Origin of the sequence: Burkholderia sp. Ac-20349, assembly GCF_017104865.1 — a bacterium.
Classification (GTDB): domain Bacteria; phylum Pseudomonadota; class Gammaproteobacteria; order Burkholderiales; family Burkholderiaceae; genus Burkholderia; species Burkholderia aenigmatica.
The window spans coordinates 1-56814 of sequence record NZ_JAAGPM010000016.1; the positions used below are offsets into that span (position 1 = coordinate 1).

51 protein-coding genes and 5 pseudogenes (1 of these 56 only partly in view) are annotated in these 56814 nt (G+C 64.0%); 19 read left to right on the forward strand and 37 right to left on the reverse strand.

What is annotated here, in order from left to right; all coding sequences use genetic code 11:
• Position 1: 1 nt before the first annotated feature.
• Positions 2-127, forward strand: a pseudogene (locus tag G3N61_RS08520) (pyruvate kinase); the annotation flags it as partial.
• Here G3N61_RS08520 and G3N61_RS08525 read toward each other — a convergent pair.
• Positions 121-243, reverse strand: a pseudogene (locus G3N61_RS08525) (glycosyl transferase family 2); the annotation flags it as partial. The pseudogenes G3N61_RS08520 and G3N61_RS08525 overlap by 7 nt on opposite strands.
• Positions 244-645: 402 nt before the next feature.
• Here G3N61_RS08525 and ispH point away from each other — a divergent pair.
• Positions 646-1587 (forward strand): 4-hydroxy-3-methylbut-2-enyl diphosphate reductase, encoded by a 942-nt coding sequence (gene ispH, locus G3N61_RS08530; RefSeq protein ID WP_039349543.1) that lies wholly within the window; start codon positions 646-648, stop codon positions 1585-1587.
• A gap of 12 nt (positions 1588-1599) precedes the next feature.
• A complete protein-coding gene (gene hpnH / locus G3N61_RS08535; protein ID WP_043181228.1) occupies positions 1600-2760 on the forward strand; it encodes an adenosyl-hopene transferase HpnH in 1161 nt (386 codons plus the stop codon).
• 226 nt (positions 2761-2986) lie between these two features.
• Here the strand turns inward: hpnH and G3N61_RS08540 are convergent, their stop codons facing one another.
• Complete coding sequence (locus G3N61_RS08540) at positions 2987-3475, reverse strand: hypothetical protein (RefSeq protein WP_205822170.1); 489 nt, start codon at positions 3473-3475, stop codon at positions 2987-2989.
• A 223-nt stretch (positions 3476-3698) separates the two neighbouring features.
• Entirely contained in the window at positions 3699-4076 is a 378-nt protein-coding gene (locus G3N61_RS08545; RefSeq protein WP_089451618.1) for a hypothetical protein, read from the reverse strand.
• 491 nt (positions 4077-4567) lie between these two features.
• On the opposite strand from G3N61_RS08545, the gene G3N61_RS08550 reads away from it, so the two are divergent.
• The 3 genes from G3N61_RS08550 to G3N61_RS08560 all read left to right on the forward strand — a co-directional run bounded on the left by G3N61_RS08550 (position 4568) and on the right by G3N61_RS08560 (position 6877).
• A complete protein-coding gene (locus tag G3N61_RS08550) occupies positions 4568-4921 on the forward strand; it encodes a DOPA 4,5-dioxygenase family protein (protein WP_205822171.1) in 354 nt (117 codons plus the stop codon).
• A 118-nt stretch (positions 4922-5039) separates the two neighbouring features.
• Positions 5040-5471, forward strand: coding sequence for a nuclear transport factor 2 family protein (locus G3N61_RS08555; protein WP_205822172.1), 432 nt, complete (start codon positions 5040-5042; stop codon positions 5469-5471).
• Positions 5468-6877, forward strand: coding sequence for an MFS transporter (locus G3N61_RS08560; protein ID WP_205822173.1), 1410 nt, complete (start codon positions 5468-5470; stop codon positions 6875-6877). The genes G3N61_RS08555 and G3N61_RS08560 overlap by 4 nt, the downstream gene beginning before the upstream one ends.
• 64 nt (positions 6878-6941) lie before the next feature.
• On the opposite strand, the gene G3N61_RS08565 is transcribed toward G3N61_RS08560, so the two are convergent.
• From G3N61_RS08565 to G3N61_RS08575, 3 genes are all read right to left on the reverse strand, one after another.
• On the reverse strand, positions 6942-7562 hold the full coding sequence (locus G3N61_RS08565) for a hemolysin III family protein (RefSeq protein ID WP_043181237.1): 621 nt from the start codon (positions 7560-7562) through the stop codon (positions 6942-6944).
• A 200-nt stretch (positions 7563-7762) separates the two neighbouring features.
• Positions 7763-7969: a YbdD/YjiX family protein gene (locus G3N61_RS08570; protein WP_006480280.1), complete on the reverse strand. Its 207-nt coding sequence runs from the start codon at positions 7967-7969 to the stop codon at positions 7763-7765.
• Between the two features lie 12 nt (positions 7970-7981).
• Positions 7982-10060 carry a carbon starvation CstA family protein gene (locus tag G3N61_RS08575; RefSeq protein ID WP_043181239.1) on the reverse strand — a complete coding sequence of 693 codons (2079 nt, stop codon included), beginning with the start codon at positions 10058-10060 and terminating at the stop codon, positions 7982-7984.
• A gap of 431 nt (positions 10061-10491) precedes the next feature.
• On the opposite strand from G3N61_RS08575, the gene G3N61_RS08580 reads away from it, so the two are divergent.
• The gene (locus G3N61_RS08580) at positions 10492-11226 is read left to right on the forward strand and encodes a lysozyme inhibitor LprI family protein (RefSeq protein WP_205822174.1); all 735 of its coding nucleotides are present in this window, start codon (positions 10492-10494) and stop codon (positions 11224-11226) included.
• A gap of 147 nt (positions 11227-11373) precedes the next feature.
• Here the strand turns inward: G3N61_RS08580 and G3N61_RS08585 are convergent, their stop codons facing one another.
• Positions 11374-12864, reverse strand: coding sequence for an alanine/glycine:cation symporter family protein (locus tag G3N61_RS08585; RefSeq protein ID WP_043186468.1), 1491 nt, complete (start codon positions 12862-12864; stop codon positions 11374-11376).
• Between the two features lie 325 nt (positions 12865-13189).
• Between G3N61_RS08585 and dapF the strand changes: the two genes are divergently transcribed.
• Entirely contained in the window at positions 13190-14014 is an 825-nt protein-coding gene (gene dapF / locus G3N61_RS08590) for a diaminopimelate epimerase (RefSeq protein WP_205822175.1), read from the forward strand.
• 91 nt (positions 14015-14105) lie between these two features.
• Here the strand turns inward: dapF and G3N61_RS08595 are convergent, their stop codons facing one another.
• The 4 genes from G3N61_RS08595 to G3N61_RS08610 form a co-directional block, all read right to left on the reverse strand.
• Positions 14106-14534, reverse strand: coding sequence for a PRC-barrel domain-containing protein (locus G3N61_RS08595; protein WP_043186457.1), 429 nt, complete (start codon positions 14532-14534; stop codon positions 14106-14108).
• A 187-nt stretch (positions 14535-14721) separates the two neighbouring features.
• A complete protein-coding gene (locus G3N61_RS08600; RefSeq protein WP_205822176.1) occupies positions 14722-15684 on the reverse strand; it encodes a hypothetical protein in 963 nt (320 codons plus the stop codon).
• 16 nt (positions 15685-15700) lie between these two features.
• Positions 15701-16831, reverse strand: coding sequence for a 3-deoxy-7-phosphoheptulonate synthase (locus tag G3N61_RS08605; protein WP_043186454.1), 1131 nt, complete (start codon positions 16829-16831; stop codon positions 15701-15703).
• 192 nt (positions 16832-17023) lie between these two features.
• Positions 17024-18340 carry a lipase family protein gene (locus tag G3N61_RS08610; RefSeq protein ID WP_205822177.1) on the reverse strand — a complete coding sequence of 439 codons (1317 nt, stop codon included), beginning with the start codon at positions 18338-18340 and terminating at the stop codon, positions 17024-17026.
• 403 nt (positions 18341-18743) lie between these two features.
• Here G3N61_RS08610 and G3N61_RS08615 point away from each other — a divergent pair, with 403 nt between their 5' ends.
• From G3N61_RS08615 to G3N61_RS08625, 3 genes are read left to right on the forward strand one after another with little or no spacing between them, the layout of a single operon-like run.
• On the forward strand, positions 18744-19298 hold the full coding sequence (locus tag G3N61_RS08615; RefSeq protein WP_205822178.1) for a hypothetical protein: 555 nt from the start codon (positions 18744-18746) through the stop codon (positions 19296-19298).
• A gap of 28 nt (positions 19299-19326) precedes the next feature.
• A complete protein-coding gene (locus G3N61_RS08620; protein ID WP_205822179.1) occupies positions 19327-19749 on the forward strand; it encodes a hypothetical protein in 423 nt (140 codons plus the stop codon).
• A complete protein-coding gene (locus G3N61_RS08625; RefSeq protein WP_205822213.1) occupies positions 19749-21014 on the forward strand; it encodes a hypothetical protein in 1266 nt (421 codons plus the stop codon). Before G3N61_RS08620 ends, G3N61_RS08625 begins: the two co-directional genes overlap by 1 nt.
• Before the next feature lie 91 nt (positions 21015-21105).
• Here G3N61_RS08625 and G3N61_RS08630 read toward each other — a convergent pair whose 3' ends face one another.
• The 15 genes and pseudogenes from G3N61_RS08630 to tssF form a co-directional block, all read right to left on the reverse strand.
• Positions 21106-21813 carry a YceH family protein gene (locus G3N61_RS08630; protein ID WP_205822180.1) on the reverse strand — a complete coding sequence of 236 codons (708 nt, stop codon included), beginning with the start codon at positions 21811-21813 and terminating at the stop codon, positions 21106-21108.
• 245 nt (positions 21814-22058) lie between these two features.
• A pseudogene (locus G3N61_RS08635) lies at positions 22059-22547 on the reverse strand (RHS domain-containing protein); the annotation flags it as partial.
• A 109-nt stretch (positions 22548-22656) separates the two neighbouring features.
• Complete coding sequence (locus G3N61_RS08640; protein WP_205822181.1) at positions 22657-23361, reverse strand: hypothetical protein; 705 nt, start codon at positions 23359-23361, stop codon at positions 22657-22659.
• Between the two features lie 10 nt (positions 23362-23371).
• A complete protein-coding gene (locus G3N61_RS39465; protein ID WP_346778559.1) occupies positions 23372-23683 on the reverse strand; it encodes an RHS repeat-associated core domain-containing protein in 312 nt (103 codons plus the stop codon).
• Positions 23684-23852: 169 nt separating this feature from the next.
• On the reverse strand, positions 23853-24449 hold the full coding sequence (locus G3N61_RS08650) for a hypothetical protein (protein ID WP_205822182.1): 597 nt from the start codon (positions 24447-24449) through the stop codon (positions 23853-23855).
• A 329-nt stretch (positions 24450-24778) separates the two neighbouring features.
• Positions 24779-25695: pseudogene (locus G3N61_RS08655) on the reverse strand (RHS repeat-associated core domain-containing protein); the annotation flags it as partial.
• Positions 25696-25797: 102 nt separating this feature from the next.
• Positions 25798-26676, reverse strand: a complete 879-nt coding sequence (locus G3N61_RS08660) for an SUMF1/EgtB/PvdO family nonheme iron enzyme (RefSeq protein WP_143331041.1) — start codon at positions 26674-26676, stop codon at positions 25798-25800.
• Between the two features lie 26 nt (positions 26677-26702).
• Entirely contained in the window at positions 26703-27254 is a 552-nt protein-coding gene (locus G3N61_RS08665) for an RHS repeat-associated core domain-containing protein (RefSeq protein WP_089451602.1), read from the reverse strand.
• Between the two features lie 165 nt (positions 27255-27419).
• Entirely contained in the window at positions 27420-27959 is a 540-nt protein-coding gene (locus G3N61_RS08670; RefSeq protein WP_143331040.1) for a hypothetical protein, read from the reverse strand.
• The gene (locus G3N61_RS08675) at positions 27908-32131 is read right to left on the reverse strand and encodes an RHS repeat-associated core domain-containing protein (protein WP_346778560.1); all 4224 of its coding nucleotides are present in this window, start codon (positions 32129-32131) and stop codon (positions 27908-27910) included. Before G3N61_RS08675 ends, G3N61_RS08670 begins: the two co-directional genes overlap by 52 nt.
• A gap of 18 nt (positions 32132-32149) precedes the next feature.
• Positions 32150-32602, reverse strand: coding sequence for a DUF1795 domain-containing protein (locus G3N61_RS08680; RefSeq protein ID WP_089451600.1), 453 nt, complete (start codon positions 32600-32602; stop codon positions 32150-32152).
• 66 nt (positions 32603-32668) lie between these two features.
• Complete coding sequence (locus G3N61_RS08685; RefSeq protein ID WP_205822183.1) at positions 32669-33109, reverse strand: hypothetical protein; 441 nt, start codon at positions 33107-33109, stop codon at positions 32669-32671.
• 45 nt (positions 33110-33154) lie between these two features.
• Positions 33155-34024: an ankyrin repeat domain-containing protein gene (locus tag G3N61_RS08690; RefSeq protein ID WP_205822184.1), complete on the reverse strand. Its 870-nt coding sequence runs from the start codon at positions 34022-34024 to the stop codon at positions 33155-33157.
• A complete protein-coding gene (tssI, locus tag G3N61_RS08695) occupies positions 34024-37026 on the reverse strand; it encodes a type VI secretion system tip protein TssI/VgrG (RefSeq protein WP_205822185.1) in 3003 nt (1000 codons plus the stop codon). The genes G3N61_RS08690 and tssI overlap by 1 nt, the downstream gene beginning before the upstream one ends.
• 153 nt (positions 37027-37179) lie before the next feature.
• Entirely contained in the window at positions 37180-39060 is a 1881-nt protein-coding gene (gene tssF / locus G3N61_RS08700) for a type VI secretion system baseplate subunit TssF (RefSeq protein ID WP_205822186.1), read from the reverse strand.
• Positions 39061-39287: 227 nt separating this feature from the next.
• Here tssF and G3N61_RS39470 point away from each other — a divergent pair.
• Positions 39288-39518 (forward strand): annotated as a pseudogene (locus G3N61_RS39470) (hypothetical protein); the annotation flags it as partial.
• A 718-nt stretch (positions 39519-40236) separates the two neighbouring features.
• Positions 40237-41001, forward strand: coding sequence for an SDR family oxidoreductase (locus tag G3N61_RS08705; protein WP_205822187.1), 765 nt, complete (start codon positions 40237-40239; stop codon positions 40999-41001).
• A gap of 21 nt (positions 41002-41022) precedes the next feature.
• Here G3N61_RS08705 and G3N61_RS08710 read toward each other — a convergent pair whose 3' ends face one another.
• The 3 genes from G3N61_RS08710 to G3N61_RS08720 are packed head-to-tail and all read right to left on the reverse strand — an operon-like array spanning position 41023 to position 43456.
• On the reverse strand, positions 41023-41730 hold the full coding sequence (locus G3N61_RS08710) for an MOSC domain-containing protein (protein ID WP_205822188.1): 708 nt from the start codon (positions 41728-41730) through the stop codon (positions 41023-41025).
• Positions 41727-42623, reverse strand: a complete 897-nt coding sequence (locus G3N61_RS08715; RefSeq protein WP_205822189.1) for a dihydrodipicolinate synthase family protein — start codon at positions 42621-42623, stop codon at positions 41727-41729. Before G3N61_RS08715 ends, G3N61_RS08710 begins: the two co-directional genes overlap by 4 nt.
• A 50-nt stretch (positions 42624-42673) precedes the next feature.
• A complete protein-coding gene (locus tag G3N61_RS08720; RefSeq protein WP_205822190.1) occupies positions 42674-43456 on the reverse strand; it encodes an aldolase in 783 nt (260 codons plus the stop codon).
• Positions 43457-43590: 134 nt separating this feature from the next.
• Between G3N61_RS08720 and G3N61_RS08725 the strand changes: the two genes are divergently transcribed.
• Positions 43591-44133, forward strand: a complete 543-nt coding sequence (locus tag G3N61_RS08725) for an XRE family transcriptional regulator (RefSeq protein ID WP_043186436.1) — start codon at positions 43591-43593, stop codon at positions 44131-44133.
• A 30-nt stretch (positions 44134-44163) separates the two neighbouring features.
• A complete protein-coding gene (hutC, locus tag G3N61_RS08730) occupies positions 44164-44901 on the forward strand; it encodes a histidine utilization repressor (protein WP_043186433.1) in 738 nt (245 codons plus the stop codon).
• 79 nt (positions 44902-44980) lie between these two features.
• On the opposite strand, the gene G3N61_RS08735 is transcribed toward hutC, so the two are convergent.
• Positions 44981-45829, reverse strand: coding sequence for a phytanoyl-CoA dioxygenase family protein (locus tag G3N61_RS08735; RefSeq protein ID WP_205822191.1), 849 nt, complete (start codon positions 45827-45829; stop codon positions 44981-44983).
• A gap of 31 nt (positions 45830-45860) precedes the next feature.
• Entirely contained in the window at positions 45861-46664 is an 804-nt protein-coding gene (locus tag G3N61_RS08740; protein WP_205822192.1) for an ABC transporter substrate-binding protein, read from the reverse strand.
• Between the two features lie 474 nt (positions 46665-47138).
• Between G3N61_RS08740 and G3N61_RS08745 the strand changes: the two genes are divergently transcribed.
• Positions 47139-47618, forward strand: coding sequence for a helix-turn-helix domain-containing protein (locus G3N61_RS08745; RefSeq protein WP_039340418.1), 480 nt, complete (start codon positions 47139-47141; stop codon positions 47616-47618).
• Entirely contained in the window at positions 47615-48304 is a 690-nt protein-coding gene (locus G3N61_RS08750) for a nucleotidyl transferase AbiEii/AbiGii toxin family protein (protein ID WP_205822193.1), read from the forward strand. Before G3N61_RS08745 ends, G3N61_RS08750 begins: the two co-directional genes overlap by 4 nt.
• A gap of 3 nt (positions 48305-48307) precedes the next feature.
• Here the strand turns inward: G3N61_RS08750 and G3N61_RS08755 are convergent, their stop codons facing one another.
• Complete coding sequence (locus G3N61_RS08755; RefSeq protein WP_043186411.1) at positions 48308-48982, reverse strand: ankyrin repeat domain-containing protein; 675 nt, start codon at positions 48980-48982, stop codon at positions 48308-48310.
• A 195-nt stretch (positions 48983-49177) separates the two neighbouring features.
• Here G3N61_RS08755 and G3N61_RS08760 point away from each other — a divergent pair, with 195 nt between their 5' ends.
• Positions 49178-50038 carry a LysR family transcriptional regulator gene (locus G3N61_RS08760; protein WP_043186408.1) on the forward strand — a complete coding sequence of 287 codons (861 nt, stop codon included), beginning with the start codon at positions 49178-49180 and terminating at the stop codon, positions 50036-50038.
• A gap of 100 nt (positions 50039-50138) precedes the next feature.
• On the opposite strand, the gene G3N61_RS08765 is transcribed toward G3N61_RS08760, so the two are convergent.
• The 3 genes from G3N61_RS08765 to G3N61_RS08775 all read right to left on the reverse strand — a co-directional run bounded on the left by G3N61_RS08765 (position 50139) and on the right by G3N61_RS08775 (position 53149).
• Complete coding sequence (locus G3N61_RS08765) at positions 50139-50612, reverse strand: nuclear transport factor 2 family protein (RefSeq protein ID WP_043186405.1); 474 nt, start codon at positions 50610-50612, stop codon at positions 50139-50141.
• 67 nt (positions 50613-50679) lie between these two features.
• Complete coding sequence (locus G3N61_RS08770) at positions 50680-51864, reverse strand: amidohydrolase family protein (protein ID WP_205822194.1); 1185 nt, start codon at positions 51862-51864, stop codon at positions 50680-50682.
• A gap of 85 nt (positions 51865-51949) precedes the next feature.
• Positions 51950-53149 carry an amidohydrolase family protein gene (locus G3N61_RS08775; RefSeq protein WP_205822195.1) on the reverse strand — a complete coding sequence of 400 codons (1200 nt, stop codon included), beginning with the start codon at positions 53147-53149 and terminating at the stop codon, positions 51950-51952.
• A 464-nt stretch (positions 53150-53613) separates the two neighbouring features.
• On the opposite strand from G3N61_RS08775, the gene G3N61_RS08780 reads away from it, so the two are divergent.
• A complete protein-coding gene (locus tag G3N61_RS08780; RefSeq protein ID WP_027790262.1) occupies positions 53614-54261 on the forward strand; it encodes a glycine zipper 2TM domain-containing protein in 648 nt (215 codons plus the stop codon).
• Positions 54262-54478: 217 nt separating this feature from the next.
• On the opposite strand, the gene G3N61_RS08785 is transcribed toward G3N61_RS08780, so the two are convergent.
• Together G3N61_RS08785 and G3N61_RS08790 are read right to left on the reverse strand one after the other, a co-directional pair.
• A complete protein-coding gene (locus G3N61_RS08785; RefSeq protein WP_011353680.1) occupies positions 54479-55870 on the reverse strand; it encodes an amino acid permease in 1392 nt (463 codons plus the stop codon).
• A 106-nt stretch (positions 55871-55976) separates the two neighbouring features.
• Positions 55977-56814 carry the 3' portion of an FAD-binding oxidoreductase gene (locus G3N61_RS08790; RefSeq protein WP_205822196.1) on the reverse strand. Its footprint extends 413 nt past the window's final position, so 838 of the gene's 1251 nt are visible here — the last part of the coding sequence; the start codon falls outside the window, past its right edge; it ends in the stop codon at positions 55977-55979.

Below are 56814 nucleotides of genomic sequence, written 5' to 3' on the forward strand. Positions count from 1 at the left end.
GATAGTCGCCACGATCGGCCCGGCTTCCAGTTCGCCGGAGATTCTGCTGCAGATGATGCAGGCGGGCCTCGACGTCGTGCGGCTCAATTTTTCGCACGGCACGGCCGACGATCACCGCCAGCGCGCCTCGGGCGGCAGCGGCCGCGCGGGCACCGCGCGCCAGAAGCCGCCACGCGCGACGAGCAGCACGATCCAGATCATCAGCGACAGGCCGGACACCAGGAAAGCAAGGACCAGCATCATCGGCACGCCTCCTGCCGGGCGCCGGCATCGGCAAATTCAATAGGGGTCAGGAACAAAACGCCCGAAACCGCATGGGCGGCCGGGCAAAACGCGTAAGAATCGACGGTCATCGAATGGCCTTGAAATGAGCGCGACGCCGGGCAGCCGGAGCGGCTGCCCGCGAAACCGCATAGTTTACTGGGTTCCGCGCGCGCCAGCGCCGACGCGGCTCTCCCGCAAATGCAACACGCCATTTACAGCACCAAAGCAAGGACTTCCCGATAGAGTTAAAATGCGCGATTAATTCGGGGTTCCGGGGCCTGGCCGGCCGGTTCGTTCCTGCCTTCATAACATCAAGCCGGGGCGAGCGAGCGAGTGCCAGCTCCTCGAACCCCGGCGTCTGTCGTCGGAGTTCGCTCACTTATGCGAGTCATCCTTGCCCAGCCCCGCGGCTTTTGTGCGGGGGTTGTCCGTGCGATCGAGATCGTCGACCGCGCGCTGCAACAGCACGGTGCGCCGGTCTATGTGCGTCATGAGATCGTGCATAACCGGCATGTCGTCGAAAACCTGCGTAATAAAGGGGCGCGATTCGTTGAGGAACTCGACGAGGTGCCCCACGGTGCTGTCGCGATCTTCAGCGCGCACGGTGTCGCCCAGACGGTCGAGCGCGACGCGGAAACGCGCGGCCTCGACGTGCTCGACGCCACCTGCCCGCTCGTCACGAAAGTGCACGTGCAGGGCCGCCAGTATGTCGCGGCGGGCCGCCGGCTGATCCTGATCGGCCATGCGGGCCACCCGGAAGTCGAGGGTACGATCGGCCAGATTCCGGCCGAGGTGATCCTCGTGCAGAGCGAAGCAGAAGTCGATACGCTGACGCTGCCCGTCGACACGCCGGTCGCGTACATCACGCAGACCACGCTGTCGGTCGACGATACGCGCGGCATCATCGAAGCGCTGCAGCGCCGGTTCACCGACCTCGTCGGCCCGGACACGCGCGACATCTGCTACGCGACGCAAAATCGCCAGGCCGCCGTGCGCGAGCTGAGCGAACAGGTTGACGTACTGCTCGTCGTCGGTGCGACGAACAGCTCGAACTCGAACCGCCTGCGCGAGATCGGCACCGAAAGTGGTGTGCCGAGCTACCTCGTCGCCGACGGTTCAGAAGTAAAGGCCGAATGGTTCGCGAATGCGAAGACCGTTGGGCTGACCGCCGGGGCGTCCGCGCCCGAGGAGATGGTCGAAGATGTAATTGGCGCGTTGCGCGCGCTGGGTCCCGTCGACGTCACGACGATGGCGGGCCGTGAGGAAAAAGTCGAATTCAAGCTGCCGGCGAAGCTCACGCAAGCTGTCGCCCGCGAAGTTTAAGGAGGACATCTCTTGTCTATTCCGCTGCTCCAGCAAGTCCGCGTCGGCGCGTACATCACGCGCCAACACCTGTCCGGCAACAAACGCTATCCGCTCGCGCTGATGCTCGAGCCGCTGTTCCGCTGCAACCTCGCGTGCAACGGCTGCGGCAAGATCGATTACCCGGATCCCATCCTGAACCAGCGTCTGTCCGTCCAGGAATGCCTGGAAGCGGTCGACGAGTGCGGCGCACCGATCGTGTCGATCGCAGGCGGCGAGCCGCTGCTGCACAAGGAAATGCCGGAAATCGTCAAGGGCATCATGAAGCGCAAGAAATTCGTGTACCTGTGCACGAACGCGCTGCTGATGGAAAAGAAGATGGACGACTACCAGCCGAGCCCGTATTTCGTCTGGTCGGTCCACCTCGACGGCGACCAGCAGGCGCACGATCACTCGGTGTCGCAGGAAGGCGTGTACGACAAGGCCGTCGCGGCGATCAAGGAAGCGAAGCGCCGCGGCTTCCGCGTGAACATCAACTGCACGCTGTTCAACGATGCCGTGCCGGAACGCGTCGCGAAGTTCTTCGATACGCTGGGCCCGATCGGCGTCGACGGCATCACCGTGTCGCCGGGCTACGCGTACGAGCGCGCACCGGATCAGCAGCACTTCCTGAACCGCGACAAGACGAAGAACCTGTTCCGCGAGATCCTGAAGCGCGGCGACGGCGGCAAGCGCTGGTCGTTCAGCCAGTCGTCGCTGTTCCTCGACTTCCTGGCCGGCAACCAGACCTACAAGTGCACGCCGTGGGGCAACCCGGCGCGTACCGTGTTCGGCTGGCAGAAGCCGTGCTATCTGGTCGGCGAAGGTTACGTGAAGACCTTCAAGGAACTGATGGAAGACACGAACTGGGACAACTACGGCGTCGGCAACTACGAGAAGTGCGCGGACTGCATGGTCCACTGCGGCTTCGAAGCGACCGCCGTGATGGACACGATGGCGCATCCGCTGAAGGCGTTCGCCGTGAGCCGCAAGGGCATCAAGACCGACGGCCCGTTCGCACCGGACATTCCGATCGACAAGCAGCGCCCGGCCGAATACGTGTTCTCGCGTCACGTCGAGATCAAGCTCGAGGAAATCCAGCGCGCCGGCAAGGGCAAACTGCAAAAGCCGGCGAAGCCGGCCGCAGCAGCCTAAGCGCGTTTCGCCACGCGGGGGCCGAGCCTCCGCGCCGGCGGGAAAAAAGAAGCGCCACGGAGTCCGCTCCGTGGCGCTTTTGTTTTGGGCCGCGGCTTTGGGTCGCGTTCCGCCGTCATCGTATCGGTGCCGCAGCCGCGCAATCGTCGACGTAGCGCGATTGCGGCGGCCACGCCGGTGCGGCTGGCCCTGTCTCCTCCACCCTCCCTGCGAAACCGGTACGCCGCTACGCGGCCAGCGATTCGGCCGCGTGCATGCGCATCTTCTCCGCCGCGCTCGCGACGAGCGCCGGCTGGCCGCTCGACGCGAACGTGCAGACGTGCTCCCACAGCTCGGCCAGCCGATGCCGCGTGAGCGTCGTGACGCACGCGTCGTTCGCCGCGAGCACATGCTCGAGCACCGCGCATTCGTCGTCGCGCAACGTCCATGTGCCGTTTTGCGCCGCGCGCGCCACGCCTGCATCGAGCGCACGCTCCGCATCGACGCACAGGTCGATGTCCGCGTCAGCGCACACCACGTCGTCGAGCGCCAGGAACACCAGGTAAACACTCGTGCGCAAGCGCAACAGCAGCGCCTCGCTGCCATGCCCGCCACGCAGCGCGACGAGCGCCATGTGGCATTTCAGCGAGATGTCGCGCGCATGCACGGGCGGCAGCGGCAGCAACCACTCGCGGGTCAGCGGCACGTGGCGACGGTGCTTCCGGGAGCTCTTCATGATTGGCCCCCGCTTGCAGGCGCGTCGCCCGCCGCGACGGCCGGCCATGCGCTGCGGCACGCAACGGCGTCACGGCGTGTATCGCGCGGGGGCTTCGCACGACGCTGCGCGCCGTGCCCATCGTTGCGCCGCTGCGTCGCTCGCGTATCCGGCAGCCGGCGCGGCGCCGACGCGCGTACGACGCCGGCAAATCGGATCGTGCAAGCCATGCTCGTCTCCTGCATCAGAACGTGTTCTCGCCCTTCAGGTAGTACGCGGTCTTCACGAAGAACGCCTTGACCGGATGGCCGCCCTGCACGTCGCGCGCGGCACGTGCTTCCATCTCGGCCCGCTCTTCGCGCGACCGGTCCGGCACCGGATTGCGGACACGTTCGAGCGCACGCTGCATCGCGAGCGGATAGTTCTGGTTACCGGCCGACGTCGCGCGATAGCCGGTGCGCGTCATCTGCATCAGTTGTGCGTCGGTCTCGGCACGCGCCGCCCACCAGCTCGACAGCGAGGCATTCGGTGCGCCATCGGTGACGGCACTCTGGGCAAAACTGACGGCGGGCAGCGCAACGAGTGCGCAGGAAAGTACCGCAACGGGAACGAGGGATCGCATAGTGGCCTCCAGTTGGTTGTCCCCGCATCGATCGTGTTCGACGATGCGTTGAAACCATCGTATGTCGCGCTGCATTCCGCTTGAATAGCCGAATCTGCAATTGATATTTTCGGCTTCGGAATTCGGTGCGCAAACCGCGTCATGCGCGAATCCCGCCAAATCGGAATTTCTTTAATTCATTCAACGCCCTGATCGCCATTGTTCAGACGATCCGAAGCGGCGCACACCGCGCTTTTTCAATTTCTGAAATGACGTGTTGCCGGTGCGATCGTGGCCGGCGTACCTGCGACAAGGCTTCCGGCGTGATATCGCGCGTGCGGATACCTCGATCTCGGGCTTTTTCGAATCGAACCGTTTTTGTGATTCAGGACAAACCATCGTGCCCGGACGACCGGATTGCGACACGACGCGCCCGGCAAGGACGCGCGATAATCACGCATCGGCCGTTTCGCACGGCACCTCATGCATTCCCATTTTTATCGAGTCCTTTCATGGCTGCCCTCGACACCACCACCATCGACAGTTGGCACGCGCACGTCTATTTCGATGCCGCCAGCCGCGACGCGGCCTGGGCGTTTCGCCAGGTCGTCGACGAACGGTTCGGCGCGGTCATCGAACTCGGCCGCTTTCACGAGCGCCTCGTCGGCCCGCACCCGGCCTGGTCGTACCAGATCGCATTCGACGCCACGCGCTTCGACGATATCGTGCCGTGGCTCGTGCTGAACCACGGCGCGCTCGATATCTTCCTGCATCCGAATACGAACGACGAACTGCGCGACCATCGCGATTGCGCGGTGTGGATCGGGAAATCGTATGTGCTGAATCTCGACGCGCTGGCGGGATAAGGGCCGGCACGCGACCGCGTGCGCCACGGTGACATCCACGTTTCGGGTTGACGTGAAACGTCCCGCGGCGACGCGCCCCTACAGTGGGTTCCGTTATCGATGCTTCCAGGAACCCGCCATGTCACACGCCGACACCGACGCCCGGCACATTTATGAAGGCTGGCACGCAGCCGTCGTTGCGCGCGACGTCGATGCGCTGATGGCGCTGTATGCCGACGACGCGGTGCTCGAGACGCCGCTGATCGTCGTCACGCTGCCCGATCACGGCTCTGGCGTGCTGCGCGGCAAGGCCGCCATCGGTGAATTCTTCGCGGCCGGCCTGCGCAATCCGGGCAACAAGTTAGGGCGCTGGTACCGCACCGGGCTGTTCTTCTCGAACGGCCGCCAGCTCACGTGGGAATATCCGCGCGCCACGCCGGAAGGCGACCAGGTCGATCTCGTCGAGGTGATGGATCTGCGTGACGGCCTGATCGCGCATCATCGCGTGTACTGGGGATGGGTCGGGTTTCTCGCGCTGCGAGCCGCCACGCCGGTACCCGACCGCGCATGACCGCCGCCGCGCCGAACCGCGCCGCGGCCCGCCGCGTGCTCGCCGCAACCTGCGTGAGCTACACGCTCGTGCTGCTCGACGCGTCCATCGTCAACGTCGCGCTCATCGACATCGCCCATACGTTCGGCAGCCACGTTGCGGGCCTGCAGTGGATCGTCAACGCGTACACGCTCGCGTTCGCGAGCCTGCTGATGACGGGCGGCACGCTCGGCGACCGGCTCGGCGATCGCACCGTCTATATCGCGGGGCTCGCGGTATTCGTCGCCGCGTCGGTGCTGTGCGGCGTCGCGCCAACCCTTCCGGCGCTCGCGATCGCCCGCGCGTTGCAAGGTATCGGCAGCGCGATGCTGGTGCCCTGCTCGCTCGCGCTGCTCAATCGCGCATTCCCCGAACCGGCCGCGCGTGCATCGGCGATCAGCCTGTGGATGGGCTGCGGCGGCATCGCCATGGCGTCGGGCCCGTTGATCGGCGGCCTGCTGATCCATCTGTTCGGGTGGCGCAGCCTGTTCTTCGTGAACCTGCCGCTCGGGCTTGCCGGCATCTGGCTCGGCCGCACGGTCGCGCGCGCCGCCGTCGTCGATGCCTCGCGGCATTTCGACTGGGGCGGCCAGGCCGCGGCCATCATCGCGATCGCGACGCTGATCGGCACGCTGATCGAAGGCCCGTCGCTCGGCTGGCACTCGGCGCCGATCGTCGGCGGAGCGGTGACGAGCGTCGTCGCGTGGATCGCGTTCGTCGCGATCGAAGCGCGCCGCCGCGAGCCGATGCTGCCGCTCGCGTTCTTCCGCAACCGGCTGTTCGCCGGCTCGACGTTCGTGTCGATGGCGTCGGCGTTCGTGTTCTACGGCTTGCTGTTCGTGCTCAGCCTGTTCTATCGGCAGATCCGCGGCGCGAGCCCGCTCGACACGGGGCTCGCGTTCCTGCCGATGACCGCGATGGTCGCGCTCGGCGGGCTGTGCTCGGGCTGGCTCGTTGCGCGCTTCGGCTCGCGGGGCACGATGTGCGCGGCGTTTGGGCTCTATGCGGCCGGCGCGCTCGGCATGACGGGCATCGGTGCAACGACACCCGCATGGCTCGCTATCGCGCCGATGCTCGCGATCGGCTTCGCATCGGGATTCATCTCGCCGGCCGCGACGTCGCCGGCGCTCGGGACAGTCGACCGGCGCCGCGCCGGCGTGGCGGCGGCCGCGCTGAACGCGGCGCGGCAGAGTGGATCGGCGCTTGGTGTGGCGATTTTCGGTGCGTGCATCGCGACGCTGCAGCCGTTTCCGGCGGCGATGCGGGTGGCGCTCGGCATCGCGACCGGGTTGTCGGCGCTCGCCGCCGCGACATGGTGGATCACGGCGCGGCCGACACCGGCACCCGGCGAACCGGCCGCGCAGCTGCGGACCGCCACGCGCCGGTAACGCATGCTCCGGCAGGCGCACCCGCGATGCAGCGCGCCGTCACCGGATCAACGGTACCCTTCGCTCACGCGACATACATCGCGACACTGACGAACTGGCACAGGCTCCCTGCCAGCACGAACAGATGCCAGATGCCGTGCCCGTGGCGGATACGCTCGTCGTTGATGAAGAAGTAGATCCCCGCGCTGTAGATCAATCCGCCGGCCACGAGCCACGCGGTGCCGACTGGCGGCAGCGCATGGATCAGCGGACGCACCGCGACGAGTGCGAGCCAGCCCATCGCCACGTACAGGATCATCGACAACATGCGCGTGCGCCGCCCGAGCGTCAGTTCCTGCACGATCCCGAACACGGCCAGCCCCCAGCTCACGCCAAACAGCGACCAGCCCCACGGGCCGCGCAACGTCACCAGCGTGAACGGCGTATAGCTGCCGGCGATCAGCAGGTAGATCGCCGAGTGGTCGCACTTCTGCAGAATGGCTTTCAGGCGCGGATTGCGCACGCTGTGGTACAGCGTCGAGATCGCATAGAGCAGGATCAGCATCGCGCCGTACACGCTGAAGCTCACGACCTTGTACGGATCGCCTTCGAGCGCGCCCATCGTCACGAGCGCCACAAGGCCAGCCACCGACAGCACCGCGCCGACGAGATGGGAAATGCTGTTGAAACGCTCACCGACATGCACGACGTGTTCTCCTGCGGGTCCATCGGGAAAAATACACCCTATGATACCGGCCGCCGGTCCGTGCCGTGCTGCGCGCCGGCAAACGGCGCGGCGATTCCCGCTGCATGCGCGCCGCCGCCGCCGGCCCGCCAAAGAAAAAGCGCCGCGAAATCCCTCGCGGCGCTTCCCTGTCGATCACCGAACCGCTGCGGCGGTGCGGTTCAACAGCACTTCCCTGCCCCCGACCCGTACCGCGCATTCTGACGTTCGCGGAAGAATTCCTCGTACGTCATCGGCTCGCGGTCCGGATGGGTCTCGCGCATGTGCGCGACGTAGGTGTCGTAGTCGGGCAGGCCGACCATCAGCCGCAACGCCTGCCCGAGGTAACGCCCCGCGCTGCGCAGGTCGCTGCCCAGATCGCTGAACATCGCGGCCTCCCCTTAACGTCCGCTGCCGAGCGCCTGCGCGGCCGGCATCGCTTCGTACGGCGTCTCGCGCACGGTCGGCTTCGACTCGCGGCGCGCGCGCAGCACGGCGATCACGCCGTACACCGCGATCGCCACGACGACGAAGATGAACAGCCCGGCCAGCGCCGCATCGATGTAGTCGTTGAAGATGATCCGCTGCATCTGCGCGATCGACTTCGCCGGCGCGAGCACCTTGCCTTCGTCCACCGCGGCCTGCAGCTTCGCGGCGTGCGCGAGGAAGCTGACCTTCGGGTTCGCGTCGAAAATCTTCTGCCAGCCGGCGGTCAGCGTGCAGATCAGCAGCCACACGGTCGGCACGATCGTCACCCACGCATAGCGCTCGCGCTTCATCTTGAACAGCACGACGGTGCCGAGCACCAGCGCGATCGCGGCGAGCATCTGGTTCGAGATGCCGAACAGCGGCCACAGCGTGTTGATGCCGCCAAGCGGATCGACCACGCCCTGATACAGGAAGTAGCCCCATGCGGCCACGCACAGCGCGGTGGCGACCAGGTTCGCGGGCAGCGACTCGGTGCGCTTGAGCGCCGGATGGAACGTGCCGAGCAGGTCCTGCAGCATGAAGCGGCCCGCGCGCGTGCCGGCGTCGACGGCCGTCAGGATGAACAGCGCCTCGAACAGGATCGCGAAGTGATACCAGAACGCCATCATCGCTTCGCCGCCGATCACCTGGTGCAGGATGTGCGCCATGCCGACGGCCAGCGTCGGCGCGCCGCCCGCGCGCGCGATGATCGTCGTTTCGCCGACGGCCTTCGCGGTCTGCGTCAGCATGTCGGGCGTCAGCACGAAGCCCCATTGCGTGACCGTGTTGGCGACCGCTTCCGGCGTCGTGCCGAGCACGGCGGCCGGCGCGTTCATCGCGAAGTAGATGCCCGGCTCGATCACGCTCGCGGCGACCAGCGCCATGATCGCGACGAACGATTCCATCAGCATCGCGCCGTAACCGATGAAGCGCGCGTTGGTTTCGTTGTCGATCAGCTTCGGCGTCGTGCCCGACGAGATCAGCGCGTGGAAACCCGACACCGCGCCGCACGCGATCGTGATGAACAGGAACGGGAACAGGCCGCCCGACCACACCGGGCCCGTGCCGTCGACGAACTTCGTCAGCGCGGGCATCTTCAGTTCCGGTGCGACGACCAGGATGCCGATCGCGAGGCCGAGGATCGTGCCGATCTTCAGGAAGGTCGACAGGTAGTCGCGCGGCGCGAGCAGCAGCCACACCGGCAGCACCGATGCGACGAAGCCGTAGCCGATCAGGATCCACGTGAGCTGCGTGCCCGTGAACGTGAACCACGCGGCGAGCGTCGGCGAATCGTGCACGTGCTGGCCGAACGCGATCGATGCCATCAGCAGCACGAAGCCGATGATCGACACTTCGCCGATGCGGCCCGGACGGATGTAGCGCGTATAGACGCCCATGAACAGCGCGATCGGAATCGTCGCGGCGACGGTGAACGTGCCCCACGGCGAATTGGTCAGCGCCTTCACGACGATCAGCGCGAGCACCGCGAGGATGATCACCATGATCAGGAACGCGCCGAACAGCGCGATCACGCCGGGCACCGTGCCGAGCTCCATCTTGACGAGATCGCCGAGCGAGCGGCCGTCGCGGCGCGTCGAGATGAACAGCACGATGAAGTCCTGCACCGCGCCGGCGAACACGACGCCGGCCAGGATCCACAGCATGCCGGGCATGTAGCCCATCTGCGCGGCGAGCACGGGCCCGACGAGCGGGCCGGCGCCGGCGATCGCGGCGAAGTGATGGCCGAACAGCACGTACTTGTTGGTCGGCACGTAGTCGAGGCCGTCGTTGTACTTGACGGCCGGCGTCATGCGCAGCCCGTCGAGCTGCATCACCTTGCTGGCGATGAAACGGCTGTAGAAGCGATACGCGATCAGATACACGCAGACTGCGGCGATCACGATCCAGAGGGCACTGACGCGCTCGCCGTGTGCAAGTGCGATCGTGCCGAACGCGAACGCGCCGAGCAGCGCGACCGCAATCCAGAGCAGGGTACTGGAAGCCCGATTCATGGCGTCTCCTGGTCTCCAATGTGGTTTTAGATGGCGTGCGGCGAAGGTGCCACACACGCGTGACGTCGATGCGTCATGCCACGGCCTCGCAACGGCCGTGACGATGGGCCGTAGTATTCCGTGCGACGGGGGCGGCTTACAAGCGGATAACTACGTATGCGGAGCTACGTAGAATTACGTAGATGCGTGTGCAACGTTCGGGCGGAAGCGTCGGTTTGCATGACTGCGTTCCTTGCCAGCCATGTCCGCGCCGCGCCTGTTTCCGTCGAAACGACCGGCTCGTCCCGGCGCGTGTCGGGCGAATGGCGCTCCCGGGCAAAGGCGGGAGCCGCGGGTCACGATACTTTGAAAGTTCCGCTCGCGCGAATTAAGATCGTTTGGCGCTTGATGCCACGCCCTTTCATCTCTTGATCAACCTTTGACCATCCGTCATGTACTTCACTCGACTTGCCGTTTCGACGCTCGCCGGTTTCTGCGCCCTGTTCTCTGCGAATGCGCTGGCGGAGGCCACACTGCATCTTGACGTCGAAGCAGCCCGTGTCGACGAGAATTCGCCGCACGTGTCCCTGCTTGTGAAGGTCACGGACACCGACGCGAGCAAGGACAACTTCGGTCAGGTGACCGGGACGTCGCTCCCCCCGCCAGGCACTTGCATTGCACGGTTCGACGGTGACGAAAAGAACCGGGTGGGGCCATGTGCTGCGGTTCATGTCCGCGAGAACGGGCGCCCGGTCAAGACGGTCAACGTGCGCGTTCTGGATACGCATGGCGACCACAACTGGATGGTCTTGACGTGGAATTCCGAATTCGCGGTTCCACGTTCGCAGCGATCGATCCAAATGATCGTGGGCGTGGCCAACGGCTGGTATTCCAATAATCCGGAAGAAGCGTTCCCGTTCGGCAATTTCCCGTCGTTCGATCCCGCGCGCCCCTACAAGTGGCTCTATCAGCGCGCCGATCGGGCGCTCAACGACAACTACCGTCGCATGCTTTCCCGCTACGCAACAAACAACGATGAGGCTCAGGCTCGGAGTTTGCGCGTCGAGGAGCGCATTTGGGTCGACCACAAGGAGGACGAGTGTCGCGATTCGGGCGAGCCCGAGCGCTGCCGCTGGCTGGCGACTGAAGATCGTGTGGACATGATTCTCCAAGGCAACGGCAACTAGCCATCTCGCCGTCACGCACCGGCTTCCACGCACGTCGCCATGCAAAACGGCCGGCAACGAATGGGCCGGCCGCCGGTGCGAAACGAGTCAATCCCGCGGCGCGCGCGGCCGCCGTCTCGGCCGGCCACGCCCATGCGGTGGGCAGCGCTACGACTGCCGTTCGGCCGTCACAACCGGCTCGGCCCGGCTCTCGCGCGCGCCGCTCGCCTCGCTCCGCTTCTCCCAGAACGTCGCATTCGCGATGCCGAGCGCGGCCGGATCGAACGACGGCTCGCGTCCCGCGCGCTTCTGCGCCTCGTAGTCGCGCAACGCCTTGAGCGCCGGCTTCTGCAGCAGCAGGATCGCGACGATGTTCAGCCATGCCATCAGCCCGACGCCGATATCGCCGAGCGCCCAGGCGACGCTCGCGCTCTTCACCGCGCCGTACAGCGTGGCGAGCAGGATCACCGCGCGCAGCACGAACGTGCCGGCGGCGCTGCTGCGCGTGCGGCTCAGGTACGCGACGTTGGTTTCCGCGATGTAGTAGTACGCGAGGATGGTGGTGAACGCGAAGAAGAACAGCGCCATCGCGACGAACGCCGCACCGAAGCCCGGCAGCACCGATTCGACGGCCATCTGCGTGTAGCCGGGGCCGGCCTCGATGCCGGCCGCGCCCGAAAACAGCGCGCGGCCGTTCGGCGCGACCACGTTGTAAGCGCCCGTGATGAGGATCATGAAGCCCGTCGCCGAGCAGACGAACAGCGTATCGACGTAGACGGAGAAGGCCTGCACGAGCCCCTGCTGCGCCGGGTGCGTCACTTCGGCGGCGGCCGACGCGTGCGGGCCCGTGCCCTGCCCCGCTTCATTCGAATAGACGCCGCGCTTCACGCCCCACTGGATCGCCATGCCGAGCACCGCGCCGAAGCCGGCCTCGAAGCCGAACGCGCTTTCGAACACCAGCCTGACGACGCCCGGCAGGCGTTCGATGTCGAGCGCGATCACGACGCACGCGATCAGGATGTAGCCGAGCGCCATGAACGGCACGACGATTTCCGCGACGCGTGCGATCCGCTTCACGCCGCCGAAGATGATCAACCCGAGCAGCAGCACGAGCACTGCGCCGGTGACGGGCTTCGCGATGCCGAAGGAATTCTCGATCGCGGACGAGATCCCGTTCGCCTGCACGCCCGGGAGCAGCAGCCCGCAGGCGAGCACGGTGGCTATCGCGAACGCCACCGCATACCAGCGGATGCCGAGCCCCTTCTCGATGTAATACGCGGGGCCGCCGCGATACTGTCCTTCGCGCCGCACCTTGTAGATCTGCGACAGCGTCGATTCGACGAACGCGGTGCTCGCGCCGAGGAACGCGACGAGCCACATCCAGAACATCGCGCCGGGGCCGCCGAACGTGATGGCCGTCGCGACGCCCGCGATGTTGCCCGTGCCGACGCGCCCCGACAGCGACATCGCCAGCGCCTGGAACGACGACACGCCTTCCGCCGATGCCTTGCTGCCGCGCATCAGGCGCAGCATCTCGATGAAGTGGCGAACCTGCGCGAAGCGCGTGCGCAGCGAGAAGTACAGCCCCGCGGCAAGACAGAGAAAGATGAGCGCGGGGCTCCAGATGACACCGTTGAGCAAATCGACGAGTTGTTCCATGAGGCGTTTCAGTTGAAGTCGGGCATGACGCGTGGCGGAGGGTCGGATCCGTTACGCGAGCGCGCGGGAGTCACGACTACGGACAGATCCGAATTGATCTTTCATTTATATTACATGTCTTACGATTTGCTTCGCATTGGGGTGTGCCCCAAGCGGTGCGTGACGCACGCGGGCGGCGTGGCAACGACGTGATCGGCAATCGGGCAGCGCGCCGCGCATCAGGTGCCTCGACTCGCGCGGCGCTGTACAGCCCTGCGCCCGAACGGCATTGATCCCGGCCGGCGCGCACCGTACAGTGTTCGCCTGCCTCGATACCGGAACCGCCATGCCGATCGGATTTCAGAAAATGCACGCAAACGGCGACGACTTCGTCATCGTCGACCTGCGCGGTCAGGATCAAGCGCACCGCATCGACCGCGATCTGGTGCGGCGCATGGGCGACCGGCGTTGCGGCATCGGCTTCAACCAGCTCGCGGTCGTGTCGGACTGCGACGACGCGGCGGCCCGCGTCGCGTTCTGGAACGCCGACGGCTCGCCGCTCGACACCTGCGGCAGCGCGACGCGCGGCGTCGCCTGGCAACTGATGCGGGAAACCGGCATGGCGTCGCTCGTGTTGCGGACTCGCCGCGGGTATCTCGTGTGTTCGACGGAGACGAGCGGCCTGATCGCCGTCGAGATGGGCCTGCCGCTCACCGGCTGGCGGGACGTGCCGGTCGCCGAGGCACTCGACACCCTCGCGCTGCCGCTGCCCGGCGCGCCGGCCGCGTGCAACATGGGCAATCCGCATTGCACGTTCTTCGTCGACGATCTCCGCGCGATCGATGTCGCGGCGCTCGGCCCGGCCATCGAAACGCATCCGCTGTTTCCGCAGAAAACCAACGTGCATTTCGTTCAGGTCATCGATCGCACGCATATTCGCCTGCGCATCTGGGAGCGCGGCGGCGGCGTGCCGCTCGGTTCGGGATCGTGTTCGTGCGGCGCGGTCGTCAACGGCATCCGGCGCGGGCTGCTGGATGCGTCGGTGCGCGTCGAATGCGACGGCGGCGACGTGACTGTGCGTTGGGACGGTACCGGCAGTGTGCTTCTGAGCGGGCCGGTCGCGTTCGGGTTCAGCGGAGTATGGCTGGGCGAGCAAGTGCCCGCGGCCTGAGTGTCTGGACCGACGCGCGAGCCTCCTGGGCGCGCGGTCGGCCGGACCCGGCCCGGCGCATTGCGCTCCGGGCCGGGTAAATCAACGTTGCTCAGTGCTTGTCGTCGACCTTCTTCGGCTTCGGCGGCGACGGCACCTTCGCGTACTGGAACGCGGGCGTCGCCTTCAGCGCGTCCTTCGTCGCGCCCGGCAGGTAGATGTTGCCGTTGCGCACGTCGAGCGACGCGATCGGCACCGCGACGTCGTGCGCGGCCACGCCGAGGAAACCGCCGGCCGATACGATCGCCGCCGACACCGAGCCGTCCGGTGCGACGATCAGGTCGCGCACGGTGCCGACCTTCTGGTTCGCGTCGTTGTAGACGGCCTTGCCGAGCACGCTCTTCTTCACGCTCCAGCCTTCGAGCAGCGCCTGCGATTGCTCGACGGTCACGCTGATCGGCTGCGCGCCCGCGATCTGCGCGTGCGCGCTGACGCTCGAGGCGAGGACGGTTGCTGCGATGAGGGTCTTGTAGAAAGCCATGCTGTCAGGTACTCCGGTGAATTGTTGTCGGTATCGGCGGCCGGCCAAGCCGCCTCCGTGCCTGCGTCGCATGAAGCGCGGCGGCCTGCGCACGACGCATCGCACCGGCCCATGTTAGCGCCACTCGCGCAACGCTGCATCGGACGCGATGACGCAGCCCCTGTCACGCCCCCACGCGATGGTGACGTTACGGACACCGCAGCGAATCGCGTACGCGGTAGAACTCCGGCAGATAACGCGCGTAGTTTTCCTCGCGCGCCGTGTAGACCAGCGCGCAGGTCTTCGTGTCGCCGGAGGTCACCACGACCGACTGGTGGACGACTACTTCGCGGAGTGTCTCCTTGTGCTCGCACTTCTGCGCGGGCCGGCCGGCTATCGTGTTGTTCGCCGCGTGCGACGATCCGATCGCGCTGCCACCTTCCTCGACCGGCTCGTCCCACCCGTCGCATAGGCTCGTCAGGGCATCGTCGCTCTTGTCGTCGATGGCGAAGTCGATCCCCGCCGAGATCAGCCCGAACCTGAAGCGCCGGATGCGGTAGCTCACGTCGCCGTGACCTTCCGGCTGGCTCACGACCCGCCATTCCGGAGGCAAACGCAGCTCCGCAGGCGCCGGATAACTGCGCAGGATCTGCAGGTCGCTATTGAAGTTCAGCACGCCTGCGACACCCAGCGCCACGCCCACCACGGCAATCGACAACCAGACGCCGAGCAGCGTCAGCAGGCCGATGCCCGCCGCGCGCCAGTTCGATTCCAGCGCGCCGCCGGCGGCCCGGTGAGCGGCGACGGCCGCGCCTTGCACGTGTCGTGCATAGACGATCGTCCCGGCGAGACCGGCAATGACGACGGCATGCACGAGCGCGTGCTGCACCACCGTGGTTTCCGGTATGTCCACCACCGCATACAGCGCGATCGACACGAGCGTGACGAGCGCCGTTGCGAGAATCTGCCGCTGCGCGAGCGCGCGATTCCCGAGACGCCGTGCGTTCGCCGCGAGCAGGATGCCGCCCGCGAGCGGCGAACCGAGCATCGCCGCCCACCCGACGCCCGACATCGTGAACAGCTTGCCGGGTGGCACCCGTGCCCGTGCCGTCATGCCGGAAGCAGAAGGGTCGTCCTGCATGACCGGCGCGTCGGACGGGAAACCGGTCATGTCGGGTTCACCCCCGTCACGCGTTGCGCGACTGCGCGCGCCGTTGCCGCACCGCGTCGGCCAGCACGTCGAGCACGGGCTCCGTCTGCGTCCAGCTCAGGCACGCATCCGTGATCGATACGCCGTACTTCAGCGCCACGCCGGGCTTCAGGTCCTGGCGCCCGGCTTCGAGATGGCTCTCGACCATCACGCCGACGATCCGCTGCTCGCCCTGCGACAGTTGCCGCGCGAGATCCTGCGCAACGTCGATCTGCCGGTCGTGCGACTTGTTCGAATTCGCGTGCGAGCAGTCGACCATCACCTGCTCGCGCAAGCCGGCCTTGCGCAGCACCGCGCAGCTCGCCTCGACATGTTCGGCGTCGTAGTTCGGGCCGTTCTTGCCGCCGCGCAGGATCACGTGCGCGTCGTCGTTGCCGCGCGTCTCGAAGATCGCGGCCATCCCCATCTTCGTCATCCCCATGAACGCATGGCTCGCGGCCGCGGCGACGATCGCGTCGGACGCGACCTGCACGCCGCCATCGGTGCCGTTCTTGAAGCCGATCGGGCAGCTGAGGCCCGACGCGAGCTGGCGATGGCTCTGGCTCTCGGTCGTACGCGCGCCGATCGCGCCCCACGCGATCAGGTCGGCGATGTACTGCGGACTCAGCAGGTCGAGGAATTCGGTCGACGCCGGCAGGCCGAGCGCGTTGATGTCGAGCAGCAGCTGCCGCGCGGCGCGCAGCCCTTCATTGATGCGGAAGCTGCCGTCGAGGCGCGGATCGTTGATGTAGCCCTTCCAGCCGACCGTCGTGCGCGGCTTTTCGAAGTAGACGCGCATCGTGATCAGCAGGTCGTCCTTCAGCGCATCGGCGGCCACTTTCAAGCGGCGCGCGTAATCGAGTGCCTGGTCGTGATCGTGGATCGAGCACGGGCCGACGACGAGCAGCAGCCGGTCGTCGCGGCCGTGCAGGATGTCGCCGATCGCGCGGCGCGTATCCTCGACGAGCGTCTGCGTGGCGGCCGGCACCGGCAGTTCGTCCAGCAGCAGCGCCGGCGAAATCAGCGGGCGCACGGCGCCGATGCGGACGTCGTCGATGCGCGTGGTGTCCTGCGTCGCGTCGGCGCTGCCTACCTCGCGATCGTGGGAAGGATTGTCGAGGTTCTGCATGGTGATTCTCCGGGGGACGTCTGGAATGATGGGCAGGCTCGATTATGGCACCCGGGCGGGACGGCGGCGGGTTGCGGCGGGGGACGGGCGCGGCTGCCTGACGGCAGCGCGACGGAAATCAACCGGCGAAAAGAAAAAGGCGACCCGCGCAGGGTCGCCCGGCCACGCGCCGCATCACACGCGGCGTTGCGGCTAATGCAGCGTCTCGGGCGCCAGCGAATTGCTCGGCAGCAACGACGTCAGCCAGCAATTGCTCGGCGCGGTTTTCCCGTTGAATCGGTCGTAGAGCCACGGCAGCATGCCGGCCACCCACGGCACGATCGCACCCGCATGCTCGAGCGGATATTCGGTGTACGTGACCGGCGTGCCGCTGGCGCAGAACTTCTGCGCCAGCGCGCGCACGTCGTACGCCATCATCACGCCGTCGCCCACCTGACTGCTGAACGTGCCATCGAGCGCGCCGGCCGTGCCCTGGCCGATGAACATCGGGATCGTCGGCGATACGGCCAGCCCGGCATTGACCTTGTTCGCATACGTCACGTACACGGGAATGCTGTTGATGTCGTTCGCGTATTGCGGCTTGAACAGCGTGCCCCAGTGCAGCCCCGTGTACTTCGGCAGGATGTAGGCGAGCGACTGGCTCTGGATGTCCTTGAACACGGCGACGCCGGTGTCGCTGAGATAGGGCGTCAGGTCGAAGCCGTAGCCGCGCGACAGCCCGGCCAGCGCGGCCGCGGCCACGCCGCCCCACACGATGCTGCCGTCGACATAGCGCAGGTTGTGCGCGGGGTCGACCAGCACGCCGCCTTCCGCCGCGCCGACGAGCTGCCTGTTGATCTCGGGCGCGTAGCTCGGCGCGAGCTGCGCGGCCCAGTTCGTCGCGATCGCGCCGCCGGAATAGCCGATCATCGCGACCTTGCTCGACGGGTTCAGGCCCGTCGACGGCGTATTGAGCGCCGCGCGGATCGAATCGAGCGTGGTCATCCCGTATTCGGGGCCGGCAGCGAAGTCGGCCGTCTGGCCTTCCGTATCGGGCACGATGACGTTGTAGCCGAGCAGCAGCAGTGTCGACAGCGGAATCGATTCCGCGCTGTAGAGCAACGTGCCGACATTGATGACCTTGGTCACGTCGCGGTCGCCGGCGATCACCTGCGACGGCTCGTCGTACGGGTTCAGCGAATCGTAGGCCGACTGGTACGAGATGGCCTGGCCGTTGCTGACCTGGCTCTTGATCACGGACGTCACGTTGACGACCGGCTGGTTCAGCGCGTTATGGGTGCGATACAGCAACTGCTGCGCGGTCAGCGCGGTGGGGATGCCGGCCACGTGATAGGTGACGTTGCGCGTCTTGAGCACCGTGCCTGGTGGAATCGATGCCAACGGCGTGGTGCCGGTGTACGTGTAGAACGGGTCGGACACGGTCGGCGCAGCGGCGCTGGCGGGCGGTGCAGCGATGGCCAGCGTGGCGGACACGGCCGCCGCGGCCATCATGAAACGTCGGGAGGACATGGGTGGAGCCCCTGGGATAACCTGCTTTCATCGAAGGAAGTTCGGCGGTGTTGCAGACCATCGTGCGTGCCGCTTCAAAACCGTTTCCGAGCCATCGACTGTCTCCTGTGAATGAATGATCCGGGCTGTTCTGAATGTGTAATTTTAGTAGGAGTACCAACCGGATTCATTGAAGCACAACGCGCCCGCACTCGATGGGCGTTTTCCATTGTTTGAAGGTAAACGTCTAAACCCGTCGCCGCGCGACGCGGGGCGCGCCGGCCGTTCGGCCGACTGTCCGCGTTTTGCCGAAGTGCCGTACGATCACGGCTGTCCGGCACCGAAGGCCGCGTCGTGCGATGCCGGCCGCGCGACGCACCGCCTGCCTGTGACCGATCGTTCCCTGCCCAACCGACACGCCACGATGACCGTCTCCGAACTGCTCCACGCCATCCGCCAACCGTATGCCGACCGGCTCGCGAAAGCGGCCGCGCAACCGGCCGTATTCGTCGAACCGGCCTACCGGCGGGCCGACGGCACGCTCGCCACCGAAGGGCCGCTCGCGTTGCCGTGCCGGTCCGACATCATCGCAACCGAAGGCGAATCGGCCGGCCAGCCGGTGATGGTCGATTCGACCACGCAGCTGGATTTCGAGCCGTTCGCGTTCACCCTCGAAACGGCGGCCGTGTCGATCCGCCCGTTCGTGTGGGACTGGGCCACGATCGAGGCCGACGGTCTCGACGAAAGTGCGGCGGTCGATGCGTTCAAGACGTGGTTCTTCGCGTGGTTCGATGTCGACGACGAGAACACGCCGGGCGAAGACGGGCTGCATGCCATCGTTCACTATCTGTCGGAACCCGTTCGCACGGAGCACGGGTGGCGCGTCAATGCGGATCTCGGCTCCGCACCCGGAGCGGCCGTCGAGGATCTGCTGTTCCAGCTCGTCGATGCGGGCGCCACGCGGATCAGCATCGGTTGACGTACCGCATCATTTCTCACACAACGCGATGAAAACAGTCCTCACCGCCGCGCTGCTCTGCCTGTCGCTGCCGGCATTCGCCAAGGTGTCCACCGACGTGTTCTGCTTCAGGTCGGAGGGCGACAAGCCCGTGCGCTTCGAGATGCGCACCTACTATGACGATGCGGTCAAATGGTCGGGCGGCATGGTCCGGTATGCGCAATCGAAAACCGCCCTGCCGCTGGTGATCGAGCACGAGGAAGACGCAGTGCTCGACGAAAGCCGTCCGCACCAGTACACGACGACCTGGGTCGAAATGGTCGACGGCAGGATCAACGGGCGTTACGAAATGATGTCCCAGGGCGCGATCATCTATTCGATGACCTATACCAGCGCGCGCACCGGCAAGAAGACCGCGTTCGGCCGCGCGCTGGATGTCGACGCATCCGAACAGACCGGGTGCCGCTGGTGATGCGCCCGCTGATCCGGACAGCGTGGGTGCTGGTCGCACTGCACGCGAGCTTCGCGAATGCCGCGCCGCGCACGGTCTACGAAGGAACGCTGCAAGGCGCCGGCGCCGTCGTGATGGAACTCGACAATCGCCCGGCTGCGGATGGTTCAATCTCGGGCCGCTACTTCTATGCGCAGCACGGCGTCGATATTCCGCTGCACGGCACGCCCGCGGAATTGATCGAACCGCTCGTGCGAACGCAGTTGCCGGACGAGGCGCGCAGTCCATTGGGATTCGGCGAACAAGCCGATTTCGATCATGCCGCGGCCACCTGGCACGGCACGCGGGACAAGGGCGGCTATCGCGGCCAGTGGACCGACGCGCGCACCGGCAAGACGCGCAGCTTCACGCTGCGGCGCATGGCTGAATACGATCCCGACGCGGTTGCGCCCGGCTCCGTCGAAGCCGTTACCAACAGCATCGCCGGTGGCGTCGGCAGCGGTATCGCAAGCGGCGTGGCCATCGACATGCGGCAGGCGCCTTATGCGACGCTGAAGCTTGCCGGGCACGCGCAGCCGGCCGGCCCCGAGATCGGAAGCGGGACCGTCGCGTACCGGATGTGGCGCGACCCGCGCACGAAGCTCATGTATCCGCGGCTGAGCCGCCATCCCGATCCGGCGGTCATGGCACGGGTCAACCGCCTGCTCGAGCAGCAGCATTGGCAGATGAATCTCGCCGCGCTCGAATGCGCGTCGACCCGCTACACCGACGACGGGCCGGCCGCCGGTTCGCTCGGCGACTACGACGACGAACAGGTGACGGTCACGTGGCTGTCACCCGCGGCACTCGGCATCGTGGAATCGGGCAGTACGTACTGCGGTGGCGCCCATCCGAACAATCACTACGATCCGGTCACGTTCGACCTGCTGCGTGGTACGTACCTCGACTGGAATCGCGTGATCGACGCGACTTCGGTGGGCAAGGACGGCGATCCGGGAACGAGCCCCGCGATAGTGAGCTTCATTACGCGGTTGCGCGACAAGGCAACGCAGGGTGAACACGTGACGGACGGCGAAAGCGATTCGATGGCATGCGCCGACGTGTTCCCGCAGTATCTGGCGTTCGAATTCGATGCGCCCGGCAAGCTGTCGTTTGTCGTCTCCGGTATCGGGCACGCAATGGGTGCCTGTCTCGGGCCGCAGCTCGATGCGCCGTTCGCGGCGCTGGCACCGATCCTGAAACCGGGCGGTTCGCGCTATCTCGTACCGGGCGTCAAGCTGAAGTAACGCGGCGATGCGGGGGGGTATCCGCATCGCGCCCCAGCCCGGCTGTGCCACGACGGAGCCGGCCGATAGGCAGGCACCGCCGCCCTCGGCGTCAGGACGCGTCGCCTTGCGCGTCGACGTCGATGCCCAGCTCGCCGGCCATCCGCAGAACCAGCGCATTCAATCGCGCCACTTCATCCGCGAGGCGCTTCTGTTCGGCCTTCAGCGCTTCGAATTCGGACGGCGGCACGGAATCGGCACCGCCGGCATCCGCGCCCGCGAAGTCGGCCACGTTCACTTCGCCGCACATCAGGTGCATCCAGCGGTTCTCGCGTGCGCCCGGCGCGCGCGGCAGCCGGATGACGAGCGGCTGCGCGCGCGCCGCGAGTTCGTCCAGGAATGCCTCGACCGACGAGATATCCGCGAAACCGTGCAGGCGCGCGCTGTTCAGGCGCAGTTCGGCGGCCGTCTGCGGGCCGCGCAGCAGCAGGATCGTCAGCAGCGCGATCGCCTGGCTCGGGATGCCGAGCACGCGGTTCACGTTGTGCTCGAAACGCGGCACGCGGCTGCTGCTGCCTTCCATCACGAGGCTCAGGTGCTTCAGCCCGTCGAGCGCGGTCGTGACTTCATCCTCGCTGACGTTCATCACCGGCGAGCGCGCGGTTTTCTGGTTGCAGCCCGAGGTCAGCGCATTCAGCGACAGCGGATAGGTGTCCGGCACCGTGTGCTGTTTCTCGACGAGCACACCGAGAATGCGGGCCTCGAGGGGCGTGAGTTCGCGAAGGGCGCGTGGCGTGGGCGTATCCGGCGTGGTGTTCATGGTTGGCGTCGCAGCGTGCAGCAGGTGAAGGGAAACGGTCGCGGCCCGTCCGGCATCGCGCACGGGCGAGCCATATGATAGCTCGCGAGGCGTGGCGCGACGGCACCCGCCGCGTCGGCGCGCGCAGGTGCCGCAGCCGGTTTGCGTTCAACCTGTCGGCTGGCTGGTGCCGCGCGGCGATGGATGGGGTGCCGCGACGCGGAGTCCGCCTCCTTGAGCCTGTCGTGGACGGACAGCAGCCCTGACCGGCTTGAGGCCGAGTGCCTGCCCCACGCCGTGTATTTGCCCGCCCACGCCAGTTCGCCGGATTCATCAGCGACCTCCAGCGGCGCGCCCACCAGATCGGTATGGAAGTGGTAAATCCGCGCCGTGCGTTTCGCCGTGTCGATCGCGACTACCGCCAGCGCCTCCGCTATGACCGTGTCGACACGTGCCGCAGGGGTGTACGGCGCATCCGGGCTGTAGAAATAGCCGCTCACCCCAGTCTCGCGTATCTCCTGCGCGAGTCGCAGCCCTTCCCACACAAAGCGTTTCGTCTCCGTGCGCTGCTTCATGCCGCGCACATCGAAAGAGGTATCGGTCTTCACAAGACGCCGCCCGAGCAAGTCGTACTCGAAGCGGGTTTCCACAACTCCATGCACATACCGAGTGCGAACAGCAATTAGCCGGTCTTGCCCGTCACACGTGAATCGCTGTGTCTGATTCGCGCCGCACAGTTTCGTCGCCAGGTTGCCAATACGGAAGCAGCAAATGCGTCGCCGAGAAGCAACCAAGGGATCGCAGCGCAAGTAAACCTCTTAACGCTACGAATCCCCTTCAAAGAGCCCCTGCAGAAAAACGAAATTAACTCCCAAGCAGATAGGAAATGGTTGTTTTATACTCTTCTTCCATAACCTTACTTTTTGTTTTCGACGAAAAATCATCAAGTATAGCGACCACCTTATCCCGATACTCCGGCGGAATAACTTCACCACACTTTATCGCGCGCTTAATTTCAGCGCAAAAATTCTTGGCCGAATCCGACCGAGGCGCTATACGAGGAATCGAAACAACATAATCCCATCTAGATGGAAGCCTTTTGAATTGCGGGAATTTTGTTATAAAAATTGAAATATGATAGGCGACCCTTTTTTCATTCATCAAATCAACAAAAAAATCAAAAATAGAGTCTGACGGCAGAAGCCCGTACCTATCAATCATATTCCCCAACGCCGAAATCACATTAATCACGACGCCAACATCATCGCAACCATCTTTCGCGAACCCAAGCAACTTGATTGAAAATTCTGAATTTGATAAAAATTCTTTGAATGGATCAGACCGCTCCATTCTAGAAAACCGCTCAAGTCGAGAAATCAATATCGCCAAAGATTCTCTTCCCTGTTCAGAAGTCCAACCATTTAGTTGATTAACTACCGATTCGAGCTCGGGTACTCGGCTGCGCAGACCTGAGTTTTTAGCATGCATTCCCTTTACACTCCCTCGGGCATCCACAGATTTAACGTTTGCTTTAGAAAGCCTTCTGTCAACTTCATTCTGCGACAACAACGTCCTTCCCTCATTCAATTTCGTTGGTCTCGAAGAAGAACAAGCCCTCAAGGATCAATCCACGGCAGTAGATTCGGCGCGTCCTGGTGCAGGTTGTACCCACCGGGTCCGGGTTGATGAAGCGTCCGATGTCCGGCTCGTAAAACCGGAACGAGTTGTAGTGTAGTCGGGGATCGGGGTCCAGATACTGCCCTTGAAAGCGCGTGTTCTGTGGTCGAGGCACGTGCACCGGCGGCGCGTCGGGTTGAATTTTCCCCCACTCGAACGGCAGTCGTTGCGACGCCCGCAGGGTCCATTCCCCCTGCGCTGCGCTGGCCCACACCCTGTAGCGAACCTGCCATCCGATGAAGGAGAAGGGGCCGTACCCAAGCCGCGTCCTGTGCGCCAGAGCCGAGGCCCCCAGCCCAACGCCAGACACGGACCCGAAGCAATGCCCTCATAGATGCACAAAGGGCCGCTTGCGCGGCCCTTCTTTCCATTAAGGTATGGCGCTACTCATTCACAATTTCCACTTTTTCAACCCTGACCTTTTTCAACTTGGTTTGGTCAATTTTTTCGTAGACGCTTTGATGAATTAGCAACCCAAGATCAGCACACGAGATTGGATCTCCAGGACGCTCAGATTTTAGCAAAAAAAACGGCCTTCGTTCTCGACGAGACTTGAATCCACATTCCGGGCAGATATAAATTCTCTCATCCTCAGGAATTGGCCTTCCCATTAGCACATCCGGATTCTTTCCCCTCAATACTATATATGGTCGCTTCGCCGTAAAACTAAAATAAGGTTGCTCTTTTCTCACGCCACCCATTTGAGAGAATACTTTTCCAATATTCAAATATATGTCGGCGTCCGACCCCAACCAATCAAGAATACGACGTGACATGATGCCAGGAATCAGCCCAATAAATGGCATATCCGTAAGTTCTCGGATGTCACCATCAACTATCACATCGAGCGAAGATTCAAAGTTCTTTTGGCGATGACAGGTCTTGCAAAAAAATTTCTCATTCTGCCCATACCACAACGGATCGAAATCATTTCGATCCATGCCAGAATAATACAGAAGATAAAAATATTCTTTTTTCATGGGAACGTGGCGAATCTACCATTAATAATGTTATCCCATACAGCACTTGTTAGCTGTGTTCCATATTTTGCGTCGACAGATCGTGCTGAATTCAGAACGGCATCTAAGGCCTGTCGTTGCGCGCCTGGATTACGCGTCATAAATTGTTGCCAATCAGCTGCGCCGCCGCCAGGCCCGCCACCTCTCATACCAAACAAGTCTTTAAGATTGCTATTCAGTTGATTATGAAATTCGACGTGAGGATCCTTCGCTAGAGTAATCAAATTTTGTTTCTGATTCCCGCCCAAGAACTTGGGAATGGGGTGATGTCCCTGAGATGCACCACAGAACCAACCCCACGGATCGATCAACCCTGTCGGATTCGACGCGTACTGATACAGATTGTCACCACCCAACAACCCGATCGGATCTTGGTTGATGAACCGCCCGACATCCGGATCATAGAACCGGAAAGTATTGTAGTGAAGGCCCGTGCTGTCGTCGGCGTACTGCCCCGCATAGCGGAGCGGCTGATCAGTCCGCGCGGCCGTCAGTTGACGAGCGTTCGGCTCGACCTTGCCCCACGCCGTGTATTTCCCCGCCCACGCCAGTTCGCCGGATTCATCGGTGACCTCCAGCGGCGCGCCCACCAGATCGGTATGGAAGTGGTAAATCCGGGCCGTGCGCTTTGCCGTGTCGATCGCCACTGCCGCCAGCGCCTCCGCGATGACCGTATCGACACGAGCCGCCGGGGTATACGGCGCATCCGGGCTGTACACATAGCTACTCACCCCAGTCTCGCGTATCTCCTGCGCGAGTCGCAGCCCTTCCCACACAAAGCGTTTCTTCTCCGTGCGCTGCTTCATGCCGCGCACATCGAAAGAGGTATCGGTCTTCACAAGACGCCGCCCGAGCGAGTCGTACTCGAAGCGGGTTTCCACAACTCCACGCGCATCCTGAGTGCGAACAGTAATCAGCCGGTCCTGCCCGTCATACGTGAATCGCTGTGTCTGGTTCGCGCCGCGCAGTTTCGTCGCCAGGTTGCCAAACGGGTCGTACTCGAAACGCAGGTCCTGCCACATGCGCAGACGATTGCCTTCGACGTAGCCACGGCTTCTACGCTGCGCCTCATCGAGCAGGTTGCCCGCTGCGTCCCATGCGAACTGCTCAAGTTGCCGATCGATGACGTTGGCACAACTCGTCAGCCGTCCAGCCGGGTCGTAGCTGTGTACTGTGTGCTGCCACGCAGGCCATCGGTCGTTTCAATCTGAGCTCGACCTTACCCGCGCCGCGTAATTGCCAGTTGGTTAGCTATATAAACGACCGTGCACGCCGCACACCAACCAACTGAACGTAAACCGTGCAGGTATCAATTCGACTCGCCATTCAATTCGTCACGGCTACTATCGTCCTCGCGACTATCAGCAGGCAAATCAAATCCAGCATGGCGGATCTCAGCGTGTAGCTGGCTTGCCCGCACGTTGAGCACCAACCGGAGACAGGCCAACCCTTCCTCAAGTCCTGATGAAGGTGAACGCATCGCCGAGACACACCACACCCATTCCTCATCCTGCCAAGGCCAGAAATAGGCTCCACCGCCTCGAACAACGTAGCTCCCGTCTAATTGCGGCGCATTGGGCGCCAGACTTGTCGTGAAGCGATTCAGACACCACTCAGGATTGGTCATGCCGTAAAGGCCAAACGCATTGCATTGTAGATCTTGGACAGGCTCAAAGTTCGGGCGCGACTCAAAATACGCTATCAACGATGTGAAATCCGACGACAACCATTTCTCCAGCACGTCCTCTGATGGCAAGTTATCGCCGAAAGGAAACAGCGTCTGCGTACCCGCACGGCAAATATATTCCCACTCTGCCTCGCCAGGCACCCGGCACCCAATTCCACTTGCAAATCTTTCAGCATCTTCCCGGCTCAGATATGCAGGTCCGTAGGGAAACTCACTCTTTTCGTCGGAACACTGAAAATTGAGGACAGGGGCGACGGAAACGAGCATTGGGTGAACAACGCGACGCCGCACCGGTCGCATTTCTTCGGCAGTAAGTTGTGGAACATCAGATATTGCGAAGGCCGCATGTTCCTCTGCCTCAGAAAAACCCATCATAAAACTGCCACCTGAGACATACTGAAACGCGATGCCACTACCTACATGCACAAATCGAGGAAATCCATTCGCAGCATACCCTGCAAATTCGAAATTCTGACCTGAAATGTTAATTCGATCTTTCACGCGATAGTCCTAACATCCATACTTGCTCATTCTTGCAGAGCATCCCCGGCCATCAGGATTACAGGGGGCTTTGTACCACGGAAATATAACTTATCACCTGACTGCCTCCCTTCAATTTTTGGTGAGAGCTTTTGCTTCAGTGTGAACGCAGGCTGCCGTGAAAAAATTAATCGCCCTGGTTTAGGGTTATCCGATCCGCTAAACTCGATACCTTCCATGTGTTGCCCTGTCGATGGCCGCGACCACATCCATTTGAGGAAGTGCCCTGGCGTCCGGGCCAGTCCAAGAGGGTCGGTCCAGCTAACTGAGTTGTCTGCGTACCGATACAGATTGTCACCGCCCAGCAACCCAATCGGATCTTGGTTGATGAACTGCCCGACATCCGGATCATAGAACCGGAAAGTATTGTGACGGCCCGTGCTGTCGTCCGCGTACTGTCCCGCATAGCGGAGCGGCTGATCGGTACGCGTGGCAGTCAGTTGACGCGCACTCGCGCTCGACCTTGCCCCACGCCGTGTATTTGCCAATTCAATTAACTTGCGATATTGGATCAGCATCAGCCAAACCTTATCTACCATGCATTAACTTTCCTAGACCACCGAAGTACTCTGTCGTCTTCCGTCAAAAGGCATGGTTCACGTTTGCGTTTGCGTCTCTAGCGATTTATTGCACCGCCACGCACCACATTACTTGCAATGAATGCAAAAAGAGCCACTAAAGCGACCCTCTTCGTCAAACACAATCTATTCAATAACTCTGACACCGGGATTCAATTTCTCGTATATCCCGACAGCCTCCGCCCCAATATTAGAAATAGCATAAATCCCACATGGCTCAAATTTCTCACAAATCTTTTTTTCGCCATTAATGTAGCGCATTCTCAGATCATCGTAAAAACAATGATCCGAAAATACGTCCATCTCTACGCTCTTCAATCGCCCCACTGTCTCAAACCCGCCATTCGCCCTCCAATCCATCTTGGTCACAAGAGCGGGAGGAACGATCAAATTCTCCTTATCCATTTTGAATTTTCCATCTTTATCGGCACAAATCTCATTATAAATATAAATTACCATGAGATTTTCGTCACCATACTTGAAATCATCCTTCACCACCAGCCCTGGAATGAAGCCAATCCCCCGCATATGCATAACAAAATAATCTCCTTGCGTCGGATTGGATTTTGCACCACCTTCCAAGAGGCCAACAATATCCTTGACTCGTACTTGCTTCATTCCAGTAGATGCCCCCATCCGTTTTCCTTCAGCCAATTCTGCCCCCACGAAACCGCATCCTTATAAAAGGCACGACCTGGATCAATACTGTTATCCACGTTGGAAAAAACGCCTCGCTTTGCTTCGATTATAGCTTGCTCAACTGATCTTGCTTGATTTCTAAGCAACTGCCCCGTTTCATCCGTAAGAAGTCGAAGTTTATGACCAAGCCCAGTCGCATATCGCTCAGCCGGAGTCTTCGATATTCCGACATAGTCAACCGGATTTTTTCCTGTACTTCTCAGATACACGTCCGCTTTACCGTTGCTTCTTGCGACCCACTCCTCAAACGTTTCAGTCTTTGCAGCAGTGCCACATAACCCCCACGGATCGATCAACCCTGTCGGATTCGATGCGTACTGATACAGATTGTCACCACCCAGCACCCCAATCGGATCTTGATTGATGAACCGCCCAACATCCGGATCATAGAACCGGAAAGTATTGTAGTGAAGGCCCGTGCTGTCGTCGGCGTACTGTCCCGCATAGCGGAGCGGCTGATCAGTCCGCGCGGCAGTCAGTTGACGCGCGCTCGGCTCGACCTTACCCCACGCTGAGTATTTACCCGCCCACGCCAGCTCGCCAGATTCGTCGGTGACCTCCAGCGGCGCTCCGACCAGATCGGTATGGAAGTGATAAATCCGCGCCGCGCGTTTCGCCGTGTCGATCGCCACTGCCGCCAGCGCCTCCGCTATAACCGCATCGACACGTGCCGCAGGGGTATACGGCGCATCCGGGCTGTACACATAGCTACTCACCCCAGTCTCGCGTATCTCCTGCGCGAGTCGCAGCCCTTCCCACACAAAGCGTTTCTTCTCCGTGCGCTGCTTCATGCCGCGCACATCGAAAGAGGTATCGGTCTTCACAAGACGCCGCCCGAGCGAGTCGTACTCGAAGCGGGTTTCCACAACTCCACGCGCATCCTGAGTGCGAACAGTAATTAGCCGGTCCTGCCCGTCATACGTGAATCGCTGTGTCTGGTTCGCGCCGCGCAGTTTCGTCGCCAGGTTGCCAAACGGGTCGTACTCGAAACGCAAGTCCTGCCACATGCGCAGACGATTGCCTTCAACGTAGCCACGGCTTCGACGCTGCGCCTCATCGAGCAGGTTGCCCGCAGCGTCCCATGCGAACTGCTCAAGTTGCCGATCGATGGTGTTGGCACAACTCGTCAGCCGTCCAGCCGGGTCGTAGCTGTACTGCGTACTGCCACGCAGGCCGTCGGTCGTCTCGATCAACTCGCCAGCGGCGTCGTATCCGTAGTTGCGCCACACCTGGCCGCGACCACGACCCAGCGCCTCAGGCTGGAAGCCCGCCGACTGCCAGACCTTTCGGCCGAGTGGATCATAAGCAGAGCGCTGGGTCAGTCGCCCCTGTGTTCGCGTGACCTCGCGATGCAAATCATCTCGCTCGAAGTCGCTCACCACCTGATCGCCCACGCGAATCTGGTGGACGTGACCGGAGCCGTAACGCAGCATCTGAAGCGTCTGATCGTGCGGCAGCGCGAGCGCCGTCACGTTGTCGAGTTCGTCGAGCGTGTACTCGACGGTACCGTTTGCGCCGTGTTCGGCAACCAGTCGGCCAACCTTGTCGTATTCAAACTCCACGACGTCCGGCGTGAGGCCGAGTGCCGTACCGGTCCGCGTCGGCGTGCGCTCGACCTTCACCAGCCGATCACCCTTGTCATGCTCATAGCGCGTGACTTCGGTCGGCGTATGCTGCACCTTCAGGTTGCCCATTCGGTCTCGTTCGAGTCGAATGGTGCGAATCGGCCGATCTTTTGTCGCATGACCGTCCGGCGCGCCGACGATGTCCAGCGCCAGCAACTCGCCCGCCTCTCCATACTCGAATCGCCGCTCAACGCCATCCGGGCGGGTTTCGGTCAGCAGGCGCCCGCCGGCGCTGTACTTGAACGTATAGCGAGCATGGCCCTGCTGGAGTTCGCGAAGCCGCCCGTCGACGTCGTATCGATAGTGAATCCGTCGCCCGGCGGGATCGATCGCCTCGACAAGTTGCCCTCGTGCATTGCGCAACGATTGCTGGATACGTCCGCCAAGACCGATGTGCCGCACCACCAGCCCGGCCGCATCGTACTCGAACGTCTCCGAACTGCCGTCGGAATACGCAATGCGGCCCGGCTCCCCGGTCGGGCGCATGTCGTACTCGGTACGCTGCCCCAGCGCGTTCTCCCGCGCGAGAGGCTGGCCAAACGCATCGAAGCTGGTACGCGTGGTCTTGCCGGAACAATCCGTGTAGGCAACCAACTCACCCAGGCTGTTCCACTCCAGGGTCTTGCGCCCACCACGGGCATCGATGTGAGCGACCGGAAGTGCGGTCAAGCCCTTCGGGTACTCATAGCGATCCTCGCGACCCAGCGGGTCGGTGCTCGACAACAGTCGGCCTTGATGATCGTATTCGGCCCTCCAGGCGCCCCCGTCTGCCCCCACTACTTCTACGGGCCGCATGCTGTTGCCGGCATAGCGGGTACGGGTCGTGCGGCCCAGTGGATCGGTCTCGGCAACGATCCGGCCCGCGTCGTCATACTCGAATGCCGCAGTCCGCTCGCCGGGCAGCATCAGCATCGTTGGCATGCCGGCGTCGTTGTATTTGATTCGATAGAGTCCACCGTCGAAGTCGGTGTACTCAACAATCTGGAACTGTGCGTCGAAGCGCCAGTGTGCCGTGCGGCCGTCTGCGTGCGTTACGCGGGTTTGTCGACCCTCGACGTCATATTCGAACATCGCGCGCTCGCCTTCGCTCGTATGCGTCGCGACGATCCTCTGCTCACCCTCGATCACGCCCCAGACGTAACCGGACCTGAAACCCAGCGCGTTCGTGTGGCTCGACATCAGGCCATTGGCGTACGTGAACTGGCGCACCACCGCCCCGTTCGCATCCGTCACCGACGCCAGTTGCCCGTTTTCATCGTACCCATAGGCAACGACGAGTCGCCGCGCCGCGCCACGAACAAGCGTGACCGAACCCAGGCGCCCGTGATCCGGTTCGTAGGCAAGCACGGCATTCAGCCCGCCACACGTCAGGATCTCGGTGACGCGGCCTCGGCTGTCCCGCTCGAACTGACACCACTGCCCCGCCTGATCCTCGATGCGGCGTACCCAGGCAATACGGCCTGAATCCGGATCATACTGACCAAAGTCGTAATACGTCTCGCCGAGGTCGTGCAGGATGTAACGCCCGTCCGGCGTACAGGTCAGATACCGTTGCTCGGCCTCGCTGAACGCAGCTTGTCCGGCGCGCAGCAAAGGAAAGCCGCTCTCGCGCCCTTGCGCGTCGGTGTACCAGAGGCGACCGTCACGAGCGTGCAAACGAAGTTCCCACGGCACCACCCAGCCGCGCCCGAGCGTGCCCGCGTAGTCAATACTGCTCGAATAGAACCGCTGGATCGCGACCGGCATCGGGCTCGGGATCACGTAATCGGTTTCCGATTCGGCCACCAGAAGCTTCCGGCCCGTCGTCACGTCGACGGGATGACCGAACATCCCGCCGATCGCCTTGTTGATCGCCGGCCCGGCAACGTAGCGGCTCACGGCTTCGCCAAGCACGTAGCCGCCAATGAATTTCGCAGCGCACGGCATGACCGCCCGCGACATGCCGCCGGCCGCCTTCAACAACCCACCCAAGCCCCCAATCAGACCCGCCAAGGCAAACGCCCAATCCGTCGCAGTTCGCAACCACGGCGGCACTTCGTCGTCGATCGGCAAGCACGTCTGTGTACCGCCATGGAAGAACGTGTCGTGCGAACCATCGGCAATGGTTGCACCACAGGTAATCTTGTCGTCCTTGCGGGCCGCCGGACGCCCGTTAATGAAGATATTCGTCGAGCCCTGCGCGACGAGCGGAATGGGGGGATGCTTGCTGCACGCCACACCACTCATCGTCGCGTAGGCCGCCGCCTTGGCGTTCACGTAGACGTCCGACGAGCCGGTCATGATGTTGCCGGACTGCGAACTGAACATCTTGCCGATCGACTCGCCTATTGACAGGAGTGCCTGTGCGCCAAGCCCTGCCGCCATACCCGCCAGCAATGCCACGCCGAATCCGCACGTGAATGTGGCAAATGCCACGGCGGCGATCAGGGCGATGCCCAATACAGCCCCGATCAAAAAACCCGTGAGCGCGCTGGTGTGATCGATCGGATCGGTAACGCGTGCGGCTTCGTACACGGTGATTGTCCTTTGTTGTTATTCTTGGTCGGCAGGACGATAGCCGTCGAGCCAGTTCCGCCAGAGCGCATCGAGTGTTTCACCGAAGCTTTTCGCACTCGATGCCGTAAAGATCAGCACGCGCCCCGGGGCCACGATGAACGCGCCCTGCCGCTGAAAAACCGTCTTGGAGCCATTCCGATAGGCCGCGTCGATGCGTTCACCCGGCATGCCATCCGTTTCAGGCCCGAGTCGCTCAGCCTGACGCGACAACACCCGATGGCCTTGCAACCGCGATTTGAGTAACGCAATCTGGCGATCGATATACGGCGCAAGCATTTCACCGTCCTTGAGCCAATCGCGCGCCACGCTGAGGTTCGGCTGCGCTGCCGTGTCGGCCGGCACAAAAAGGTTGGTCGTGCGATCCTCGAAACCGTCCGGCAGAACAATGCTGCCTTCGTGAATCCGGATACGGTTTTCGGAATCCGTCATGCTGGTTCTCTCGTCATGCGTGGAAATTGGAAGTTATCGAAATCAGCCGTCCGCGCTCACCGATGCTCATTTGCCCGTCTGTACATCGACTGCGTCTCGACGCAAACGCACGCTGCCTAACAGCAATACGAGTTGCGCGAAGAGCCACACGTAAAACGCAATCCCGAAGCTGGAAATCGGAGTCGCGTCGGCTTCATTGAAGTACCACTTTGTCGTGAACAGCGAGCACAGTGCGCAAACGAATGCCGCGCCGGAGAACTGACTGGCACGGGCGTATCGGCGTCGGGCAAGCTGAATGGCGGAGGCGATGTAGAACGGATTGGCAAGCCATGCGGGGTTGAGCATGAACACCCCACACCAGCCCTGAGCAAGCACCGCGACCCCGCTCAACGGTGCTTCTTTTTCGAAATACATCGCCGGCATCATCAGCGAGAAGACATACAACGCCCCGGACGCGCCAAGGACAGCCTCTCGCTTCACGCACGGCAACGAATCAAACGCGCTCATCTTTCCCGAGTCCATCGCTCAGTTCGTCACCTGTCAGGGTCATACTCAGTCCGTCTGGCCGGCCGGCGTCACGACTTTCTCACCACGTGCGCGCATCGCCGCGCGTTGCGCCTTCGGGTCCAGCGGCGGCCACGGTGCGCCGGCCGACACGATCTTGCGGCGAATCTCTTCGATTCGCGTGCGTGCCTCGGGATTCGCGGCCGCGTGGTTCTTCAGTTCGTTTTGCAGCACCCAACCGTACGAAACGCCAAGCTGACTGGCGACCTTCGGGTCCGCGCCGTGCGCGAGCAAGTAATCGACGATGTCCCATTGCTGAATCATCGTCGCCTCGAAGAGCGCCGTCTTTCCAAGCGAATCGCGAGCGTTCACGTTCGCCTTGTGCTCGATCAGCAACTTCAACTGCGGCAGCAGCCTGTTCTCGGACACCGCAAAAATCATCGGTGTGTCGCCGTTATAGAGCCAGTTGGGATCGAGCCCGCCGTTCAGCAACACGCGAAGCACGTTCGGCGTATCGGCTCGCAACGCGACGTCGACCACCGAGCCGCCGCTGGAACCGACGGCCGCCTTGGGGTCGGCCCCGCTCTTCAGAAGTACCGAGATGATCTGGTACCGCACATTGGATGCGTCGTTCTTGACCGGGACAATTTCCTGTACGGCATACGACAGCAGCGTTGTGTTTTTCGCACCTGCCGCATTCAGGTCGACCTTCGGTGCGAGTTGCTGAACGCGCGTCAGATCGCCGTCATGAATGGCCTGAGCCAAGGTGAGTTGCTGCCCCGAAAAAAATTCTTCCGGTGCGTACCGTTTGAAACCAGTCATGTTTGTCCCTTGGGCTTGAGCAGGCCACCAGAGCGGCGAGGTCACTCCAACGAGTGCGGCGATCGCGCCGGCGGTTATCGCTTTTTTATATCGCATCAGTGAGATGAATTCATTTGAGAAACCAGATCGAGTTGATCCTTCGCGACCTGCTGGTTGATCCCATTCGTCACGTCACCCATCAGGTGACGGCCGACCGTGGTCACGCTCTCGCCATCCAGCGTGACAGGGCTGCCAACCGCTTTCGGCATCAGCGCCGCAGTACCGTCGCTGATCGGTCCGAGTCGCCCTTCTTGCAGCCCCGTCAGGATATCGCCATCGACACGGTAGGCCGTGATATTGGCCACCTGCGAGGTCCCGCCGTATTGGGCTACGGTCTCGGGATTGAGGCCGGCGGCATTGAACGTCACCGCTGAACCACCACTGGCCTCGGCCGCGGCAGAGGCCAACCCTCCCCCCAACGAATGGCCGGTGAAATCGACGCCGGACGATGCGCCCGTGGTCTCGATATTCTTGCCGATCGTGACCGCATTACGATAGTACGGGGCATCCGCACCCAGCCCTTGCGCCATGTTGTTGCCCATGTCTTCGCCGAAGAGCTGCTGCGTCCCCTTGAATGCGACTGTCGGCTTCATGCTGTCACCGAAGACTTTCGGATCAGGTACGTACATCTGCGATCCGAAGTTGCTACCGCTTTTCTCGAAATCGCTCGGCTTGAGGCCAAATGCCTTGAGCGCGTCCGGATCGTTGGTCGCCATCTTCCATCCGGTGGGCGGTGGATCGTTCGGGTGATACACGTGATCGGCGAGTTTTGCCAATTGCTGCGCTCTCATCGAACTCGCCAGCTTGGCGGCCGCCGCCCGTGTCGCGGGATCGGGGCTCGCCAACCCCTGCGCGATCATCGCTTGAGCGGCCGACCACTCAAGCGCAAGCGCTTGTTCGGCAGACAGCGCACTACCGCGGTTCAAATGGATAACCGGACCGTCGAGATAGATGCCATTTGCATTGATCACAATCGTCGAAGGTCCGAAGGTCAGCTTGATGCTGTCCGGCTTCATCGTCACAACGCCGTCTCCGACGCGATGTTCGATACCGTCGCTTGCCTGATGGCTCTGCATACCCGGTCCGGCTTTGCTCGCGATGGCCTTCGTATTGATGACGTTCGCGGTGGTATCGCGCGTCAGGGCAATGATTTCCTTCATGCCGCCTTGTGCGATTTGCTTCGTCTCGCTGCCCTTGAGCAACGAAACCGTCCGCGCGCCAGCTTCGACCGTATGCGTTTCAGCATCCTTGATGAGCGTGTTCATGTCCTTCTGCGCGTGCAGAAAGACTTCTTGCGCGCCATTCACGTCAGAGAACCGCAGCTCATTCGATCCCCCGCCCTTGTGCGTCTGGCTCTTGATCCCCATCGTCTGGCCAGCCGCGCCGTGATACGGATTGCCTTGCTCACCGTTGTATACGCGCCCCACGATGACCGGGTTATCCGGATCACCTTGATTGAACGCGACCACGGTTTCCTGGCCGATTCGTGGAATCGCCGCAGCCCCCCAACCGTCGCCTGCCCACGGTTGCGACACGCGAATCCACATCGAATCAGAGCCGTCCATCTTTCCACGGCGATCCCACAGAAAGTGCAGCTTCACGCAACTGCCGTTGGTGTGAATCTGCTCGCCCTTTGGCCCCACCACGATTGCCGACTGCGTACCGTGAATCACCGGTTTCGGCGTGGTTCGAGGGGAGCGATACGGAATTTTCTTTGGGAGTAGCGAAAACGAGTTGCGATACGGCAGCTTCGCCGCGTGCTCCGTATAGTCGTTCACGGCTTCATGCCGCACATGCAGAATCACGTATTCCTGGTTGTTCGCCAGCACCGGGTGATTCGTCACCGTCACGCTGCCAGCAGCGGTCATCCGCCACGCGTAACCGCCACCGGTATAGCGATGGGCCTGCGCTTCTTCCGCCTGCATCGCAATGCGCGTATAGCGATCGCCGTCGTCACCGTGATCGTAGAGCGATTGATGTTCGAATCGCTCCGTTGTATCGAGTCGAGCATGCTGGAGCGTCTGCGGCTCGGCCTGTGCCAGCATCAGGGGTGACGACGGATTTTGATGATTGAAATCCTGGTAGGTAACTCGCCCCACACCAAAGCGCCGGCCTTCGTGCAACTGGTCGATGCCGTTGTATTCGCTTGATTCCCGGTCCGCATACGGTACCGTGGCAAGCCCCTTGATCGCCCGGAACACGAAATTCGTGTCACCGATGACAAGGATGTGCTTGTCTTGCTCGTAGCGATGCGTCCAGATCAAGCCTTCCTGTTCCATCAGACGGGCGCAGAAGTTGTAGTACGACTCCTGGTACATCACGATGTATTCGATGGGCTTCAGCTCGGTCCGAATATCGAATTCAAAGTCAGTAAAGCCGAACTCCTGGAAAATCTCGGTGAGAATGTCGCGGGATGTCTTGTTCTGAAAGATGCGGCAGTCGGTCGAACGGGTGAGGAACCAGAACCACGGCACGACCGTCATGTGGTACTGCGTCACTCGACCAGGATTACCCGCGCGGTCGAACGACGCAACGTAGCCATCGAAGAAGCGATTGTCCTCGCCATCGCTGCCCGACGCGACAATACGCTCCAGCGTCGACTGTTGTGCCTGATGATCGAGTTGAATCTTGATCGGCTGCCCAATCAGGTGATCGGGGGTCAGGTCATGCTGGTGCGACAGCAGATCCAGTTGAATTTCCGGCAAGCGGTTCACATGCTCGTCAATGACCGCCGCACTGACCAATAGCACATCAGGACCGAGTGGCGTATCGATCGTCACGTACCGGTTCATCTGTGTCAGGCGAGCCACGCCCCCGACCGCATTATTGATCGCGTCGGCAATCGCGGCCGGCGTCTTTTCCATCAGGGAGAAACCGGTCTGCGCGAGCTGGACCGCGCGCTGCACGGTATCGAGATGACTGGCAACGCCAGCGAGCGGACCGATTTGACCGGCTACAGTGGACGCGATCGGACCGGCAAGACCGCCGAGCGCGCTCAGCGATCCCAAGGAATTCCCGCCAAAACCGCTCGGAATACCGCCATTCTGGGCGAAACTCATTCTTATTCCTTTATTTTCATCTCAGGTTCTCTCCTCTGCCGGTGGGTTGGCGTGAGGCCTCGCTACTGTAAGACAAATTCCGACACGGTGAAAGATACCGAATGTCGTGTAATTTCCGCCAATCTGCCTTCAAATCCACCGTGATCCGAACGATCAGACAGGCGACTGCAGGCCCGGGCAGGGCTCGCCACTTCGAAGCGTTACGCCGGTATTGGCCGACAGCAGCGTAATCTGCACGAAACTGTTGATCTGCACGTAGGGCGCAAAAAGTCGATCCAATATGCGTCCCAGCCCATCGAGGCTGAATTGCGCAAAGCGCTGCTCGTCGATCGCGAGCCGAATCTCCAGGCCCGGTACAAATGCGGAAGCAGGCTTGCCGGGAATCCAGCGCCGCACACGCACGGTCGACAGTGATGTCAGCGCCTCGAAGCGACGACCTGCGTCCGGTGCGGTCATCGCGAAACGAATGCACATCTGCTTGAACTGCCCGAGCCCATCAACATTGAGTCGTATCGCCTGTGGAACCAGCCACGACAGCAGTTCCCAAAGCTCCCCGTGCCGGTAAACCGGCGCGCTACTCGGGCTCGGTGCGGCCAACAGGACAATGTCACCCGCCGAGTCACCGGCTCGCAGTGCCAAATGCCGCTCACGCATGTTCGCCAGGTTGCCATTCGTGCAAGACAGGGTGATGTCGAGCTGACGCGTCTCCGCGGGATCGGCTGGTGCGCCGTTCGCATTCACTAGCGCCAGTTCCAGGCCTCGCAGCGGGTCGACTTTCGCCGCCGCGGCCGGTTTCAGCAATACCTTCAGCCCCGGCTTCAGAGGTTCGGCCGGAGCCTTCGGTGCACGCCGAGCCTCGTCACGCAACAGAATCCAGTACAGCGCGGGTACCGTGCTGATCACGTGTTGCAATGATTGGAACGGCGGCAAGATCGCGACGCCGTCCGGAATGGCCTGCCGAACCTGATCGACCAACCAGACTTCGGTCTGGGCTGCTGCCGTCTTCGCAGCAAGCGGCTTGAGTGCGTAATACGCCAGCCCGGCCTGTGTCTCAATCGGCTCGGCACCACTCGGGAATAGATTGACGACCGGTGCGCAGAACAGGCGAAGATTGTCGACCGATACCGCAGCCAATCGCTGCGCGCAATGAGAATCCGGGTGGATACCAGTCAGCGCCAGGTGCAATGTGACCCGCCGGGCATTCGCGGCCGTCCGCTTCAATCGCTCCAGATTCCAATCAAGCCAGTCGAAGCGAGCCGGAAACGCGCCGTACTCCATCAGCAGGTGATAGGGCGCAACCGCAGCGTCGCGCGGCATGGGAAGCAGCGAGTCAGCATCGTCAAAGCCCGCCGCCGCGAGCGGCATGTCCACCCGGCTCCAGCGCCCGCTGTCATCCAGTTCCACAAACGCGCGCGCCGTATGCAGTAGCACGCCGTCGGCAAGCGCCGCGACAACCTCACGCGCTCCGGTCAGATGCAAACGCAGCACGTCCGGCGCAATTTCCCAAAGAGCCGATTGCGAAGTCAGTTCAAGCGTGATGGACAAAAGGCCGGTCGTGTCGGCCGGCAAGATCGCTTGCATCGGCGCGACTGCCGATGTCGTGTACCGAACAGCCGAAATCGCCAGCGGCACCAGTGTGACGTCAGCCGCCGTACAGAACACCTGTCGAGCAGGCGCCACCAGTTGTGTTCCGCGCGGAATGAAACGCGGTTCAGTCTGCTTGGTGTCGCGCCTGCCGTGAAACTGCGCAATCGCACAGGAGGGAAATGGACGCAGAAACGCACCGTGGAGCGTCTCAAGTAACGCTCGCGTGAACGCAGGTACGTCGTCCTCAAGCCGGATCTTGTGATGCGCCGCCAACAATGCAAACGACTGCAACAACCGTTCGACATGCGGATCTTCCGAGTGCTCACCCGTAATCGCTAGACGAGCCGCGATTTTAGGGACACGCTGCGCAAACGTACGCATCGAGCGGCGCAGCCACGCCATTTCGCGCTCGAAATACGGCAGTAAATCGTCAGAGTCAATAGTCATACGCACTTCCGAACACAACACCAATCAAGTGACGGTATCCTTTTCTCCGCGTAACAAATCTGCCTTACTCGATGCCACTGTAATCCGCGTCAAACAACTGGCAACGATTCTAGCCGCTTCCACCCTATCGCAAATTGGTTTGACCCATTCGCGATCGCGGCATCCAACCCGCCAATCGATCGGATTTTAACGATCGTTAACCCATCATCTGCTGCGGCAGAAATCCGCCGCCGCTCCCTGAGCTGCCGGCGATCGTTCCGCCGCCTGTCAATCACGAACCTGCTCACCAGAGCGCGCGGGGCGGCAATCCGCGTCCTGAAGCTGATTGGTGGCATACGCCAGCAAAAGCGGGGAGCCACCGTTACTTCGAAGCTGGAGAAATCATGCCGGTAATCGAGGGAAGTTCATGGGGCACAACGAATTGGTACTGGTCGCCGAATGAGAAGCAAGATGTGTAGTACGGCTTATTCGATGCAAATGGGGAAGTATGCCAAATGACATCGAAATGATCATCAGAAAGAGTATTTCAGGCGCATGTGATTCGTATGTCTTGGGTACGGTGTGTATCGCGCTCAAGGACAATGATTTTATTGAAGCCGCAGGGCAGAATTTGTCCTGAAATCATTAAAAACGACTTGCGATTTCAAGACTATCTGGTTGAGCGCACGATGATGAGGCCGGACGGGCGGCGTGTCGCACTGGGCGATGACATTTGTATCCGCAAGTGCGAGCCACCGCCGAAGCGCATTGCATCTCGGCAGGTCATGTCGGTTGATGCGTGACGGCCCGACGAACCGTCAAGAACATGTCGTCATCATGCGGACGATCTTGCCGTTCAAACACCGATCCATTGCGGCTAAGCCATCGCCAGCAGGCGCGGCATCAACATTCGTCGCATCTGCAGGCACGTTTTCCACTCCCCCGACTTGCCACCGAGCTTCTCCCGCAAGCTGACATCGGTGCCCCCCCATCCCACGATCGACGCCCTTGCCCCCGGCCGCGTTTGCGCGACGCGCAGCCGGGCGCTACGATATGCGTCACCTAGGCGTCCGCAGCGGCGCTCGACCGCCTTCGCACGCCACACCACGCATCGCCCGTCCCGCCCGCCATGCCGCCGCGCATGCGCACCGCGCGTCGACGCCGCTATCCGTTCACCCCTTCGAACCGCTCACCGCCATGACCGCCTCCTCTTCCGCCCCGCACGTGCGCGCCATCGTCACCGGACACACGCGCGGCCTCGGCGCGTCGCTCGCCGAACAACTGCTGCTGGAAGGCATCGCCGTGCTCGGCGTGTCGCGCAGCCGTCATCCGTCGCTCGCGTCGCAAGCCGGCGACCGTTTCGCCGAAATCGAACTCGACCTGTCGGACACGTCGGCCGTCGCGGCCTGGCTGGCCGGCGATACGCTGCGCCGCTTCGTCGACGGCGCGTCGATCGTGCTGCTGTTCAACAACGCGGGCATCGTCGATCCGATCGGCCCGCTCGCCGCGCAGGATCCGACGATCGTCGCGCGCGCGGTCGGCGTGAACGTCGCGGCGCCGCTGATGCTGTCGGCCGCGCTCGCGCAGGCGGCATCGGCTACAACCGAATGCCGGATCCTGCACGTGTCGAGCGGCGCGGCGCGCAACGCGTACGCGGGCTGGAGCATCTACTGTGCGACCAAGGCCGCGCTCGATCACCATGCGCGTGCGGTCGCGCTCGACGCGAACCGCGCAGTGCGGATCTGCAGCGTCGCGCCAGGCGTCGTCGATACGGGCATGCAGGCGACGATCCGCTCGACCAGCGAAGACAACTTCCCGATGCGCGAGAAATTCGACCAGCTGAAATCGAGCGGCGCGCTCGCGACGCCCGAGGCAGCCGCGCGACAGTTGATCGGCTATGCGCTGAGCGATGCGTTCGGCTCAGTGCCGACCGCCGACGTGCGGGAACTGCCGAGCCACTAAGTTACGCGGCCACGCGGCCCGTCAACCTCCTTCGAGCCGCTTCGTCCAGTCTTCGACCTGCCGCTCCGTCCGGCGCTTGTCGAGCAGCTTGCGCCAGCCGGGCGGCAGGTCCGGCACGTCGCACAACGCGTCGAGTGCGGCCATGTCGAGCGTGCGCCGGTACAGCACGTCGAGCACGGCCGACAGCGGCCATTGCGGATAGTCGCGCCGATGTAGCGCCAGCACGTCGCCCGGCGCCACCCAGCCTTCCTGCAGCACACGGTAGTACCAGCCGGTTCGGCCGCTTTGCTGCACGAGCGCGGCCATTCGCGAATGATCGAAACGCGCATTGAGCTTCCAGCACGGCTGCCGCGACTGCGACACCTGAAGCACGGCGCCGCCCAGCGTGAACACGTCGCCGAGACACACGTCGTGCTCGGTCACGCCGCGCGTCGACAGGTTCTCGCCGAACGCACCCGGTTGCGCGAGCACGTCGCGCATGCCGATCTGCGCGGACCACCACGCATAGTGATCGTACGCATAGTGGTGGACCGCCTTGTCGGGGCCGCCGTGATGCCGCGCATCGGCCTGCTCGTCGCCGGCGAAGCCGAGCGTGCCCAGCCACAGGCGCGAGTCGACCGCGTGCTTGTCGATCGCGCTGGCGTGCGGCGTGCCGGCCAGCGGCCGGCTCGTACCGACCCGCACCGCGCCGATGGCGGCCGAGATCGCCGGCCGTGCTGCATCGCTCATGTCGTCACACCGTCCGGCAGTGCCGCGAGCAGGCGTTCGAGCTCGCGCGTGCGCGCGTCGCCGAGCGGCATCAGCGGCTTCCTCGGTTCGCCCGCATCGAAGCCGCGCAGGCGCAACCCGGCCTTCACGGTCACCGGCAACCCGCCGTTGACGATGAACTGCAGCAGCGGCAACTGCGCATGAAAGACCGTCCTGGCACGCGCCAGGTCACCCGCGCGCATCGCGTCGAACAGCGCCAGCGGCAACGCCGCATTCAGGTTCGGCGCGGCCGTGCACCATCCGGCCGCCCCCGCCGCGAGCGCGGCAAGCGCCATCGGATTGCTGCCGTTATAGAACGGGATCGCGCCGTCGCTCAGTTGAGCAAGCCGGTGCATCCGCCCGATGTCGCCCGTACTCTCCTTCACCATCGTCACGTTGTCGACGGTTCGGCAGATCGTCGCGATCAGGTCGGGCGACATGTCGACGCCGCTCGTCGCCGGGTTGTTGTACAGCATGATCGGGATGCCGATGGCAGCGCCGATCGCGCGATAGTGCGCAACGATCTCGTCGTTGCCGAGCTTCCAGTACGACACCGGCAGCACCATCACCGCATCGGCGCCGGCCTGTTCGGCGAAGCGCGCGCGGCGCACCGCACCCGCCGTGGTGAGATCGGAAATGCCGACGACGGTCGGCACGCGCCGGCGCACCGCGCGAATCGACGCGCTGGCGACTGCCTCCCATTCGGCGTCGGACAGGTACGCGCTTTCGCCGGTACTGCCCAGCGGCGCGATCGCGTGGACGCCGTCGGCAATCAGGCGGTCGATCAGCGCATCGAGCGCATTCAGGTCGACATCGCCGTCCGTAGTGAACGGCGTAACCGGGTAGGCAATGATGCCTTTCAGCAAGATGGACACGATTTGTATTCCTCAGTGATGGTCTGGCACGACGGCGACGAATCGCCCGCTCATGCGACGCAGTCTTGATGCGTGCGCAATGCCCGGCGCGCGTAGTAGTCGAACGTCACCGCATCGCGCTTCGGCTTCGAAATCCAGTCGTGCGCTTCGCGCGCCAGCGCCGGCGGCACCGGCTTGATCTCGCCGGCCGACATCGCGAGCAGTTGCAGCTTCGCGGCCCGCTCGATCAGCAGCGCGAGGATGCAGGCCTCCTCGATCGTCTTGCCGACCACCAGCTGGCCGTGATGCGACAGCAGGATCGCGCGCTTGCTGCCCAGCGCCTTCGAGATGATCTCGCCCTCCTCGTTGCCGACCGGCACGCCGGGCCAGTCCTTCAGGAACGCGCAATCGTCGTACAGCGGGCAAGTGTCCATGTGCGACACGACGAGCGGCTGCTCGAGCATCGACAGCGCCGCGACGTGCGCCGGATGCGTATGGATGATGCAGTTCACGTCCGGGCGCTCGCGGTAGATCCACGTATGGAACCGGTTGGCCGGATTCGGGATGCCTTCGCCGTCGACGACGTCAAGATCCTCGTTGACGCGCAGCAGGTTCGCGGCCGAGATCTCGTCGAAGCCGAGCCCGAGCCGCTGCGTGTAGTACGTGCCGGCGTCGCCCGCGCGGCAGGTGATCTGCCCGGCCAGGCCCGAATCGTGACCGGCGTCGAACAGGATCCGGCACGTAAGCGCGAGCTTCTGCTGTGCGGACCAGCCGCTGTCGCCCACCGCGTTCTCCAGCCGCCGCTCCGCCAGCGCGACCAGCGCGTCCTTCGTCAAATTCAGCGTTTCCGCCATGTTTGCCTCCTGAGTGGATCGGGTTTGCCGCGCCGTCCGCGGCCGTTTCCCCGGCATCACGTGACACACGATACACCACAGGACACTTCGTGTCATGCGTTACAATCGGTTTTTCGAAGGACACCTGGCGCCCCATGACGATTCGCCTGAAGCTGCTCAGAAAACAGAAGGGCTGGACGCTCGACGTGCTGGCCGACGAGACGGGCCTCACCAAGAGCTACCTGTCGAAAGTCGAGCGTGGCCTGAGCGTGCCGTCGATCGCGGTCGCGCTGAAGCTGTCGAAGGCACTGAATGTCGATGTCGAGCAGTTGTTCTCGGAAAGCCACAACCGCGAGCTGATCACGGTCACGCGCGCCGGCGAGCGCACGGCGATGGGCGCGGCGGCCGACAGCCACGCGCACCGCTTCGAGAGCATCGCGGCCGGCGTCGCGCCGAAGAAGATGCTGCCGTTCATCGTGCATCCGCCGCACGAATTCGTCGCATCGACGCTCCGCGAGCACGAAGGCGAGGAATTCCTGTTCGTACACAAGGGGCGCGTCGAAATCGAGTTTCCGAACGAGACGGTGCAACTCAAGGCCGGCGATTCAGTCTATTTCAACGCACTCATCCCGCACCGCACGCGCAGCCTCGGCACCGCGCAGGCGGAGATCCTGGTCGTCGTCAGTCACGACGACTAGCATCGTCACCTCTTCGCGCAAGGATCCCCGATGGTCACGAAGGCCACCGCACCGTTCCAGCAGATCAAGACGCTCGTTCGCCAGAACGTCGAATCGGGCGACTGGCGCCCCGGGGATCGCATTCCGTCCGAGCTCGATCTCGCCGCGCAGTTCGGCGTCGCGCGCATGACGGTCAACCGCGCGCTGCGCGAGCTGACCGAGGAAGGCGTACTGAAGCGCATCGCGGGCGTCGGCACCTTCGTCGCCGAAGTGAAGCCGCAGTCGAACCTGCTGATGATCGCGCACATCCGCGACGAAATCCGCGCGCGCGGGCACGAATATCGCTGCCGCGTGCTGAGCCAGTCGAGCGAACCCGCGTCGTTCGACGTCGCGGCCGCGTTCGGCCTGCCGGTCAACACGCCGGTGTTTCATGTGGTGTGCGTGCACGAAGAAAACGGCCGCCCGATCCAGCTCGAGGACCGCTACGTGAACCCGGCCGCCGCACCCGGTTTCATCGACCAGGATTTCCAGGTCGAGCCGCCGTCCGAGTACCTGTACAACAATGTGTCGCACTACGAACTGGAGATCGAGCACGTGGTCGATGCGGCGCTGCCGACCGGCGAACAGGCACAGCTGCTCGACATGCGCGCCGACGAACCGTGCCTCACGCTCACGCGCCGCACCTGGACGAACGGGCTGCCCGTCACGTTCGTGCATTTCCTGCATCCGGGCAACCGCTACCGGCTCGGCTCGCGCTTCAAGCCGGGCGCCGGACGCCACCCGACCTGATCCTGTTCCCGCACACAAGCGCGCGGCGGCCGTTTCATCCGGAAACGGCCGCCGCGTCCGTCATGCCCTTCCAGCAACGTCAGATCGCGCCGGCCTGCCCCGCGCCACGTGACCACACGACCGGAAACAGCGGGTGATCGAGCGGCGCGCCGTCGGGCAGCTGCTCCGCGAGCCCGGGGAAATCGGGCGACGTCTTCCAGCGGCGCGGCGCGTGACGGATATCGTCGCCGACGAAGCGGATCGAGAACGCGCGGCGGCGGTTCTGCGTGCCACCCGACGCGTGCAGCGTGAGCATCCGGAAGCACACCATGTCGCCAGGCTCGAGCGCCCAGTGGCGGATCGGAAACGCCGCGCGATCGCTTTCGATGTCGGGCAAGTCGGCGAGGCTGCCTTCCGGGAACCACTTCGCTTCCTTGTCCATGAACGTGCGCGGCATCAGCCACGGCCCGAGATGCGAGCCCGCGACGAATTCCAGCGTCGATTCGAGCGGCACCGGATCGACCGGAATCCACATGCTGACGTTGTCGTCGCCTTCGATGTTGTAGTACGGCTGATCCTGGTGCCACGGCGTGCGCTGCCGCGTGCCGGGTTCCTTCACGAGCAGGTGGTCGTGATGCAGCCGCACGTTGTCGGTGCCCATCAGCGCGGCGGCCACCGACGGCGCCGGCGAGCGCACGATGAAATCGCGATACGCGTCGTTGTGCTGCCAGTTGCAGAAATCCTCGAAGAACCAGCCCGGATCGTCGGGCCGGCTCGCGACTTTCGCGCGCTCGCTCGGCTGTGCGAGATTCGTGTCGATACCGGCGCGCAGCGCGGCGACTTCGTCGGGCGAGAAGATGCCCTTGATGCAGACCGCCCCTTCCTCGCGGAACGCGGCGATCAGTTCGGGCGTCACGGCTTGCGCGACGCGGTCCTGGATGCTCGTCATGGTGTGCCTGTCGATTGAATGAATCACGGAATCAGGGTGCCGAAGTCAGCTGCTGCTTCGCGCCGTAGATGTCGAAGTCGAAGTATTTCGCGGCGATCTTCTGGTACGTGCCGTTCGCGCGGATCGCGACGATCGCGTCGTTCAGCCGCTTCTTCATCGCGTCGTCGCCCTTGCGCACGCCCATCGCGACGCCGTAGCCGGTAATCCGCACGTCGGTCACGTCGGGGCCTGCGAACGCGTAGCCCTTGCCGCGCGGCGTCTTCAGGAACGAGTAGCCGGCCTGCGTCTTGTCCTGGAAGGTCGCGTCGAGGCGGCCGTTGACGAGATCCTGGTACACCTGGTCCTGATTCTGGTACGAGACGATCGTCACGCCCTTGGTCGCCCATTCGGCCTTCGCGTACGTCTCCTGCGTCGTGCCCTGGTCGATCCCGATGCGCTTGCCCGCGAGCGACGCGGCGGTCGGCAGCAGCTTCGAGCCGACCGGCGCGACGAGCGCGCCCGGCGACGCATACAGCTTGTTCGAAAAGTCGATCTGCTTGAGCCGCTCGTCGGTGGCCGTCATCGCGGACATGATCACGTCGAACTTGCGCGCGCGCAGCGCCGGAATCATCCCGTCGAAGCCCTGCTCGACCCACACGCACTTCGCATGCAGTTGCTCGCAGATCGCATTGCGCAGGTCGATGTCGAAGCCGGCGAGCGAGCCGTCGGCCTGCTTCGCCTCGAACGGCGGATACGTGGGGTCGATGCCCCAGCGGATCGTCGACGTGTCCTGTGCGAACGACACGAGCGGCGCGAACGCCAGCGCGGTAACGAGGAGCTTTGCAGTGCGGTTCATGGCGTGTCCTAGAAAGTCTCGACGCGGCGGGCGAGCGCCGGCGTCCGGTGGGAGCGTTGCGCCGGAACGCCCGGCGCGGTGCGCGAAAGACAGGGACTTCGATGAAACTGCGATGCAGTCTAGACCGCTCAATTTTTGAGCGCAAGCGGGGGAAACGGGGGCGGGGTGGAGGGAGGATTGAATCGGGAAGGAAGAAGGCGACGGGCTTGAAACATGACTGCCACGCGTGGCTTTCATCACATTCCGAGGTGTTTACCCTGCACGATGCACCCCCGCCACAGCGCGTGTTTTTCCGGATATCTGTGGGATGACGATGTCTGTACCGATGATCTCGGCACGGCCTCGACCAAGCTTGTCCGGCGTTGCGGGCGATGCGCCCTATACCGCGATGGAATTCTCCGAGAACGAAAACCATCCAAGGATGTAAGATATAACTTACATTCGAGATCGTTGTACCCACGCCGGGAGGTCGCCATGCAACTCTATGAAATTGGTCAGGCTGTTGCGAAACGGCGGGCAGAACTCGACCTCACACAGGCTCAACTTGCAAAGCTCGCCGGCTTGTCTCGCCTCACCGTGAACCAGCTCGAATCGGGCAAGGTCAAGGATCTCGGCGTCAACAAGCTGATTCCGCTGCTCAGCGTGCTCGGCATCGAACTCCTGGCGCTACCGCGGCAGCCGCAGAACGGTCTCTACAAGGCCGTTGTGAGCTCAAACGTCAGTTACAAGGGTGAATTGACCGAACGGCTGCTGGCCGACGCGTTGGCTACCGGACGGATTCCGACGGGATATGAATCGCAGTTTTCCGTCATCCTCGACGAAGTGCCGCTGCCGGTGGTGGTGAAAGCCGCCGAGGAAGCCGCCGAGCGCTCAGGCACGCCCCTTCGGACCATCTGGAAAAACCTCGCCGCATGGTCGAAGGATCTTCATCTGTACCGGGAGGTATGGGCATGACGACACCATCCACCTTGCCCGACGGCCCATGGCAAGGTCTTTTCCGTCACGCGCTGGCGCTGGTCGAAGAGATACGGAAGCACGGCACGTCAAATCCGTTCTGGACGTTTGGCGGTGGCACGGTCCTGATGCTTCGTCACGGCCATCGCGTCAGCAAGGATGTCGACATCTTCGTACCCGATCCACAGTATCTCGGATATGTGAATCCACGCATCAGCGACGCTGCAGCCGACATCGCGACGAACTACGAGGAACACGCCGGGTTCGTGAAGCTCGTGCTGCCCGACGGCGAAATCGACTTCGTGGTCTCCCGGAATCTGACGTCTCCCGGCTATGACGAATGGATGCTGATGGATCACGTCGTCAAGGTCGAGACTTCCGCGGAGATCGTCGCCAGGAAAATGTGGCACCGTGGCGATCGACCAACCGCGCGGGACCTGTTCGATCTGTGCCTGGTCATCGAGCGTGAACCGGAGAGCCTGATCGCAGCCGGTGCATTCCTCGTCCGGCATCGCGATACGTTTCTGCGCCTGCTCAAGGAGCATCGTGCGTTCGTACAGCCACGCTTCGACGACATCCGGACACTCGGCTACACGCCGTCGTTCGACTATTGCGTCGAACTGGCCGAAGCATTCCTGCGGAAACTTCCCGGTGGCACGCCCGAACCAAAATCGCGCCGTAGGTGACCCCTACCGCGCCCCCGCCGTCACCAGCACCCGCTCGATCGCCCCATATCCGCGCCGCCGCGCATGCTGCAGCGGCGTCTCGCCGTTGGAATCGGCCAGATCGACGTTCGCGTGCCCGTCCACGAGCAGTTGCACGATCCGCACATACCGCTCGCTGCCGTCGCCGAGCATGATCGCCTCCAGCAGCGCGGTCCAGCCGAGCCGGTTCACATGGTCGACGTTCACGCCCGCATCGATCAGCGTGCGCACCGTATCGACATGGCCGCGCTCCGCCGCCGGAATCAGCGCGGTGCCGCGATAGCGGTTCGTGCTGCGCAAATCGGCGCCATGCGCGAGCGTCATCCGCAGGATGTCGAGATAGCCGCGCGCACCGGCATACAGGTACGGGCTGTCCTGGATCGCATCCTTCGCGTTGACGTCCGCGCCCGCGTCGATCAGCACGCGCGCCGCATCGACGTGATTGCCGTGCGTCGCGATCAGCAGCGCCGTGCGGCCCTGCCCGTCGCGTGAATCGATCTGCGCGCCGCGCTCGAGCAGCGTGCGCACGTCACCCGCATCGCCGCGATCGGCCGCGCTGCGCAGCCGGCCCTCCAGCGCGCCACCATCTGCGGCGGCCACCGCCGACGTGAGCGTGGTCAACGCGAACGAGCCGACGATCGCGAGCCGTTTGAAAAACATCCCGTTTCCTCCTTGCGTGCCGCGCACGCCGATGCGCGGCCGATGCCATGCGTCAGGTGCCCCGGTCGCGCCGCACGACGCCGCACGACGCCGCACCCAGTCCGGCGAAACCGCGATTGCCCGCGGCGTCCGGCCATGTTAAAAGTCGTCGCACGCATTTGGAAATGAAATGTTCGAATCCACAGAAGTGCAAAAATGAATAGACCCCTGTTCGACCTCGACCTGCTGCGCGCGCTCGTGATGGTCGCCGACTGCGGCAGCTTCACGACGGCGTCCGCGCGCCTGCATTCGACACAGTCGACGGTCAGCCAGAAGGTGCGCCGGCTCGAGGAAATCGCCGGGCACCGCCTGCTCGACCGCGGCACGCGCGACGTGCGGCCGACCGACGCGGGCGTGACGGTGCTCAGCTACGCGCGGCGCATGATCGCGCTGAACGACGAAATGCTGGAGGCGCTGTCGGGCACCACGGTCGCGCTGACGATCCGGCTCGGCGTGCCCGACGATTTCGCGGCAGGCCGCACGACGCACGCGCTCGCGGCATTCAACCGCGAGCATCCGCAAGTCAAGCTCGAAGTGATGTGCGGACTGAGCCGGGACATCAGCGCGGCATACGATCGCGGTGAGCTCGACCTCGTGCTGATCAAGCAGCGGCGCGACAGCCGCGAAGCCGTCGTGCGCTGGCCCGAGAAGCTGCGCTGGATCGACAGCGCGAAGCATCCGTCGATCGATCTCGATCCGGTGCCGATCGTCGTGTTCCCGCCGCGCGGGCTCTATCGCGACGACATGATCAAGGCGATCGAGGAGCGCGGCCGCCGCTGGCGGATCAGCTTCACGACGTCGAGCCTGAGCGGCATCCAGGCCGCCGTCGCGGACGGGCTCGGCATCAGCGTGCTGCCGGCGCGCGTGGTGACGGACGAGCACGTCGTGCTGACCGCGAAGCAGGGCTTCGCACCGATCGAGCACATGGACATCGCGATCCTGCATCGACCCACGGCCGACCCGATGGTCAGCGAACTGACGAAGTCGCTCGCGACGATGCTGGAGCTCGAGGAGTAGCAAGAAAGCCGGATGCGGCGGCAATGTGAAGGACGCCGCCGCCGCGCCGGCACGGCCGATGCAATGAGATCGCGGGGCGCGTCGACACGACCGGCATCCGTCAGAACATCGTGTTCCCGTTCGCGGCCTGCTCGGGCACGGGTTGATTGACGTCCCAGTGCTCGACGATCTTGCCGTTCTCGAGCCGGAAGATGTCCATGATCGCGCTGCCGCGCGTGCCCGGTTCGCGCACCGCGTGCACGTGCAGGATCACGTAGTCGCCGTCGACGAACGAGCGCTTGATCTCGCTGTGCGACTGCGGATATTTGTCGCGCAGGAACGCGACGAACTTGCGGAAACCGTCGCGGCCGTCGGCCGCGTTCGGATTGTGCTGCACGTAGCGATCGCCGACATACGCGAGTGCGGCGTCCGCGTCTTTCTCGTTCAGGCCTTTTTCGTAGAACGCGAGCACCGTCCGCCGGTTGGCGTCCTGCTGCGCGTCCGTCGGCCCGGCCGCCACCGCATGCGCGGCGCTCACGGCGAACAGGGCCGCCGCCATCCATCGTGCGGCCCGTGCCGCTGTCGTGCGTCGCATCGTCGTCTCCCGGGAGATCCGGCTGAAAACCGGATCATACCGGGGCGACGCCGCGCGCAGGTGTCACTCAGACCAGCGCGCCGTTGCGCGCGACGATCTTCCCCGACGACACGACGAGCCGCCGCACCGGCCGTGCGACGACGGCCTCGGCGAACGTCAGCGCGTCGACCAGCACGACGTCCGCGCGGCTGCCCGACTGCAGCCCGTAACCGTCGAAGCCGCAACCGCGCGCCGCGCCGTGCGTCACGCAGTCGAGCGCGACTTCGAGCGCATCGTCGCGGCGGAAATCGTTGCGCATGCCGATCAGCATCGCGCGTTCGAGCATGTCGGGCGACCCGTACGGCGTCCACGTATCGCGCACGCCGTCGTTGCCGCCGATGACCGTCACGCCCGCCGCGCGGCACGCGGCCACCGGCGGCACGGGCACCGCCGCGGGCGCGGTCGTGACGAGCCCGACGCCGAGCTCGGCCATCCGCGCCAGCAGCGCATCGCGCTCGCGTTCGGCGATATCGCCGAGACAGAACCCGTGGCTGATCGTCACCTTGCCCTGCATGCCGTGCGCGGCCGTGCGCTGCAGGATCAGGTCGAGCGAGTACGCGCCCATCGATCCGCGCTCGTGCAGGTGGAGGTCGAGCCCGCGGCCGTGGCGCTCGGCGATCGCGAACAGCACGTCCACCGCCTCGACCGGATCGCCCTCGATCGCGCACGGGTCGAGCCCGCCGAGCAGATCGGCGCCGGCGGCGAGCGCGTCGGACAGCAGTGCGTCGGTGCCCGGCCGCTTGAGCACGCCCGATTGCGGAAACGCGACGATCTGGATGTCAACTTGCCCGCGCAGCGTCTCGCGCGTCGCGAGCACACCGTGCAGATGCCGCAGCCCGGCTTCGGTGTCGATGTCGACGTGGGTACGGATGCGCGTCGTGCCGGCCGCGAGAAACGCGCGCGCCAGCGCGAGCGATGCGACGCCGGCATCATGGCCGCTCGTCGCGCGATAGTGGCGTTCGTTCTCGATCCGGTCGACGAGGCGCGGCCCGACCTGGTTGCGATACCACGGCATCCCCCAGTGCGTCTTGTCGAGGTGCGTGTGGCCTTCGACGAGGCCCGGCAGCGCAAGCGCGCCCGCGCCGTCCTCGATCGCGCAGCCGGCGGGCGCGTCGAGCGACGGGCCGACGCGCGCGATGCGATCGCCTTCGATCAGGATGTCGAGCGCGGCGTCGGCGCTCGGGCGGACGTTGCGGATCAGCAGGTTGGTCATGTCGGTTCCGGTGTGGTCGGTCAGTGCAATCAGTGCAGTCAATGCGAACGGGGCACGGCGCGGGCCGTGCCGCCGCTCAGGTCGGTCAGCGCGTGAAGCGCAGCGCGGGGGCGAACGGCGCGCCCGTGTCGCTTTCGCCGCGGCGGAACACCCAGCGCTCGGCCGGCACGCCCGCGACGGCCGCCGCCGCGTTCGGCGCACGCACCGCGACGAACGTCGCATCGCAGCCGACCGCGATTCCATAGTTATCCTTGCCGATCACGCGCGCGCCGGCGTGCGTCGCCATGTCGAGCGCGATGCCGAGCGCTGCGTCGGTGTAGAAGCCCGACCGATAGCCGACCATCATCGCGCGCTGCAGCATGTCGCCGTTGCCGTACGGCCACCATGCGTCACGGATGTTGTCGTTGCCTGCGAACACGTGCACGCCCGCATCGCGCAGCGCTTGCACCGGCGGAAACGCGCAGTCGCCCGGCGCGTTCGTCAGGATCGACACGCCGGCATCGGCCAGCGCCGCCGCGGTGCGCTGCACGTCGTCATCGCTCACCTGGCCGAGCGCGTACGCATGGCTCACGTTCACGCGGCCGCCGAGCCCCGCCGCGCGCGTGCGCGCCGCGATCCGCAGCAGCTGCGCGATACCCGTTTCGCCCGGCTCGTGCAGGTGGATGTCGATCTTCGCGCCGCGCTTCTCGGCGATGCCGAACACGATGTCGAGCTGGCCGTCCGCATCGCCGTCGAGCGTCGTCGGGTCGATCCCGCCGACCACGTCCGCGCCTTCGCGCACGGCTGCGTCGAGGATCTCGGCGGTGCCCGGGCACGTGACGACGCCGGCCTGCGGAAACGCGACGAGTTCGATATCGACGATCCCGCGCCATTGCTCGCGCGCGGCCATCACGGCCTGCAGGTTCGACAGGCCCGTCGTCGCATCGACGTCGACGTGGCTCCGCATCGCGACCGTGCCGAATGCGGCGGCCTGCGCGATCAGCGCATTCGCACGCTCGACGATCGGCGGCGCCGCCGCGAGCTGGCGCTTTTCGACCGCGAGCCGCTCGCGCAGCGAGCCGACGGATTCGTGCGGTACCCAGCGATCGCCGACGAAGCTCTTGTCGAGGTGGATGTGGCCGTCGACGAAGCCGGGCAGCACGACGCGGCCGTCGAGGTCGATCGTTTCCGCGCCGGGCGCGGCGGTGCAATCGGCGCCGATCGCGGTAAAGCGGCCGTCACGGACGACGAGGTTGATGGGCTGGCCGCCGGTGTCGACGGCGTTGATGAAGAGACGTTCGGTCATGGCTCGGAATGTGGGGCGGTCGCGGCGCGACGCCGGCGCGGACAGGGGAAGGCACCGCAGCCGGCACGGCGCGACCGTTGGCAGGGAATCCGGCCACGATATCGGACGCCACCGCCCGAGGCCAATTAAATGTCGCGATGCCGCGCATTCGATTTCGCGATGCGCGGCGCGCGCGGCCGCCGGCCCCGGCACGGCGATGGGGCGGGATCGCGGTGAAAGCGACCCAAAAACCGCTGGCCGCGCAGCGTCGGCATCACCGGAAAGCGGGTGTCCGGAGGCCGTCTCGCCCCCTCGCCGGCCGTCGTTTCAGCGCGCCGCCCGGGCGGCGATTTACGCGGCAACAGACTTTACACGTTGTTACCCGGCCGCACCGGACGCGCCTCCGGCCATTCCTTATACTCACGCCGAGTTCGCCACCCGTCCCGGAATTCGTCGGCGGACCCGTTGCCGATGCAGGAAACATCATGATGCGCATGCCTTCCACGAAGACCGTTCTGTTCGCCTCGCTCGTCGCCGTCGCGGCGCTTCCGCTGACCGCCTGCGTCGCGCCGGGTTACTACGGCGCGCAGCCGGGGTATCCGCAGCAGCAGCAATACGCGACGCCCGGCTACGCGCAGCCCGCGTATTCGCAACCGGGCTACGTGCAGCAGCAACAGCCGTATCCGAACCAGGCGCCGCAGCCGTACGATCAGTACGGCAACCAGCAGCAATACGGGTCGCAGCCGTATGACCAGTACGGCAATCAGCAGCAGTACGGCAACGGCTACGGCACGCAGTACGGCACCGTCTCGAACATTCAGCCGGTCAACGGTTCGGTCGGCCCGTCGGGCGTTGCCGGCACCGTCGTCGGTGCGCTGGTCGGCGGCCTGGTGGGCAACCAGTTCGGCCGCGGCCACGGCCGCGATGCGGCGACCGTGATCGGCGCGCTCGGCGGTGCGGTGGCCGGCAACCAGATCGGCCAGCAGATGGGTGCCGCGCAAGGCCCGAGCAGCTACCGGATCGACGTGCAGGTCAGCGACGGCACGATGCGCTCGTTCGACGTGCAGTCGCCGGGCAACCTGCGGCCGGGCGATCGCGTGCAGATCAACGGCAATCAGCTCGCCCGCTATTGATTCCGATCCGGTGCGCCTGACCTGATCGGGCGCATCGTTGCGCGGTTGACGTCGGGCGCGGGTCCGGCGCGACCGCGCGCCTGCTTCACGCCATCCTTATCGTTCGTGGTGGCGCGGCGCGCATGACGCGCCGCCGGTATTGCCACGACGCCGCGCCCCCGCCTTCAGCGCGCCCCCGTCGCACGACCGCTCCCCCCAACACCAGCACACCCGGCCGTCACACACGCTCGACGCCAAGGCCGACGCGCGTCGACCGCGCAGCCGCCTGCAGGTGCCGTGAACGCCGGTAGATGATCGCCATCAGCGCCATCACCGCCGCGCCGGCATACAGCGACCCACGTGTCGTCGGATCGACGCCGAGCATCACGAACACGAACGCGACGAACACGAGACAGATCCACGACGTGACCGACGCATACGGCATGCGGAACGCCACCGTCTCGCCGCGCGCAGCCAGCGCGCGCCGGAACCGCATGTGCGTCAGCACGATCATTGCCCAGATCACGGCCACGTCGAACGACAGGAACGACATCAGCCAGCCGAACACGCGCGCCGGAATCACGTAGTTCAGCACCACGCCGACCGACATGAACAGCACGGTCGCCCGCACCGCGCGCGACGGCGACCCGCTCGCGCTCAGCGCCGCGAACGACGCAGGCGCGAGGCCGTTGCCGGCCATGCTCGACAGCATCCGCGCACCGCTGAACACGATGCAGTTGAAGCTCGACAGCGCGGCCGTCACGACCACGAAGTTGACGATGCCGGCCGCCTGCCGCAGCCCGAGCGATTCGAACGTCGTCACGAACGGGCTGCCATGCTCGCCGAGCTCGTGCCACGGATACAGCGCCATGATGATGAACAGCGCGCCGACGTAGAAAATCAGGATGCGCCACAGCACCGAGTTGATCGCGCGCGGGATCATCTTCTGCGGCTCGCGCGCCTCGCCGGCCGTGAGGCCGATCATCTCGACGCCCGCGAACGAATACGCGACGATCGGCAGCGCGCTCACGACCCCGAGCACGCCGTGCGGAAACACGCCGCCGTGACGCCACAGGTTCGACAGGCCGACGGGCACGCCGCCGTGGCCGATCCCCGTGAACACGATCAGCGCGCCGCCCGCGATCATCAGCACGATCGTCACGACCTTCACGATCGCGAACCAGAACTCCAGCTCGCCGTACACCTTCACGTTGAGCAGGTTGAATGCCGAGATCGCGGCGATCGCCGACACGACCCACAGCCACTGCGGCACGTCCGGAAACCAGAAGCCCATGTAGATGCCGATGGCGGTCGTCTCCGCGACGCCGACGCCGACCATCAGCAGCCAGTAGCTCCAGCCGACCACGTAGCCGGCGAACGGCCCGACGTATTCGAACGCATACGCGCCGAACGAGCCGGACACCGGCCGGTGCACGGCCATCTCGCCGAGCGCGCGCATGATCAGGAAGATCATCGCGCCGCCGATCAGGTAGGCGACGAGCGCGCCGGGCCCGGCCGCCTTGATCGCGGACGCCGAGCCGAGGAACAGGCCGACGCCGATGGCCATGCCGAGGGCCATGAACGAAATCTGGCGCGCGCCGAGTTCGCGCCGCATCGTGTGCTGTTGCATGTTGTCTCCAGTCGTTGATCGTCGCGGCAAGCCGGATCGGCCAGCCGCTGGCCGGAGCGACCGGCGTCGTGCGCCGGCCGTCCTGCTGCAGCGCACGGTCGCCGGTTCAGCGGCCGTGCAGAAAGCGTTCGACGCGAAACGGCGCCGGGTCGACGAACGGCTGCGTGCCGGTCATCAGGTCGGCGACCAGCCGGCCGGTCACGGGGCCGAGCGTGAAGCCGTGATGCGCATGCCCGAACGCGAACCACAGATCGCGGTGGCGCGGCGCCGCGCCGATCACGGGCAGCATGTCGGGCGTGCACGGCCGGCGGCCGAGCCACGGTGCGCCGTCGACGCGCGCGCCGAGCGGAAACAGCTCGCGCGCGACCGGTTCGACGGCGGCGAGCTGGGTCGGCGTCGGCGGCGTATCGCGATAGCCGAGCTCGACGCCGGTCGTCAGGCGGATACCTCGCGTCATCGGCGTGATCAGGAAGCCGCTGTCGGCATCGAGCACGGGCCGGTTCAGCCGCGCGCCCGGCTGCGCCGCGTAGTGCATGTGATAGCCGCGCTTGACCGCGAGCGGCAGCGTGTAGCCGAGCCGCTCGCACAGCAGGTCCGACCAGGGCCCGAGCGCGACGACCGCCGCGCGCGCGTCGACCGGGCCTTGCGCGGTGTCGACGCGCCAGCCGTTCGCGGCCGACAGCGTCAGCGCGTCGCCGGTCAGGATGCGGCCGCCGAGCTGCTCGAAGTGACGCGCATAGGCGGTCACGAGCGCATTCGGGTCGCTGATCGAATCGGAGCCCGTATAGCGCAGCGCGCCGACCAGCGCACGGCTCAGGTTCGGCTCCGCGTCGCGCAACGCGGCCGCATCGAGCGCGTCGAAGGTCACGCCGTATTCGGCGCGCCAGCGCTCGGCGTCGCGCGTTTCGGCATCGCGCGTCGCGGCCGTGCGAAACACCTTCAGC

Coding starts and splice junctions, on each gene's coding strand:
- ispH (WP_039349543.1), top strand. CDS start 646: ATGCGAGTCATCCTTGCCCAGCCCCGCGGCTTTTGTGCGGGGGTTGTC.
- G3N61_RS08540 (WP_205822170.1), bottom strand. CDS start 3,475: ATGAAGAGCTCCCGGAAGCACCGTCGCCACGTGCCGCTGACCCGCGAG.
- G3N61_RS08545 (WP_089451618.1), bottom strand. CDS start 4,076: ATGCGATCCCTCGTTCCCGTTGCGGTACTTTCCTGCGCACTCGTTGCG.
- G3N61_RS08550 (WP_205822171.1), top strand. CDS start 4,568: ATGGCTGCCCTCGACACCACCACCATCGACAGTTGGCACGCGCACGTC.
- G3N61_RS08555 (WP_205822172.1), top strand. CDS start 5,040: ATGTCACACGCCGACACCGACGCCCGGCACATTTATGAAGGCTGGCAC.
- G3N61_RS08560 (WP_205822173.1), top strand. CDS start 5,468: ATGACCGCCGCCGCGCCGAACCGCGCCGCGGCCCGCCGCGTGCTCGCC.
- G3N61_RS08570 (WP_006480280.1), bottom strand. CDS start 7,969: ATGTTCAGCGATCTGGGCAGCGACCTGCGCAGCGCGGGGCGTTACCTC.
- G3N61_RS08575 (WP_043181239.1), bottom strand. CDS start 10,060: ATGAATCGGGCTTCCAGTACCCTGCTCTGGATTGCGGTCGCGCTGCTC.
- G3N61_RS08580 (WP_205822174.1), top strand. CDS start 10,492: ATGTACTTCACTCGACTTGCCGTTTCGACGCTCGCCGGTTTCTGCGCC.
- G3N61_RS08585 (WP_043186468.1), bottom strand. CDS start 12,864: ATGGAACAACTCGTCGATTTGCTCAACGGTGTCATCTGGAGCCCCGCG.
- dapF (WP_205822175.1), top strand. CDS start 13,190: ATGCCGATCGGATTTCAGAAAATGCACGCAAACGGCGACGACTTCGTC.
- G3N61_RS08595 (WP_043186457.1), bottom strand. CDS start 14,534: ATGGCTTTCTACAAGACCCTCATCGCAGCAACCGTCCTCGCCTCGAGC.
- G3N61_RS08600 (WP_205822176.1), bottom strand. CDS start 15,684: ATGACCGGTTTCCCGTCCGACGCGCCGGTCATGCAGGACGACCCTTCT.
- G3N61_RS08605 (WP_043186454.1), bottom strand. CDS start 16,831: ATGCAGAACCTCGACAATCCTTCCCACGATCGCGAGGTAGGCAGCGCC.
- G3N61_RS08610 (WP_205822177.1), bottom strand. CDS start 18,340: ATGTCCTCCCGACGTTTCATGATGGCCGCGGCGGCCGTGTCCGCCACG.
- G3N61_RS08615 (WP_205822178.1), top strand. CDS start 18,744: ATGACCGTCTCCGAACTGCTCCACGCCATCCGCCAACCGTATGCCGAC.
- G3N61_RS08620 (WP_205822179.1), top strand. CDS start 19,327: ATGAAAACAGTCCTCACCGCCGCGCTGCTCTGCCTGTCGCTGCCGGCA.
- G3N61_RS08625 (WP_205822213.1), top strand. CDS start 19,749: ATGCGCCCGCTGATCCGGACAGCGTGGGTGCTGGTCGCACTGCACGCG.
- G3N61_RS08630 (WP_205822180.1), bottom strand. CDS start 21,813: ATGAACACCACGCCGGATACGCCCACGCCACGCGCCCTTCGCGAACTC.
- G3N61_RS08650 (WP_205822182.1), bottom strand. CDS start 24,449: ATGAAAAAAGAATATTTTTATCTTCTGTATTATTCTGGCATGGATCGA.
- G3N61_RS08665 (WP_089451602.1), bottom strand. CDS start 27,254: ATGGTAGATAAGGTTTGGCTGATGCTGATCCAATATCGCAAGTTAATT.
- G3N61_RS08680 (WP_089451600.1), bottom strand. CDS start 32,602: ATGACGGATTCCGAAAACCGTATCCGGATTCACGAAGGCAGCATTGTT.
- G3N61_RS08685 (WP_205822183.1), bottom strand. CDS start 33,109: ATGAGCGCGTTTGATTCGTTGCCGTGCGTGAAGCGAGAGGCTGTCCTT.
- G3N61_RS08690 (WP_205822184.1), bottom strand. CDS start 34,024: ATGCGATATAAAAAAGCGATAACCGCCGGCGCGATCGCCGCACTCGTT.
- tssI (WP_205822185.1), bottom strand. CDS start 37,026: ATGAGTTTCGCCCAGAATGGCGGTATTCCGAGCGGTTTTGGCGGGAAT.
- tssF (WP_205822186.1), bottom strand. CDS start 39,060: ATGACTATTGACTCTGACGATTTACTGCCGTATTTCGAGCGCGAAATG.
- G3N61_RS08705 (WP_205822187.1), top strand. CDS start 40,237: ATGACCGCCTCCTCTTCCGCCCCGCACGTGCGCGCCATCGTCACCGGA.
- G3N61_RS08710 (WP_205822188.1), bottom strand. CDS start 41,730: ATGAGCGATGCAGCACGGCCGGCGATCTCGGCCGCCATCGGCGCGGTG.
- G3N61_RS08720 (WP_205822190.1), bottom strand. CDS start 43,456: ATGGCGGAAACGCTGAATTTGACGAAGGACGCGCTGGTCGCGCTGGCG.
- G3N61_RS08725 (WP_043186436.1), top strand. CDS start 43,591: ATGACGATTCGCCTGAAGCTGCTCAGAAAACAGAAGGGCTGGACGCTC.
- hutC (WP_043186433.1), top strand. CDS start 44,164: ATGGTCACGAAGGCCACCGCACCGTTCCAGCAGATCAAGACGCTCGTT.
- G3N61_RS08735 (WP_205822191.1), bottom strand. CDS start 45,829: ATGACGAGCATCCAGGACCGCGTCGCGCAAGCCGTGACGCCCGAACTG.
- G3N61_RS08740 (WP_205822192.1), bottom strand. CDS start 46,664: ATGAACCGCACTGCAAAGCTCCTCGTTACCGCGCTGGCGTTCGCGCCG.
- G3N61_RS08745 (WP_039340418.1), top strand. CDS start 47,139: ATGCAACTCTATGAAATTGGTCAGGCTGTTGCGAAACGGCGGGCAGAA.
- G3N61_RS08750 (WP_205822193.1), top strand. CDS start 47,615: ATGACGACACCATCCACCTTGCCCGACGGCCCATGGCAAGGTCTTTTC.
- G3N61_RS08755 (WP_043186411.1), bottom strand. CDS start 48,982: ATGTTTTTCAAACGGCTCGCGATCGTCGGCTCGTTCGCGTTGACCACG.
- G3N61_RS08760 (WP_043186408.1), top strand. CDS start 49,178: ATGAATAGACCCCTGTTCGACCTCGACCTGCTGCGCGCGCTCGTGATG.
- G3N61_RS08765 (WP_043186405.1), bottom strand. CDS start 50,612: ATGCGACGCACGACAGCGGCACGGGCCGCACGATGGATGGCGGCGGCC.
- G3N61_RS08770 (WP_205822194.1), bottom strand. CDS start 51,864: ATGACCAACCTGCTGATCCGCAACGTCCGCCCGAGCGCCGACGCCGCG.
- G3N61_RS08775 (WP_205822195.1), bottom strand. CDS start 53,149: ATGACCGAACGTCTCTTCATCAACGCCGTCGACACCGGCGGCCAGCCC.
- G3N61_RS08780 (WP_027790262.1), top strand. CDS start 53,614: ATGATGCGCATGCCTTCCACGAAGACCGTTCTGTTCGCCTCGCTCGTC.
- G3N61_RS08785 (WP_011353680.1), bottom strand. CDS start 55,870: ATGCAACAGCACACGATGCGGCGCGAACTCGGCGCGCGCCAGATTTCG.